This is a genomic window from Sphingobium xanthum, from assembly GCF_019737615.1.
Classification (GTDB): domain Bacteria; phylum Pseudomonadota; class Alphaproteobacteria; order Sphingomonadales; family Sphingomonadaceae; genus Sphingobium; species Sphingobium xanthum.
Genome location: NZ_JAHKKS010000008.1, coordinates 167684 through 218900 on the forward strand (window position 1 = coordinate 167684; position 51217 = coordinate 218900).

Below are 51217 nucleotides of genomic sequence, written 5' to 3' on the forward strand. Positions count from 1 at the left end.
GACTCCTCGCTCTATGCGACCGAGCGCCTGCTGATCCCGGCCCGCGACGGCACGCCGATCCCGGTCTCGGTGCTGCACCGGCGCGATCATCCGATGGACGGCTCCCGCCCGCTTTATCTCTATGGCTATGGCGCTTATGGCATCGCCATCGAGCCAGGCTTCGGCACTTCGCGGCTCAGCCTCGTCGATCGCGGCTTCGCCTTCGCCATCGCCCATATTCGCGGCGGCGATGATCTCGGCCAGCAATGGTACAAGGACGGCAAGCTCGAAAAGCGCACCAACACGTTCAACGATTTCGTCGACGTGGCGAAGGGGCTGGTCGAGCACGGCTATACCGCAGCGGGCCGCATCGCGACCTCGGGCGGCTCGGCCGGCGGCGAACTGATGGGCGCGATCGTCAACAGCGATCCCGCGCTCTGGGGTGCCGTCGTCGCGCATGTGCCCTTTGTCGACGTGCTCAACACGATGCTGGACGAGACCCTGCCGCTGACGCCGGGCGAATGGCCGGAATGGGGCAATCCCATCGAGGACGCCGCCGCCTATGATCTGATCGCCAGCTACTCGCCCTACGACAATGTGACCGCGCAGCCCTATCCGCCGATGCTGGTCACGGCCGGCCTCAACGATCCCCGCGTGACCTATTGGGAGCCCGCCAAATGGGTCGCGCGGCTGCGGGCGACCAAGACGGACGACAATCTGCTCTTGCTCAAGACCAACATGGAAGCCGGCCATGGCGGCAAGTCCGGCCGCTGGGAGTCCCTGCGCGAAACGGCGGAGGAGTTCGCCTTCATCCTGTGGCAGCTGGGGGTGGAAAGCTGATCAAGCGGGCTGACTTACATTCCCTCGAAGAAGCTCGGCAACGGCCGGGCGAACGGCGTCGCCGCCTTGGCGCCCTTGAGGACGATGATCGCATCATAGCTGTTGATGTAGCTGCGCATGTCCTCGCTCACGCCCTGCCGCCGCAACGTGCCGGGGATGAGGCGCAGCGGCGCGGTGTCGATCAGCGTCGGGCCATCGGTGGCGAGATGGCGATAGAACATGCCTGCCGTCGCCTCGAAGTCCTCGCGGCAACCGGAGATCGTGCCGCGAAAGTCGATCTGCTCGCCGTCCGGCCCGCAGACGATCATCACGCTGAACGTCTTCCTGCCCTCCATCAGCGCCAGCGCGTTGACGAAACTGCCGAGCGCGGGCGTGTATGTGGGCGAGAGGCCGGCGGTAAGGTGGTAGGCGCCGAACTTCATGACGGTGCGCGGCGGCGTCTTCCCGGCCGCGCGCCAGTGCGCCAGGAAGTTGCGCTTCATATAGTCCTCGCGCATCCGGTTGGAGAGGTTCGCTGCCGGGCTGTCCTGCAGCCGGTAGATCTCGCCGGAGAGCTTCATGTCGGCGATCAGCTGCCGCGCCGCCGTGGGGCCCTTGGCGAAGGCACTCTCCAGCGGCTTGTAGATCTCGTCCTTGAAGCTGGTCAGCGCCATCAACGGCTTGCTCTTGTCCCGCGCGGCGGCGACCGCCGCTTTCTGCGCCGGCGTCCTGGCCCAGCCGTCCAGCCGGTCGAGCAGCAGCGGCGCGGAGGACGCGAATTCCTGGTCGATGCCCCAGAGCGCACCCTGCTTCGCTCCCGCGCGGCCCAGCATCTTGCGCGCCAGATCGGCCTCTTCGCGCAGGTTGAGGAACGCGAAGCTGATCGCGCGACGCGGGTCGGCCATATAGGCATCGAGCCGCTCGGCCGGACCGCGCAGCAGCGGTTCCTGCGTTGCGGCTCCGATCGGACTGATCTCGAGCGCATAGGCGAGCGGGCGATCGATCGGCAGCGCATCGACCAGCAGGCCCGCTGCCTGCGCAATGCTGCCCGTGCCGTGTGTTTCGCCGATCATCAGGATATCGGCCTGCGCCATCTTGCCGGTCAGCCATGCGCCGCCCTCGCCGCCCGGCCGGCCGTCGGCGAGCGAAAGCGGCTTGAGCGCCTGCGCGATCGTCTCGGAAAGGCGCGCGCGGTCGGCTGCCTGGATCTGCGCTTGCGCGGCGGTCGGGGAAGGGATGGCCTGCGGGGACGGAGGGGGCGCGGATGCCTGGGCCAGCGCGATCGTGGCAGCGCCGGCCAGCAGGCTCGTGCCCGCCACCGCGATCATCTTGCGCACCATATTAGCCCTCCCGTCACCGCCAACTGTCTTAGCCTAGCAAGACACCACCCAATGGCAAGGGCTTTTACCCGCGCCGCCCGCTGGCCTATAGCGCGCTTCATGGGCAAGCCGTTCGAGATGCGCTTCGTGGCCGAGGCGGATGACATCGACATCATGGGCCACGTCAACAACGCGGTCTGGGTTCGCTGGATGGAGGCGATCGCCACCGCGCACTGGCAGGCGCTGGCACCCGCCGAGGCGCAGGCGCTCTACGCCTGGGTCGTGACCCGGCACGAGATCGACTATCGCGGCAATGTCGTGCAGGGCGAGGCGGTCATCGCCCGCACCCATGTCGCCGAGCCGCCGCGCGGGGCGCGGTTTGATCGGCTGATCGAGTTCATCGGCGAGGACGGAAAGGCGAAGGTTTCGGCCCGTACGACCTGGGCCATGGTCGAGATCGAGAGCCGCCGGCTGATGCGCGTGCCGGCCAATCTGGCCGCAATCTTCCTCGGCTGAGCTAGGGCCGGGCGGGCGTGGCAGGCGCCGGCTGGGCCACGGGCGTCACCACCGGCGCGGTGCGCGGCTCGAGGATCGCCGCTGCCTCGATCACGTCGAGCGCGCGGCGCGCTTCGTTGTAGCGGCGGGCCTGCTCCAGCCACTGCGTCATTTCCGGCTGGCGCGAAAGGCTTGAGACTTCGCCGATTGCCGCCTCGATCTGTCCGGACTCGACGTTGAGCCGCGCCCGGGCCAGCCGCTCGCGCGGCTCGGGCGATGGCGCATCGGCTTGGCGGATGACAGCCAGTCCGCGCAATTCGCGCATCGCGGCAGACCACCAGCCTTCATTGGGGCTGCCGCGCTCGACCGCCGTGCCGATCGTCACCAGCCCCGCCCGCAAGGTACCGAGCGTCACGGGCTTCTCGGCGGCGTTGACGATGGTGGCGACGGCCTTGGGCTGCGCCTCGCCGAACAGCAGGCGCAGCTGCGCCTCGACATAACCGAGCGACGTACCGGTATCGAGCGCGCGCCGGGCGGCGAAGGCGATCATCATGGCTTCCGCGCGATTGGCATAGCCCGATGCGGCCTCCGCTGCGACGGCGACCCGCGTCAGCCGCTGTTCGAGCGCAGCGACCTGATCGACTTGCGTCGCCGCGTTCAGCACCTCGCTAGCGCCGCGCGTCGATCCGCGGGCGTCGGGCATGCCCTGGGTCGGGTCCGCGCCGTCGGCGCTGTTGAGCATGGTGGCGGGGCCGGACGGCATGGCCGCCGGATCCAGCGTGCCGAAGCGCAGGCCGCCTTGCCAGTTGATCACGACCCAGGTCATGGCGGCAAGGCCGATAACGAACGCAAGCAAGGCGAGCGCAATGATCAGCCGGGTCCGGGAAGGCCGCGGCGCGTCGGTCAGGGCGTCGTCGCCAGTGCCGTCCGGTGCGTTGCTTGCCATGCCTCCTGCCGGGTCGATTACGAGGCGCCCATACATAGCGACGTGGCGAGGCGCAGCAAGGCCGTATCGTCCGGGGACGGGGAGACATGACCTTTGCGCCAGCCTTTGCCACAAGAGTCGAGCGCTGCCTGGCTGATCGCGAGCAGGAAATGGTTGCGATGCGAGGGCGGCAGCAGCGCGTTCAGGCGCCGCCCGGCCGCCGGGGAATGAATGGCGATGACGGACGACGGCAGTGTCGCGAACGCCTTGGTGAAGGGCCGCATGTCGCGCGCTTCGGCGCGATAGACGACGTGCCGCGCGATGATGAGGCCGAGCGGATCGAACGGGCGCACCTCCTCGCCGCACAAATGAAGCACTTGCCGATGCCCCGCCTGAGTGAGAAGCGGAATGGTGGTTGCTGCGTCGCCGCCGCCGATATGGACATTGGTGACGCCTTGCGCCCGCACGGCTTGCGCACTGGCCTCCCCCACCGTGAACACCGGCAAGCCCGCGAATTTGGCCAGCGTCGCGGCACCATGGCGCGCGCCGCTGGCGCTCGTGACCAGCAGCGCATCGAAGGGGCCTTCCGGTATCGGTTCATCTTCGACCGGGATGATCTCGAACAACGGGAACTGGATCACCTCAAGGCCGAGCGCACGAGCCGGCTCCGCCGAGCGATCATTGCCCGGTTGAGGCCGCAGCAGCACAAGTGGCCGGTTCATACCGTGAAGAGCGCGCGCAGGGCGGGGCTGGCGCGCGCCAGCAAGCGCTTGCCGAGTGCTCCGGCACTCTCGGTATTGCTTCCCGGCAAGATCGCTTCTTCGTTCACCTGCTCACCGCCGTCCTCGCTCAAGATCTGGGCACGCAGGTGCAGATCGTCGCCGGATACGCGCGCCAGCGCGGCGATCGGGCTGTGACATGATCCGCCAAGCGCCAGCAGCACGGCCCGCTCGGCAAGGACGCAACGCTCGGTATCGGCATCGCCGATCGCGGCAAGCAGCGTCTGCGCACGATCATCGGCGGCCCGACACTCGATGCCGACCGCGCCCTGCGCCACGGCGGGGAGCAGTGTATCGACCGGAATTGCGGCACCGATATCTCCAAGGCCGAGTCGGTCGAGACCGGCCGCCGCGAGCAGGGTCGCATCGAGATCGCCCGCCTCGACGCGCGCAAGGCGCGTTGCCACATTGCCGCGCAGCAGGGTCGTCTGCAGGTCCGGGCGCAGGGCCTTGAGCTGCGCCGCCCGGCGCGGCGAGCTCGTGCCGACGACGGCCCGCTCGGGCAGCGCGGCAATGGACGGCGCTCCGATCAGCCGGTCTTCGACCGCCGCACGCGGCAGCATGGCCGCAATGCGGATCGCCTCGGGTCGAACCGTCTCGACATCTTTCATCGAATGGACGGCGCAGTCGATCTCGCCTTCCAGCAGCGCCCGGTCCAGCTCCTTGGTCCAGAGCGCCTTGCCGCCGATCTCGGCCAGCGCCCTGTCCTGGATGCGATCGCCGCTGGTCGTGACGGTGACGAGGCGAATCGCCTCGCGCGGCCAGCCATGGGTTGCGATCAGCGCGGATATGGTGAGCTCAGCCTGCGCCAGCGCCAGTGGCGAACCGCGCGAACCGAGACGAAAGGGCGATGAAGCTGTCGGCATGGGATCGATCATGAGTGGAATGCCGATAGACCCTAAGCGCACACCTCTCTAGAGGGAAGCGCCATGCCTATCATCCTCGGCCTGGAATCGAGCTGTGACGAGACAGCGGCCGCCCTGGTGTCCGGGGATCGCACGATCCTCGCCCATCGTCTTGCCGGTCAGGAGGCCGCGCACCGTCCTTATGGCGGCGTCGTGCCGGAGATTGCCGCGCGCGCGCATGTCGAGGCGCTGATCCCGCTCGTGCAGGCCGCGCTCGACGATGCCGGCATGACCCTGGCCGATGTCGATGCGGTTGCGGCAACAGCCGGTCCGGGCCTCATCGGCGGCGTGATGGTCGGCCTGGTGACGGGTAAGGCGCTGGCCCATGCGGCCGGCAAGCCGCTCGTCGCGGTCAATCATCTGGAGGGGCATGCGCTCTCACCGCGCCTTGCCGATCCGGCGCTCCGGTTTCCCTATTTGCTGCTGCTCGTCTCGGGCGGGCATTGCCAACTGCTGGAAGTGCGTGGTGTCGGCGACTATCGCCGCCTCGCCACTACCATCGACGATGCGGCCGGTGAGGCGTTCGACAAGACCGCGAAGCTGCTCGGTCTCGGCATTCCCGGCGGCCCCAGGGTCGAGGTGCTGGCGCGCGATGGCGATCCGCGTGCGGTGCCGTTGCCGCGTCCCCTGATCGGGACAGCCGAGCCGCATTTCTCCTTCGCCGGCCTCAAGAGTGCGGTCATGCGCGCCATCGACGGCGGGCAATGGAACGATGCTGACATCGCGGCGAGCTTTCAGCAGGCGGTGGTCGATTGCCTCGTCGATCGCACAGCGCGCGCGCTGGCTGTCGCGGATCGGCCTACTGCTCTGGTCGTCGCGGGCGGTGTCGCAGCCAATGGCGCCGTGCGCGCCGCGCTGGAAGACCTCGCCCGTCGCCATGATCTGCCTTTTGTCGCGCCGCCGCTTTGGCTCTGCACGGACAATGCAGCGATGATCGGCTGGGCTGGCTGCGAGCGTTTTGCCGCCGGCCTCACCGACGATCTCGCTTTCCCGGCGCGGCCGCGCTGGCCGCTCGATCCGGCGGCGGAAGCCGTGCGCGGCGCGGGGGTCAAGGCATGAGCGCGCTACCTATCGGTGTCATCGGCGGCGGCGCCTGGGGCACGGCGCTGGCCCAGGTGCTCGCTTCCGGCGGGAGCGACGTCATGCTATGGGCACGCAACGGTTCGGTGGTGGGCTCGATCAACGTGCATCGCGAGAATCCCGCCTATCTGCCGGGCGTGCGACTGTCCGACCGTGTCCGCGCGACCGACGACGTTGCGGTCATGGCGGAGGCACGCATGCTGCTGGTGGTCACGCCCGCTCAGCATATGCGCGCCATTCTCGGGCGCCTCGCGCCGGAAGGGCAGCCCCTGATCCTCTGCGCCAAGGGCATCGAGGCGGTCACGCACAAGCTGATGCATCAAGTCGCGCGCGAGGCGATGCCGGGCTCGCCGGTCGCCGTGCTGTCCGGTCCGACCTTCGCGAACGAAGTCGCCGGCGGCCTGCCGACGGCGGTAACGCTCGCCGCAGAAGAGGAAGCGCTAGCCCGGTTGCTGGCGGACGTCATCGCGCGACCGACGCTGCGGCCCTATGTCTCCGACGATGTCGTGGGAGCGGAGATCGGCGGCGCGGTCAAGAATGTGCTCGCCATTGCCTGTGGTGTCGTTGATGGGGCCGGCCTTGGCCAGAATGCCCGCGCGGCCCTGATCGCGCGTGGCTTCGCGGAGATGTCGCGTTTCGGCCTGGCGCTGGGCGCGCGTGCGGAGACGCTCGCCGGCCTCTCCGGGCTCGGCGATCTCGTGCTCACCTGCTCTTCCCGCCGCTCGCGCAACTTCGCGCTCGGCAAGGGGCTGGGCGAAGGCAAGAGCGCCGCCGCTTTGATGACCGACCGGCGCACCGTTGCCGAAGGGGCTTCCACCGCGCCGGTTCTGCTCGAAATTGCGCGCGCTTATGGCATCGACATGCCGGTGACGGCGGCGGTTTGCGCCTTGCTTGCGGGCGAGCAGGGCGTGAGCGATGTCATTGGCGCGCTACTTGCGCGCCCGCTCCGCGCCGAGTGAGGGAACGAGAAGCTTTGCCTGCCCGTTCGGTTACGCCTATTGAGAGACCGCGCGCGCCAACGGGCGCCGCGGGGGAGCGCCTTGCATGACCAAAGCGCCGGGGCAGGCCGAGCAAGCCGAGCGCGATGACATCGCGGCGCTCGCGCGCGGCGGGCGTGCCAACGTCTTCGGCTTCCTGCTGCGCCTCGCGGCGCGCATTCCGTTCCTGTTCATTGCCGGCCGGCTCTATGGCGCCTCGGTACTCGGCCGCTTCGCTTACGCCGTGCTTGTCGTCGAATTCGCGGCGCAACTTGCGACGATGGGCCTCAAACGCGGCCTTGCCGAGCAATTGGCGCGCGATCCGCGCGATCAGTCGCACATCGTGGCGGACGGGCTGCTCCTGTGCTTGATCGGCAGCTGTGCGACCGCGGGCATATTGCTGATCTTCCCGGAAGCGATGTTCCCCAACAGCGGGCTTAACGGGCTCGATCGCCTGTTGCCGCTCATCGTCATCGCCATCGCGCTGACCGATGTGGCGCTTGCGGCCTGCGCCTATCAGTTCAACATCGCCGCCTCGGTCCACGCGCGCTCCATCGTCGAGCCGTGGACGATCAGCGTCGCGGCGCTGGGCTTCTATTTCTATTCGGAGCGCGACGGGCTGATCCTTGCCTATGTCTGTGCGATGAGCGCGGCGATGCTCGCCGCTTTCTGGCCGCTGCTGCGCCACTACGGCCTGCCGAAAGGCTGGCGGCCGCATCCCATGCGCCTGTGGCGGCTCGCGATCCGCAATTTGCCGCTGGCCGCAGCCGATGCGATCGAGTGGGCGACGCGCCGGCTCGATCTCGCGATTCTCGGCCTGTTCGCGACGCCGTCGGTGGTCGGCATCTATTATGTCGCGCAACAGGTCGCCTCGCTGCCGCAGAAGCTCAAGACCAGCTTCGAGCCGATCCTGAGCCCGGTCATCACGCGCAATCTGAAGCTCGGCAATCTGCCGGCGATCGCCCATCAGGTGAGCCAGGTCGGTTTCTGGATCGTCGCGGCGCAACTCGGCGTCGCGCTCGCGCTCGGGATTCCGGGCGAGGCGGTGATGGGGCTGGTCGGCCCGACCTTCGTGGGCGGCACCGGCGCGCTCGCCTGTCTGCTCGCGGCCGAAGTGCTGGCCACGCCTGCCGTGGTGAGCGAAGCGGCGCTCGTCTACATGGCGCGCCTTCGCAATCTCAGCCTGTCGATCCTCACCATCGTCATGCAGGCCGCGCTGACGTTGGCGCTCATCATGGCGGCGCGGCGCCTCGAACTGCCGGACATGTATATCGCCGCCACGCCGGCCATCGCGCTGGCGATCGCGCTCACGGTAAGCTCGCTGTCCAAGTCCTGGCTGCTCGGCAGCCTGCTCGGCAGCCGCATCGCCATCTGGCGGGCGAGCCTCGTCATTTGCGGTCTCGTCGTGGCGATCGGCGGGATGGCCGTCACCCTGCTGCCGCAGCGCTATGAATGGATCGAGCTGGTGATCGGCATTCCGGCGATGCTCGCCGCCTATTGCCTGATGGTCTGGCGGCTGTCGTTCGATCAGGCCGACCGGACGCTGTTCCGCGAGCGCAAGCTCGCTGCCGGGCAGGAACCGCTGGCGGAGCCCCGCGGCGGCGCCTGACCCGTCGCGTTCAGTTCTTCGGTTCCGGTGCCACCGTCACCTTGATCTCTTCGCCGCTCCTGCCAGGGAAGCCCGTGAACAGCGCGTCGATGAGGTTCGGCACGAGATAGGTGAGCTTGCTGCTCACCGATTGCGCCCGCGCCGTCCCTTCGAACAGGCGCTCGCCGCCGGCGCGATTGATGCTCATGCTGAGCTTGCTCTGGTAGACCAGATAGCTCTCGACATCGTCATAGCCCGGTCCCCAGAGGAACGGATCGTACCAGCCGAGCGCGTAGCGCCCGCGCCAGCCGCCGCCCCAGCCGCGATAGTAACCGGGGTAGAAGAAGGGGTCATAAAAGAAGGGATCGCGCGCGAAGCCGCTGGAGCGGATGCGCTGCGTGCCCTTGTCGATGCCGTAATCGAGGCTGACGACCAGTTGGGCCGAGCCCGGATCGGCCGCGCGGGTATAGCCCTGCGCGGTCAGGCGCTGGGCCACCAGATCGGCATAATGCGCGAACTCCAGGCTGCCGGAGAGCTCGGGATTGCCGGGCTGCACCGTGAAGCTCTGGCCCTGCGCGGGCGGCAATTGCTGGAAGCGCGCGACATCCGCCTTGAAGGGCGTCGCGCATCCGGAAAGTCCTCCCAGCGTCAGGGCGGACGCTGCGGCGAGGAGCAAGATGGACCTTGTGTTCATTGTGATGTCCGTTTCTCGGGCGACTATATGTCCCATAGACGTAGTGGACCGGACAATACCTTAGGTCAAATGAACTGGCCTTGAATGCGTTCCGTGCAGGCGTCGTCGCGAGATGACGTTCAGCGCATCAAGCCCATGGCTTCATAAGCACCCTTGAGGGTGGGCGCGGCCGCCTCCGCCGCCTTCCCGGCACCCTTGACCAGGATCGCATCGAGCGCGGCATCGTCGTCCTTGAGCGCGACATAGCGATCCCGGATCGGCGCCAGATGATGCACGAGCAGATCGGCCAGCGCCGGCTTGAACGCGCCGAAGCCCTGCCCGCCGAACGCCGCGCAGATGGCGGCACGGTCCTGCCCGGAGAAAGCGGCATAGATGTCGATCAGGTTGGTCGCTTCAGCGCGACCTTCCAGCTCGGCGGGATCGGCCGGGATCGGCTCGGGATCGGTCCTGGCCTTGCGCACCTTCTGGACCAGCGTGTCGTCATCGTCGGTCAGGTTGATGCGGCTCATGTCCGAGGGATCGGACTTGGACATCTTCGCCGTGCCGTCGCGCAGGCTCATGATCCGCGCGGTCTGCTTGGGGATGTAGGGATCGGGAATCGTGAACAGCTCGACATCGAAATCGGCGTTGAACTTGATCGCGATGTCGCGGGTCAGCTCCAGATGCTGCTTCTGGTCCTCGCCCACCGGCACATGCGTCGCCTGATAGAGCAGCACGTCGGCCGCCTGCAGCACGGGATAGGTGAAGAGCGCGATCGAGGCGCCTTCCTTGTTCTTGCCGGCCTTGTCCTTGAACTGCGTCATGCGGTTCAGCCAGCCCATGCGCGCCGTGCCGTTCAGCAGCCATTGCATCTCGGCATGGGCGGGCACGCGCGCCTGATTGAACAGCACGCTGCGGTCCGGATCGATGCCGCAGGCGACGAGCGCCGCCGTCATCTCGCGGACATTGCGCAGCCGATCGGCGGGCGCGAGATGCTCGCTGATCGAATGCAGATCGGCCAGGAAGAAGAAGCAGCGAGAGTCGGCGCTTCCGGTTGCCGCGTCCGCGGCGGGCATCTCCTCCTGCATGCGCACCCAGTTGCGGATCGCGCCCAGATAATTGCCGAGGTGGAGATTGCCGGTCGGCTGGATGCCGGAGAGCACGCGCATGATTCGGTCCTGTCTGTCCGGAGGGGACGTTTGGAAGGCTCGCCTCTGTGCTGGCGCAGGGCGGTTCGTCAAGTGCGCGCGACGGACGGCTCTCGATACGATATGCCGCGTTTCGGGACCGAAAGCGGGCCAATGTGCAGCGAATAGGCGCGTGTCGGGCCTTGAGCCATCCGACGGAAATGGCACTTTTCCGCCGATCCCGCGCCGTAACTTCTCCAAGTTCACACGTGTGAGCCATGGTGATGCGTAAAGTCACGGCTCGGGGCGAGCGGGATTGGCGGATTTTCAGGGGTTTCACGGCGTCAAAGAGCGGAGGCGTCGATTTGCCTCGGGCTAACTTATGACATGAGGGCGCGGGTGTAGGACAGGGGTGTCATGACCTTCCCGAGGCAAGCCCGGGGGATGCGGACAACTCACAGCGCTTGTGCAGGGTCGTTCGCGTCCGCCGCAACGAACCGCAGCACACCCGCAATGCGCGATACCCCCGTGTCGCTCGGATGCGCGACACCGTCATGGACTGCCATTTCCGTGAAATCGAACGGGCTGATTCCCTCCAGGCACGCCGCATTGACCCCATATTCATTGGGGTTCGAGCGCCGCCGATGGTGAGTGTAGATGCCGCATTTCGAACAGAAATAATGCTGCGCCACGCCGCTGTTGAATGTGTAGAGCGTCAGCGCCGCCTCGCCCGCGAGGATGTCGATGCCGCCCAGCCCGGCGGACACCGTGACGGCGCCGCGCATCCGGCAGAAGGAGCAGGTGCATCGCCGCGCGGTGCGCAGCCCATCGGTCAACCGCACATGGAAACGCACCGTGCCGCAATGGCAGGCGCCGTCGATATCCGTGACGTCGAGATTCATGGCCGGACCTCCGTGCAAATTTCCCCCTGTCCTACAGCGAGGAAGGGATGTCGGGACAGATTTTCACAAGCCGTTGAATAACAAAAGTTTCGAGAAATTCCGCGATATGCCGTATGAGGAAAGTCAGGGGAGCTCGGATCGTGTTGTTCCCCTTTCGTTCAAGCGCCTGTCGTGGCATAAGCGGCCCATGACGGACGCTTCCGCCAAGCCGCGCAAGATCATCCATGTCGATATGGATGCTTTCTACGCATCGGTCGAGCAGCGCGACGATCCGGCACTGCGCGGCAAGCCGATCGCGGTCGGTGGCGGCGGCCCGCGCGGCGTCGTGGCGGCGGCGAGCTATGAGGCGCGCAAGTTCGGCGTTCGCTCGGCCATGCCCGGCGGTCAGGCGCGGCGTCTCTGCCCCGATCTGCTGTTCGTGCGCGCGCGTTTCGATGCCTATCGTGCCGTTTCGCAGCAGATTCGCGCCATTTTCGAGCGCTTCACTGACGCGATCCAGCCGCTCTCGCTCGACGAGGCCTATCTCGACGTCACCGACAACAAGCTCGGCATTGCCTCGGCCACCTATATCGCGCAGGAAATCCGCCGCCTCATCCGCGAGGAAACCGGACTCACCGCCTCGGCCGGCGTCTCGTGCAACAAGCTGATCGCCAAGCTCGCCTCGGACCAGAACAAGCCCGATGGCCTCTGCATCGTGAAGCCGGAGGAGGCCGAGGCGTTCATGGCCGCCATGCCGGTCGCGCGCATCCATGGCGTTGGGCCGGTGACGGCGCGGCGCATGCACTCCCTCGGCATTCATTCGGGCGCCGATCTCAAGGCCTGGCCGATGCAGGCGCTGCAGCGTCATTTCGGCAAGTCGGCCTCATTTTACTACGCCGCCGCGCGCGGCATGGACGATCGACCGGTGCGTGAGCGGGAAGTGCGCAAGTCGATCAGTGTCGAGGACACGTTCGAGACGGATATCGGCGCGGAGGAGCAGCTCGTCACCGAACTCACCAAGATCGCCGATCGCCTGTGGACGCGCGTCACCGCCTCACGGGCGACCGGACGCACCGTCACGCTCAAGATCAAACTCGGTGATTTTCGCATCCTGACGCGCTCGCGCACGCTCTCCGGCCCGCCGGTCAATGCCGAGGATCTGCTGACCATCGGCGCGGCGCTGCTGCGTGCGGAATTGCCGCTGCCGATCGGTGCGCGCCTGCTCGGCCTCGGCATGTCGAACCTGGTCGATCCGGACGGCGAGGAGGATGAGGAAGAAGAAGCGCAGTTGCGGCTGGCGTTCGGATGACCGCGCCCGGCAGCTCAGCTGTCAGGCTACAGGCTCGGCCCTTGCACCGCCTTGTTCTGCGGCGCGGCCTGCTTGGCCGTCAGGGCCTCCATCATGCCGGCGACAGGTTGACCCGCCTTGGCATAGTCGATCGCGGACATGCCGGCGAGACGATCGCGCCGCGCGGGATCGGCACCGTTGTTCATGAGCAGGCGAACCATCTCCAGATCGCGCATCTGCACCGCCCGGATGAGCGGTGTCTCGCCGCTGCTGTTGGACTGGTTGGGATTGGCCTTGCGCGCGATCAGCAGCTGCGCGCCTTCATGAAACCTTTTCTCCACGGCCAGCATGAGCGGGGTGCGGCCGCCATTGTCGGCGAGGTCCGGGCGGGCGCCGCGCCCGAGCAGATAGTTGGTGAAGGTGAGATCGCGCCGGCCGATGACGATCAGAAGCGCTGTCTCGCCCGTGGTCTTGTCGCGCGTGTTGATCGGCGTCACGCCGGGCTGTTCGAGAAACTTGATGATCGCGTTGTTGTCCGATTTCCGGATCGCCTCGAGAAACTTGTAGCTTTCCGAGAATTGCGCGGCGGCCGGCTGCGCCATCAACAGGCCGATCAACGCAGCAAACGCCAGCGCCAGCCAGCGGCCGGCTGCGTGCTTCGTCTGGTATCGGCCATGCTGCGTCAAGTCTGCGTCCCCCTCGATCGAACCGGTGGTCTCTGCGGTTGCGCTGGCCCCAATAGCAGGGCATGGCTGGCCCTGTCATGAACAAAGCCGGCAAAAATTCTCTTTTCCTTTCCGTGGCTCTGGCGCTCGCGGCCTGCCAGGGCGGATCGCCCGGCAACAATGCCGAGGTCGCCCAGGAAGGGAACCTCATCGGCGCGAGCATCGGCGGCGATTTCACCCTGACCGACCAGGACGGCAAGAGCGTCCGCTGGGCCGATTTCGCCGGCAAGTATCGCATCGTCTATTTCGGCTACACTTATTGCCCGGACGTCTGCCCGCTCGATCTGCGCGACATCATGGCCGGCTACCGGATGCTGGAGAAGGACGATCCGGCCAAGGCCGCGAAGATCCAGCCGATCATGATCACCGTCGATCCGGAGCGCGACACGCCGCAAGTGCTCAAGGCCTATGTCTCGGCTTTCCACAAGAAGCTGATCGGCCTCACCGGCACGCCCGAGCAGATCGAAGCCGTGAAGAAGGCCTTCGTGGTCGTCTCCAGCAAGGAAGGGGACGAAAAGGCGACGCAGGACTATCTCGTCAATCATTCGCGTACGCCGTTCCTGTTCGATCCCGACGGCAAGCCGATCGCGCTGGTCCCGATCGGCGCCGCGAGCGCCGAGGAAGCCGCCTCCGCCAAGGCCGTGCGCGATTTCCTCGTCCAGTTCGTGCGATGAACTTCTGGGAAGAGCCCCTAGAGACGCTCGACCGCGCGCAATGGGAGGCTCTGTGCGACGGCTGCGGCAAATGCTGCCTGCACAAGGTCGAGGATTTCGACACCGGCCGCATTTATCCGACCAACGTCGCCTGCCGCCTGCTCGATACCCAGACCGCGCGCTGCTCCAATTATCGCCATCGCCGCGCGTTCGTGCCCGATTGCCTGCGCCTGACCCCGGCCAAGCTGGACGGCATCAACTGGCTGCCGGAAAGCTGCGCCTATGTCCGTCGCGCGCGGGGCAAGCCGCTGCCGGAGTGGCACTATCTCGTTTGCGGCGACCGCGAGGCGATCCACCGTGCGGGGCAGAGCGTGCGCGGCCGCGTCATTTCCGAAGCGCTCGCCGGCGATCTGGAGGACCATATTGTCGAGCAGCCGCTCTGAGCATCCGCTCGCGCTGGCCGATGGCGCGGTCATTCCCCTGATCATCCTGCGGCACGCCCGCTCGCGCCGCATGAAACTGCGCTTCGACGGGCTCGCTGATCGCGCGCTGCTGACCATTCCCGCCCGGACGCCGATCCGCTCGGCGCTTGCCTGGGCGCAGGAGCAGCAGGGCTGGGTGGCCCAGCAGCGTGGCCGCGCGGGCGGCGCCGTCCAGCTCGCCGCCGGTGCGCAGGTGCCGGTTGAGGGCGAGATGCTGCGCATCGTGGCGACCGGCCTCCCCGGCCGACAAATCCGCTGCGAGGCAGGCAGCCTGCTTGTCGGCGGCCCGGCCGATCTTGCCGGCATGCGGACGCTGCGCTGGCTCAAGGCGCGGGCCAGGACAACGCTCGAACAGGAGACGCGAGCGCTCGCAACCCGGCATGGGCTACCACTCGGTCGCGTGTCGATCGGCGATCCGCGCGCGCGCTGGGGCAGTTGCTCGGCGCGCGGCGACATTCGCTACAGCTGGCGGCTCATCCTCGCGCCGCCGCATGTCCGCATCGCCACCGTCGCGCACGAAGTCGCGCATTTGAAGCATATGCATCACGGCCCGGATTTCCACGCGCTCGTGCGTGCCATTTCGCCGGCCGATCCGGACGTCGCGCGCGCCTGGCTCCGCCGCGAAGGCGCGGGGCTGCATCGCTACACAGTCTGAGTGACGCTCAGGGCTGCGACGGCGTCGGCCGCGGGCTGGGGCTTGGGCGCGCCGGTTGCTGGCGCGGATTGCGGCCCAGCACATCGTCGATCCAGCGCTGATCGATCCGCTGCGGGGCGGTCGCGGATGGCACGCCATCGCCTTCGTCCCCGCCGGAGCGATCCTCCTCCTGGCCCGCCGAAGGCAGCGGCATGCCATCCTCATCGACCATCATGCCATTGTCCGGCTGGCCATAGGCTTCCTCGTCCGGCTCCAGCTGCCACTCGGGCAAGGTGACCTCGGTCTCGAACTTCTCGACCGGCCGGTTCGCCGTCGCGACCTTCATATAGGCCGCGAAGGCCCGCGCCGGTGCGCGGCCGCCGGCAAGACCCGGTATGGCGCGGTTGTCGTCACGCCCCATCCACACGCCCGTGGTGAGGCCGCTCGAGAAACCGATGAACCAGCCATCCTTGTTGCTGGTGGTGGTGCCGGTCTTGCCCGCGACCGGTCGGCCGATCTGCGCGGCGCGGCCAGTGCCGGTGTTGACCGCGGTCTGCATGAGGTCCGTCATGCCGGCCGCGACCCACGGAGCGACTAGCACGCGGCTGGTGTCGTCCTTGTGCTCGTAAAGCACTTCGCCATCGGCCGTCGCGACCTTGAGAATGCCATAGGGCTTCACGGCAACGCCCTTGCGCGCCACGCTGGCGAACGCCTGAGTCATGGCGATCACATGCACCTCGGACGTGCCGAGCACCATGGAGGGATGCGTGTTGATCGTCGTCGAGATGCCGAAGCGCCGCGCCATGTCGGCAACCGAGGCAAAGCCCACTTCCATGCCGAGCTTCGCGGCGATCGTGTTGATCGAGTATGCAAAGGCCGTCCGCACGTCGATCTCGCCGACATTCTTGCGATTGTCGTTGCGCGGGCTCCAGCCGTTGATCGTGACCGGACTGTCGTTGACCGCCGTTTCGGGCGTGTAGCCGGATTCGAGCGCGGTGAGATAGACGAACAGCTTGAAGGACGAACCGGGCTGGCGCTCCGCCGTCGTCGCGCGGTTATAGTTGGAACTGATATAGTCCAGCCCGCCGACCATCGCACGCACCGCGCCATCGCGATCGAGGCTCACCAGCGCACCCTGCGCGCCGCCCGGCACATTGCCCTGGATAGCCGCGACGGCCGCGCGCTGCAGCCGCAGGTCGATCGTCGTGTAGACGTCGATCGGCTGCTCCTGCTCATCGACCAGAGTGTCGAGCTGCGGCAGCACCCAGTCGGTGAAGTAGCGCACAGAATCCTGCGCCTTTTCCGGGGCCATCTTGACGCTGTCGAGATCGACGGCGGCGCGCTCGGCCGCCGTGATGTCGCCATTGGCCCGCATAACGTCGAGCACGACGCCGGCGCGTCCGGCAGCGGCTTCGGCGTCGGCTGTCGGCGAATAGGCCGAAGGTGCCTTCACCAGACCGGCGATCACCGCCGCTTCGGCAAGGCTGAGACTGGTCGCCGGATGATCGAAGAACTTCCGGCTCGCCGCATCCACGCCATAGGCGCCGCCGCCGAAATAGACCTTGTTGAGATAGAGCTCGAGAATCTGGCGCTTGGAGAATTTGCGCTCCAGCGCCAGCGCGAGGATCATTTCGCGCAGCTTGCGACCCGCAGAATAGCTGTTGTTGAGGAAGATATTGCGTGCGAGCTGCTGGGTGATCGTCGATGCGCCCTGGAGGCGGCGGCCTTCGCCGCGCCTTATGTAGCCCATATAGACGGCGCGGGACATGCCGATCGGGTCGATCCCCGGATGCATGTAGAAGCGCTTGTCCTCGACCGAGACCAGGGCGCGGGTCATGATCTCGGGAATCTGATCATAGCTCAGCCAGCGGCCATAGCTCGGCCCGAGCGACACGATGACGGTGCCGTCCGCGGCGTGGACGCGGATCATCTGCCCGTTGGGCGAGCTCTTCATCGATTCGAAGCTGGGGAGCGACTGCATGGCGATCACGACCGCGATGGCGAGCGCAATGAAGCCGCCGATGCCGAGCGCCAGTCCAATCTTGATGAGCCGTATCGTCCAGAGTTTCACGCGACTCATCGTCTGTGCCTTGGCCATGCCTCGCCCTGCTTCGCGTTCATCTCGCGCATGACGTACAAGCGCCTGCCGCCTTTACAAGCGCTGAATGGGGGCAAGGCCTGAGAGTCAGTCCTGGCCGGACTCGAAGTCGAGCGAGGCGCTGTTCATGCAATAGCGAAGGCCCGTCGGCCCCGGCCCATCGGGGAAGACATGGCCGAGATGCCCCTCGCAGCGTGCGCAGCGTATCTCGACGCGCCGCATGCCGTGCGTCGTGTCCATGATTTCCTCCACGACACCGTCCTCGACGGGCGCGGTGAAGCTCGGCCAGCCGGAGCCGCTGTCATATTTGTGGCCGCTGTCGAACAACGGCAGGCCGCAGCCGGCGCAGTGATAAATACCCTGCGCCTTGTTGGCATTATACTCGCCGGTAAAGGCGCGCTCGGTGCCATGCTCGCGCAGCACATGATATTGCTGCGGCGTCAGGCGTTCGCGCCATTCGGCGTCGGAAAGATTGAGCTTGTCCATGGCTGCGAATATCGGGTGCGGGCGAGGCAGCGTCAATGGGAGGACAGGTGTTCAGCCCGGTCGCTCGTCGAAATAGCCGACATCGGGCTCGTCCCGGTCCCAATCGGCTCTGGACGCGCAGAAGATGTGCGTGCGGATGCCCTTGCCGAGCGGCTCATCGAGCGTGCCGGCCGTCACATAAATATTCTTCTCGTCCGTTTCGGCAGGCAGCGGCGTGCCGCAGGTCTTGCAGCGCGTCATCGTGTAGCTCTCGCGCAGCTCATAGGTGACGCCATGATCCTCGCCGCGCAGCCAGCGGAACCGCTCCCTCGGCACGATCAGGATCGCGATGCCGCCCGCGCCGGTCGCCTTGCGGCAGAGCGAACAATGGCAGATCCATACACCGCCGATCTCGCCCTCGATCTCATAGGCTCTGGCGCCGCACAGGCAGCTTCCCGTTCGAACTGTCATCGCGGCTCCTCGCTGCACTGGGTCGCAGCATCGGCGCTGTGCGCGGCCGCGTCAATCTGGCAGGGTGGACGCTGGCGGACGGTGGATCGTTGACATGCGCTTCTAAAGTTGTAATTCTCAATAATTATTGAGAGCAACGATTGAGCACGGAATGAAGGTGTACAAGAGAGGAAAATCGAAAATGGCCCGACCATCGTTTGCGGCGGCCTGCCTGATTGCCATGCTTGGTGGCCAGATGGCGCAGGCGCATCACAGCTTCGCCGTGTTCTTCGACTCCGACCGGATGGTGAAGCTCAAGGGCACCGTGACGGCCTTCCACTTCACCAACCCGCACGGCATCATCGCCTTCGACGTGACCGGCGCGGACGGCAAGGTGCAGAAATGGCGCGCCGAGACCAACGCGCCGGTGATCCTGATGCGCCGCGGCTGGACGCGGGCGAGCATCAAGCCGGGCGACGTCATCACGATCGACGGATGGGCGGCGCGCGATGGCAAGCCCTATCTGCGGTTGAGGCAAGCGCATGATGCCACCGGCAAGATGATCGGTCAGGCGCCGTTCGGTCAGTCGGACGGCTGATGCGGATGCCCGCCCGCCTTCTCCCGGCGCTCCTGGCGCTTGCCCTGCCGGCATCGGCCATCGCGCAGGAGCATCCCGATCTTTCGGGCTTCTGGATGCTGTCCATGCCGCTGCCCGCCAATGATAGCGCGTTGATCGCCAAGCTGCCGCCCGATACTGCGGTGATCGACGATACCGGCGTCGCGGAATTTCCGGTCAACGTCTATGGCGGACTCGAGCTCAAGCCTGATGCGCTGGCTGCCGCGTCGAAATGGAAACCCGCCGACGAGATGAGGCTCTCGCGGGTCTGCGCCGCCCCCTCGATCATCTATTCTATGCAGGGGCCGTTTCCGTTCGAACTGCACCAGTCGCCGCAGATGATCGTGATGAAATACGAATATTTCGATCAGGTCCGCATCATCTTCATGGACGGCCGGGCGCATCCGCCCGCCGATGCTCCGCACAGCAAGATGGGCCATTCGGTCGGCCGATGGGACGGCAAGGAGCTGGTGATCGACACGACGCATATCGCGCCCTCCACGATCACCAACAACGGCCTGGATCACAGCGACCAGATCCACATGGTCGAGCGCTACAAGCTCTCCGATGACGGCAAGACTTTGCTCGCGACGCAATGGTTCGAGGACAAGAGCGTGCTGGAGAACAACGGCGCCCGCTTCATCGCCTGGACCAGACAGCCCGGCCAATATATCTACGGTTATGATTGCGATCCCAGCGTTGCGCTGGAGTATGAGCAAGCCGAGGCGCCGGCGGAGGCGAAACAGCCCTAAGCGCCATCGGGCGGCCGGTCATAAAAGTCGACCTGCATTGTCATGTGGCCGAGCGGCGTCACGAAATGCGGTTGTTCGGGCTGTACGATGCCCGGATGATCGGCGTCCAGGATGACGTCGGAGGCCGGATCGAGATAGGACAGGCGCACTTGCCCCGCGGTGACGCGGATGATGCCCCACACGCCCGCCTTTGTCGAATGGCGGGCGCGCAGGGCAGCGGGTAGCGTCTCTTCGTCGAACATGGGTGTCGAACGATAGGGGCGCACGGCGCTCATCTCAGGCCGCCATCCGGATGTCGTCGGCATGCGCCGGATAGGGCGCCGCTGTGACGGCAGGAGCAAGGCCGGCCAGCTCGCTGGCAAAGCCATGATTGATGTCGCGATGATGAGCCTCGTCCGCCCGAACGACCAGCACGACATCGCGCAAGGTCGCGTCATCGGCCAGCTTCCAATAGTGGCGGGCAATGGCGGGTGCCGGCACATTGGCGCTGCGGCCCTCGTCGATCTCGGCGAGGTAGAGCGTGTAGCTGATCACCGCTTCCTCCTCGAAATAGCCGACGACGCGGTGCGCGGTGCGCGCGCTCACGAGATAGAGCGCGAAGAACGCCAGATAGAAGACCCACTGCACGGCGAGGATGACGAAGCGCTCGAACAGGGTCGGCTTGGCGATCTCGATGAAGGTCATGAGATGCATGCGCTCATTCTCCGCTTCCTCCATGAGCGTGCGGATCCAGCCCTTGTCGTCGCACATGCGGCGCAGGCACTTGAGGTGATTGATCGTGGCGCCGACCATGCCCGGCACGGCCGCCACCGTCTCCAGCACGATGGCGCGGTGCCCGTAGCGCTTGGCGAAGAAGGTATCGGCCGACCAGCGCAACATCTTGGTGAAGCCGAGCGCTATGCGATCGGCAAGGTCATGGGGTTTGTGATAGACGTTGAGGTCCACGAGCGGAATGTCAGTCATGGCAGCTTACTCCGTAGATGATGGTCCGTCGCTTCAGGCGGGCCGGATGGCCGGCTGGTCGTCCAGCCGGAAAAACATGGCGAGCTGGAGGCTCTGGGCGATGCGCGCGGCGCGGTCCTGAAGTGCGGCCGCCGCTTCCGGCACCATCAGCTCGTCTGTGGTGCGGGCCCAGAGCGCCAGCCAGCGATCGAACAGGGCAGGCGTGATGCGGCTCTTGTGCTTCATATGTGCCGGCACCGGTTGTCCCTTGTAGCGACCGCTGGTCAGCATGACGGACGACCAGAAGGCGGCCAGCTTCTCAAGATGCTCGGGCCAGTCGCCGATCGCGTCATTGAAAACGGGACCGAGGGAAGCGTCGGCGCGCACGCGGGCGTAAAAAGCATCGACAAGCCGCGCGAGCCCATCGTCATTCAGTTGCAGCAGCCTGCTCATCGTCCGTGTCCCAAACCCTGGTCTGTGTCGTTGGCCGGCTTTCTAGACCGGCGACCGGAGCGCAACTATTGGGAATGTTACGGATATTGTCCGTCGCCATCGGAGGAGGGGCTGGCGACGTCTTGTACCGGGAAGGGCAACTTCGACTGAAGCTCAGCGCCCGCGCGCGGCCAGCCTTGCAACGTTGACCAGTTCCTGCGCCAGCACCACCTCGCCGACCATGTGCGACAGGCGGCTGGTGCGCTCGGCTTCGGCCATGCGGACGATCGCCTTGTCGAGATCGTCGCCGCGCAGGTTGGTCGGCTCGTCGCCGCGGCCGCCGAAACGCTGGCCCTGGCCGTTCTGCGCCTGGGAGAGGCCGACGGCGCGCTGGAGGGTGATGCGCAGCAGGCCGGCGAGCGATCCGCCGCTCTGGCGCAGGTGCGCGATCTCATGCTCGGTGCCGCGCACATTGCCCGAGAGGACGACCATGGCCGCCTTGAAGAGCTGCTGCTCGCCGCCTTCGGCTGCCAGCGCGTCCAGCACTTCGGCGGTCGCTGCGCGCGGTTCTTCGGGCGTCGCATCCAGATAGAGCGCCAGCTTCTCGATCTCGCTCGCCAGCAGCCCGCGCTCGCCGCTGGTGATCTGGACGAGGCGGCGCGCCAGATCGCCCGGCAATTCCAGTCCCAGTTCGCGGCCCATATTGACGGCGAGCTGCTCGGCATTGCGGCCTTCCGGCGCATAGCTGATGATCGCGACCGCCGCCTTCTGTCCCTCGACATAGGTCAGCAGCTTGCTCGTCTTGCGCAGATTGCCGGCGATCATCACCACCGGATCGCCCGCCGCTGTCGCTTCCATCAGCGCCTCGACCGCGGGTAAGGATTCCTCGCCGGCCGGGTTGACGCGGATCCAGCGCTTGTCGCCGAACATGGAGATGGACGCCGCCTCGTCCGACAGGCGAGCGGGATCGCTGCGGAGGGTCGGCCCGTCGAGATCGATCCGCTCGGCGCCCTGGCCCATCGCCTTGCCGAAGCGCGCGGACAGGGCTTCGCTCCCGGCTTCATCGGGACCATAGAGCAGATAGAGCCGGATATTGGCGGCGGGCGCGTCGAGCGCCTTCAGCGCGGCGGCATTGTCCGCGCGCAGACTCACCGCAACGTCATTCCTGCGCGCCGAGCGCGACGCGGGCAAGCACCCGGTCGGCGACGATCTCGGTCAGCCGCTCGAGCGCGCTGTCTTCCGCCGCGACGGTTGCATATTCGCTCGACGCCACGTCGATACCCGCGTCCCAGCCCGTGGTTTCGTCAAGCACGGTCTGGCCATTGCTGTTGTCGACCAGCTGATAACGCGCGCGCAGGGTGCGACGCTCGCGCGTCACCGTGTCGTCGGCACGCACGCCGAGGCCCTCGATACGATCATCGAGCTGCACCTTGAGCAGATAGCGCGGGCTGCCTTCGCCCATGGTCTTCAGCCGGTCTTCCAGCGCATTGCGCATCAACCAGCCGCCCTTGCCGGGAATCGCCTCGATCGAGACGCTGGCCAGTGCCTGCGCTGCCTCGCCGCTGCGCCCGCCCGCATAGAGCGGCTTGAGACCGCAGCCCGAAAGGCTCGCGAGCAGCAGGAGCGGGAGGGCGGCGTGGCGCATCAGACGACCAGATTGACCAGGCGATCGGGCACGACAATGATCTTCTTGGGCGTGGCGCCATCGAGCGTACGCACGACGCCGGGCGCGGCGAGCGCGAGGCTCTCCAGCGTAGCCTTGTCGGTGCCCTTGGGGACGATGAGCGTATCGCGGAGCTTGCCTTGCACCTGCACGGCTATCGTCACTTCATCGTCGACCAGCAAGGCCGGATCGACGGACGGCCACATGGCGTCGGCAACCAGTCCTTCTCCACCCATTTCCGCCCAGGCTTCCTCGGAGAGATGCGGCGTCATCGGGGCAACGAGGAGCGCCATGGCGCGGATCGCCTCGGCCTTGGTCGCACTCGGCGCGGCCTTCTCGATGGCATTGGCCAGCTCGTAGATCTTGGCGACGGCCTTGTTGAAGGCGAGCGCCTCGATATCCTTGGCGACGCCTGCGATCGTCTGGTGCAGCTTGCGCTTGAGGGCCTTGTCCTCGCTGCCGTCGCCGCTTTCGCCGATCTGGCCGAACATACGATAGAGACGGTTCACGAAGCGCCAGGCGCCTTCGATTCCGGCCTCGGTCCAGGGCAGATCGCGCTCCGGCGGGCTGTCCGACAGCATGAACCAGCGCACTGCGTCGGCGCCATAGCGCTCGATGATCTCGTCCGGGTCCACGACATTCTTCTTGGACTTGGACATCTTGACCACGCGGCCGACCTGCGCGGCCTCGCCGGTCGCGAGCATCGTCACCTTGCCGCCCTCGACGCGGACTTCCTCGGGCGCGAGCCAGCGGCCGTCCGGCGCCTGATAGGTCTCGTGCGTCACCATGCCCTGCGTGAACAGGCTCTCGAACGGCTCGGCGACGCCGATCTTCTGGATATGCTGGAGCGCGCGCGTCCAGAAGCGGGCGTAGAGCAGATGCAGGATCGCATGCTCGATGCCGCCAATATATTGCCCGACCGGCATCCAGCTTTCCGCCTCGGCGCGATCGAACGGCTGATCGCTCGGCTGGCTGGCGAAGCGGATGAAATACCAGCTCGAATCGACGAACGTGTCGAGCGTGTCCGTCTCGCGCACGGCTGCCTTGCCGCATTTCGGGCAATCGACATGCTTCCATGTCGCGTGCCGATCGAGCGGATTGCCGGGAATCTCGAAGCTCACATCCTCGGGCAGGACGACGGGCAGCTGGTCCTTGGGGACCGGCACGACGCCGCAGGCCGCGCAATGGATGAACGGGATCGGCGTGCCCCAGTAACGCTGGCGCGAAACGCCCCAGTCGCGCAGGCGCCAGACGGTCGTACCCTTGCCCCATTTGCCGGCTTCGGCACGGGCGATGACCTCGGCCTTGGCCTCTTCCACACCCATGCCATCCAGGAAGCGGCTATTCACCAGCTTGCCGGGGCCGACATAAGCCTCGTCATGGATCGGCGCGGTCTCGTCGCCCTGCGGCGCGACGACGCGCTGCACGGGCAGGGCATATCTGCGGGCGAAATCGAGATCGCGTTGGTCATGCGCCGGGCAACCGAAGACGGCGCCGGTGCCATAATCCATCAGCACGAAATTCGCGACGTAGAGCGGCAGCTTCCAGTCAGGATCGAGCGGGTGGATGACCGAGAGCCCGGTGTCGTAGCCCTTCTTCTCCTGTGTCTCGACTTCCGCAGCGGCGGTGCCGGTGCGGCGGCATTCCTCGGCGAAGGCGGCGAGATCGGCGTCATTCTGCGCGAGGGCCAGCGCGATCGGATGATCGGCGGCGATCGCGGCGAAGCTGGCGCCGAAGAGCGTGTCGGGGCGGGTCGAGAAGACTTCCAGCGTCGAGATGCCGTCCACCGGCTTATCCAGCGCGAAGTGGAACTGCATGCCGACGCTCTTGCCGATCCAGTTCTCCTGCATCAGCCGGACCTTGTCGGGCCATTTGTCGAGCTCGCCCAGACCCGCCAGCAGGTCGTCGGCGAAGTCGGTGATCTTGAGGAACCACTGCGAGAGCTTGCGCTTCTCGACCAGCGCGCCCGAGCGCCAGCCGCGCCCGTCGATCACCTGCTCGTTGGCGAGCACGGTCATGTCGACCGGGTCCCAATTGACCGCGCTTTCCTTGCGATAGACGAGGCCGGCCTCGTAGAGATCGAGGAACAGCGCCTGCTCCTGGCCGTAATAATCCGGCTCGCAGGTCGCGAGCTCCCGGCTCCAGTCGAGCGCGAAGCCGAGGCGCTTCAGCTGCGCTTTCATCGCCGCGATATTGGCGCGCGTCCATTCGCCGGGATGGACCTTCTTCTCCATCGCCGCATTCTCGGCCGGCATGCCGAACGCATCCCAGCCCATCGGGTGGAGCACGTCATGCCCCTGCATGCGACGGAAACGCGCCAGCACGTCGCCCATCGAATAGTTGCGGACATGGCCTATGTGGATGCGCCCCGAGGGATAGGGGAACATCTCCAGCACATAGCTTTTGGGCGCACCTTCGCGCACGCCGGCCTTGAAGCTCTGCCTGTCATCCCACACGGCCTGCCAACGGGCGTCGGCAGCAGCGGGGTTGAAGCGTCTGTCGCTCACGATATTTGCCTCATGTCACGAGCCCGGCGCGAAGCGGCCGGGCGCGACCCGTCAGCCCTCGCCGCCAATCGCGCGGCGGCGCAGATCGCGGGCCCGGGTCAGGATGATCTCTTCCAGCTTCTGGGTCGTCGCGGCCTGCACGGGCGCATCGATCCATTCGCCGTTGGTCAGCGTCTGGCGGCTCGCCGCGACGCGCAGCGCATCGGCCCGAAGATCCTGATCGAGGATCGTGACCGTGAGCTTCATGCGCTCGTTGGTGGAGCCCGGATTGATGTACCAGTCGGTCAGGATCACGCCGCCGTTCGAATCCGTCTGCAGGAAGGGCATGAACGAGAGCGTCTCCAGGCTCGCACGCCAGAGATAGCCGTTGACGCCGATGCTGGTGACGCGCGACGCCGCGATATCCGCGCGCGGACGCTCCTTGCCGCCGCCGCATCCCGCGAGCAGGCCGCAGGAAAGAGCCAGCGCGAGGCCGCTTGTCAGTCGCTTATGTTCCCTAAGAACCATGTCGTTCCATTCCTGTGCTTCCGGTCTGGCGCCGGACACCCTGTCGATCAGCCTCTATAGTGGACGATGTCCGGGGCACAAGTGGCCGTTTCCGGGCGGCGGCTTCGCCGGACTTACCCGAGGAGGCACGGTCTCCTGCCTCGCCCGTCGCGAACCAACAGTTCGTCGCCATGAGGGTTGATTCCTTTGAGGAGACCACGCAAAGGCCGAGTCGGAGGGGTTCGGCATTCGTCGAGCCGGCCGTGACTGTGGATAAATAGTCACGCCGCAGGGCAATTCGCCCCGCTCGCTGGTTCCGGTGCTTCCCTCATGATAAGATTTGTTGTCTCTTCGGAGTCGGATCAGGAGTCTTCAAGTGCGTGTGACGAGGGGCATGATTGCAGGACTGGGCGCGATTGCCGCCGCCGGTTCGCTTGCCCTGACGCCGGCACTTTCCGCGGTTCTCGGCGCGATTTCCCCGAAGAAGCCGGAAGTGCCCGTGTCGCTCCAGATGCTCGGCAGCATCGGATCGTTCACGCCCGTCACCAATGACGACAAGCTGGCGAAGGCCTATGCCAAGGCCGCGCGCGAATCGCAGAGCCGTGGCTTCCGCTTCACGCCGGCGAGCGGATCGGTGAACGGTCGCTCGCTCACCATTCTCGTCCGCGCGCCCGGTCGTGCGCTGGAAAGCGCGCGTGGCGAGCGCATCCTGCCCAATCTGGGCCTGGCGCCGGTCGCCTATCGCCTCGGCGTGACCAAGGGACTGGAGCGCTTCTCGGCGGGGACCAAGCTCGACCCGGCGATCCCGGATCCGGTGATCGAGAGCAAGATGGTTGAGCCGTTGCCAAGCTATACGCTGCGCCCGAAGAAGGATCGCTTCTCGGCCAATATCCTCGTTCAGGATCGCGAGGCGACGGTGGCCTCGCCGGCGGAAGATTCGCCGCAGACCCTCGGCACCGAGAAAAGCTATGCGGTCGATCTGTCGAGCAGCTACTCGCTGACCCGCAACCTGAACGTACAGGCCGGCGTGCGCTACAAGGGGCCGAGCAATCGCCTTGCCCCGACGCTGACCGATCAGGCGCAGGACAGTCAGGCCGTCTACGTCGGCACGACCTTCAAATTCTGAGAACCAGCTTTAGGACCAGCCGTACTCTGCGTTGCGCAGGCGGATACCGCTTGTGTGCAGGCTGGTCTCCCACAATGTCTTGAGCGGACGTAGATCGGCGACCGGGCGAAGCTCGACATCGAGCGCGGCGAGGCGTTCCGGCAGGTTTGACACTGGCTCGACCCGATTGGGTGCGACGGCTTCTCGCGAAATCCACATGCCGGCTTCCAGCGCCTCAAACGATGCGGACGGCAAGCCGTAGCGAAAGAGTGTCGCGCTGCGCAACCGGTCGAGCCAGCCCTGCTCGACATAGGCCAGCATCCGCGCCGGACCGCCGGGCCAATAACGCACCAAATCGTCTTCGCCGGTCGCATCGGTCGGCCAGACGAGGATGCGCGGGCAATCGCGCGGGAAGAGATACATGGGCTGGTGCCAGGCATCGATCGCCCAGACCAGCGGTCCGTTGAGCCACTCCATGCCGGGCACTCGTGCCGCCGGTGTCGCAACGGGGCGCGGGGTGAAGCGGGCAATGTCGCCCTGCTCGCTGAAATGGAACAGCTCCGGCGCGCTCATAGCGACCGAGTCAGTCCGTCGATCGCGGCAAAGCCCGCCGCGCCGAGCTGGCGCAGAAGCGCTGCATGGCGCGGCCGGACGCCGCCGAGTGCGATCACTGGAACGGACGAGCATCGGGCGATGGCGGCGAAGCGCGCGGCGCCGAGCGGGCACGCGCCGGGGTGCGAGCGGGTCGTGAACAGGGGTGAGAGCAGCACGGCATCGGCCCCGGCGCGGATCGCGGTGCGCAGTTCGGGGAGATTGTGAACGGGCACGCTATGCAGCCAGGGCTTGCCGGTCGTGGTTCGGCGATTCTCGCCATGATGGCCATCGGCGCGCCATGTTCGCGCCGTCGCTTCGTCTCCGGCGCGGAGGATTTGCAAGCCCCGGCCCCGACCGGCACGGCGGATACGCGCGAAGAGATCGCGCCGCGCCGTTTCGTCCAGCGAATAGTGCCGCACCACCACTGCCGACCCGCGCGGCAGCCGGGCGATCGCGCGCAGCAGCGCGGCGTCGCTCACCCGCTCGTCCGTCATCAGCCAGACGGCGGGAACATGCCTGCTCGTTTTGCCTTGGCCTTGCCGCATGGCGCCTCTTATAGCGGCGCCGATGAGCGAGGATAGCAACCAGACGACAGCAGCGGCCGAGCGGCTCGCCGCCGTGCGCGAGACGATCGCGCGCACCGAGCGCATGGCCGGCCGGGCGGCGGGATCGGTCGCGCTCATCGCGATCAGCAAGACGCATGAGGCGGATGCGATCCTGCCGCTGATCGATGCCGGGCAGCGGCTGTTCGGCGAGAATCGCGTGCAGGAGGCGCAGGCGAAATGGCCAGCGCTGCGCGAAACTCATTCCGACATCGCGCTGCATCTGGTCGGCCAGCTCCAGTCCAACAAGGCGGAGGATGCCGTTGCTCTGTTTGACGCGATCCATTCGGTCGATCGTCCCTCATTGGTGAGCACGCTTGCCAGGGCGATGGACAAGACCGGCCGGCGCCCGGAGTGCTTCATCCAGGTTAATATCGGCGAGGAAGAGCAGAAGGGCGGCTGCGCCATCGCCGAGCTGCCCGCTCTGCTCGCGGAAGCGCGCGCCGCCGATCTGCCGGTCGTCGGCCTGATGGCCGTGCCACCCGCGGACGTGGAACCCGCGCCCTATTTCGCCTTGCTCGACAAGTTCGCCCGCGACCATGGCCTGCCTGGCCGATCCATGGGCATGTCCGGCGACTATGAGACGGCGATCATGCTCGGTGCGACCCATGTGCGCGTGGGAACGGCCTTGTTCGGGGTGCGACCCAAGATCGAGTGAACGAGAAAGTCGCGCGAACCGTTTCCGATCGCCGCGTTCAGCACCACCGCAACCCCTCCTCCGAAGAGGAGGGGTTGAAGATAATCGTCAGAACTTGCCGCGCACCGTGATCCCGTAAGTCCGCGGCTCGGCGAGATAGGCCGAGAAGAGCTGGTTCGACATCGTACCGAACCGGCCGAGCTGCGAGGTCGACTGGTTGTTCGGGCCGGAGCTTTGCAGCGGGCTGTTGAAAGCCACCTGCGTGTAGCTGCTGTTGAAGATGTTCTGACCCCAGAACTCGATCGCCCAGGCCTGGTTGGGGCCGCGAAGGCCGACACGCGCATTGGCGACGATATAGCCGTCCTGCTCCTTCTCCGGATAGAGATCCGAGCCGGTGTTGTAGTCGCTGGTCATGCGGCCATCGATGTAGAACAGGCCCGAATAGCCCGAGCCGCCGAATTCCGGTGTCCAAGCGACGCTGGCCGTGGTCACCCAGCGCGGCGCATTGCTATTGTCATTGCCCTCGAGCAGGAACAGCGCCGGATCGAGCGGCTGCGTGCCGGCGGCATTGCCGACCAGCTGATCGGCGAACTTGGCGCGCGTATAGGTGACACCTGCCGTCCAGCGGAAGTTGCGGGCCGGCACGACATAAGCCTCGATCTCGACGCCGCGGCTGATGAGGCCGGGCTTCGTGTCGGAGCAGGTGCCGTTGGCCGCCTTGGCGCTCTTGCAGCCATTGATGTTCTGCACGACGAAGCTGGTGCCGTTGAACGTGTTCAGCTGGAAATTGCTGAACTGCTGGAGGAACAGGGCGGCATTGACGCCCCATTCGCGGCGATTGACTTTCAGACCGAGCTCGAACGCATCCACCGTCTCGGACCCGAAGGCGAGGCTGGATGCATCCGCATTGGTGCGCGGCGAGAAATAGGTGATCGGCGAGATGGCCGGCGAGACGCCGCGATTGCCCAGCTCGAAGCGGTCGAGATTATAGCCGCCTGCCTTGTAGCCGCGCGAATAGCTGGCGTAGAGCAGCAGATCGCGGTTCACCTTGTACGAGAGTACGCCGGTCCCGGAGAACTCGCCGTCGCTGAAGCTGTCCTTCAGGCTCAATGCATTGATGCTGGTGCTGGAATTGCCGAGGCAGCCGAGCGTCAGGATGCCGCCGGCAAGTGCAGCCGCCGAGCCGAGCGCCGGGGTCGAGGCGAGCGTCGGCAGACTTGTCGCCTGTAGCGCGGCGCAGGTCGCATTGTTGTTATTGAGCGATGCCGAGAAGCGCTTGCTCTCATTGGTGTAGCGAACGCCGATTGTCAGATCGAGGCCCTGCGCCAGATGGAAGATATTGTGCGTGAAGAGCGCCCAGTTCTCGCTCTTCTGGAAGTAGCGCGTATCGACGTCGCCAGCGCCCGACGGAATGCCGGAGAGCGCGGTAAGACCGGCGCCCAGACCACCGGAAATCGCCGCCGCCTGCACAGCGCCGACCGCCGGGGTCAGCGCCGCGTTCAGCGCCGCCTGCGTGCCGGCGATGAGATTGCCGACATCGGGTGTCAGCGGATTGCCGTCAATCGGCGCTGCGCAGAGCGAAAGCTGCGCCGCCGAGAGATTGCTGGTGTTGCTCGCGCCCGCCATGAGGCGGCAGGCCGCGAACCGACCATAATCCGCTCCGAAGCGGATATTGTCGCGCAAGGTCAGGTCTTCGTTGGCGTAATAGCCGCCGACCAGCCAGTCGAGCATCTCGCCGAAGGCCGATCCCTGCAGGCGCAGTTCCTGCGTGAAGGTCTTGAACTGGCGGTACGTGTTCGGATCGCGATAGAGCAGGTCCGCCGTCGCATAGTCATAGTCGCCATAGTCGGACGACTTGTAGTTGCGATAGGCCGTGATGCTGGTGAGCTTGGCGCCGCCGAAATCATAGTTGATCTCGCCGGAGATTCCCCAATCCTCGAGATCGCTCACATAGTTGCGGCCCGGCGTGATGCTGACATTCCGGGCATAGGGATCCTGCGTGTAGGGCGTCGCACCATTGGGGAAGCGCGTGCCGAGCGCCGTCAGGACGTTGACGATGCGGTTGCTCGCGCTTTGCGTATAGTTACCAGGATTGGTGCCCGTCTCCTCGCCCGCGTCGATATAGACGGCACCGCAGCAGCTCTCGTCGCGATTGGTATAGTCGCCGATCAGGCGGATCGAAAGATCGCTCGACGGCTCGAACAGCAGCTGACCACGCAGGAAGTAGCGGTTGCGGTTGTTAGTCTCGTCGATCTGTTGGTTGGACGCATTGACGACCTTGAGGAACCCGTCGCGCCGCGAGAAGACGCCGTCGATGCTGGCGGCGATCGTCTCGCTGAGTGGGCCGGTGACGCGGCCGGACGCCCGCCAATATTCGTAATTGCCGTAAGTCACCTCGCCGCTGCCACCAAAGGTGAAGCTCGGCGCCTTGCTGACGATGTTCAAAAGGCCAGCCGAGGCGTTGCGACCGAAGAGCGTGCCCTGCGGGCCGCGCAGCACCTCGATGCGCTCGATCTCGCCAAGCTCGGTGAGGCCGGTGCCGGTGCGCGAGCGATAGACGCCATCGACGAACACGGCGACCGAGCTTTCGAGGCCCGGATTGTCGCCGACCGTGCCGATGCCGCGGATGCGGGCCGTGCCGTTCGCTTCCGAGCCGGTCGAGGAAACCAGCAGCGAAGGCGCGAGCTGATTGAGCTGGCGGATGTCGCTGGCGCCGCTGTTCTGCAGCGAGGCTGCTGTCACGGCCGAGACAGCGATCGGAACGTCCGACAGCGGGCTGGCGCGACGGGTGGCGGTGACGATGATGTCGCCGGCGGATTCCGCTTCGTCGGCGCTCGCCGCGTCCGCCGCGGCGTCTTGAGCGAAGGCGGGAGTCGCGAGCGCGCACAGAAGCGCGGCGACGCTGGCCGAGGCGAACATCGAAGGCCTTTGCATAGGGTCTCTCCTCATTTTGTTTTCCGGCGCAGCAACGCCGCAATTGTCACCGTCATACGCGAACCCCAATCCCGCTGGAAATCCCCCTTTTCGCGTGACTTGTGCGCTGTTGCGCTAATGTGACACTTGGGCTCGGCCCGTCGTCAGGCAGGCACGGAGAAACGCAACAGTCGATCCGATACGGGGATCAATGCCTCGCTTTGGCCGACCAGCGTGCGGATGACCGGTGCCGCTGCGTCAAGGCCGCCGGTCAGCGACCCGAATGCGGGGATGATGAGCTTGCGCGCGCCCAGAACGAAGCAGCGGCGCGACACGGAGCGGCCGCGCAAGCTCAGCCGCCACTTGGGATGGAAATGGCCGGAAATCTCGGGATCGCTCTCGCCGCGCAGCGCCTCGTGTCTTAGAATGACGCCATCGATTCGCATTTCCTCGATGGTTTCGCCGCCCAGTTCCGGCGCCGGTCGGGGATCGTGATTGCCGGTGATCCAGGTCCATCGGCAGCTTCCGGTGAGTTTCGTCAAGCGCGCGCGGATGCTCTCGTCCATGCGGTCGGTCGCGTCCATGTCGTGAAAACTGTCGCCGAGGCACCAGATCTCGCGCGGCGCCGTCTGACCGATCAAAGCATCGAGTGCGTCCAGCGTCGCCCGGCTGTCATATGGCGGCAGCATCTGCCCGCGCGCGGCATAAGCGCTCGCCTTCTCGAAATGCAGATCGGCGACGATCAGCGCGTCTCGCTCGACCCAGTAGAGCGCGCCCTGCGGAAAAGCGCGCCAACGCTGGCCGGCAAAATCGAAGGAGGATGCGTCGCTCACCGCCAAGCTATGCGCCGCCGCCCGCCGCCTTTCAATGCGATTTCGAACAAAGGCAGAACTTGGCAGCGCGCGACCTGGTCGCAGCGCCGGTTCTCATCCGGCCAATAGTCGGCTAAGAGCGCGCGCCATGTCGTCCGCTCCCATTCGCGTCGCCGCCTTCTATCGGTTCGCGCCCATTACCGCGCCCGAGGTGCTGGCGCAGGCTCTGCGCGGCTTGGGCGCCGAGCAGGGCCTCAGTGGTTCGATCATCCTGGCGCATGAGGGCATCAACGGCACGATCGCCGGGGCGCCCGACGCCGTGAACGCTCTTTTCGCCCGTCTGCGCGCCGAGCCGGGGTTCGCCGAGCTATCCGCGCGCGAGCATGACGCGCCGGAGCATCCCTTCGCCCGCTGGAAAGTGAAGGTGAAGCCCGAGATCGTGACCATGGGGCAGGGCGACATCGACGCCGCCGGTTCGGCGGGTGTGCATGTCGTGCCGGCCGACTGGAATGCGCTAATCGCCGATCCCGACACGATCCTGATCGACACGCGCAACGACTATGAAGTCGCCATCGGCAGGTTCGAGAGCGCGATCGATCCCGGCACGCGCGCATTCGGTGATTTTCCCGACTGGTTCGACGCGCAGGCGCCGGATTGGCTGGCTCAGGGCAAGCGCATCGCCATGTATTGCACCGGCGGCATACGCTGCGAGAAATCGACCGCCTTCGCCCGCGCGCGGGGTTTCGGCGAGGTCTATCATCTCAAGGGCGGCATCCTCGCCTATCTCGCCGAGATCGAGGAGCGCGACAGCCTGTGGCGCGGCGAATGCTTCCTGTTTGATGAGCGCGTATCGATCACGCATGGCGAGCAACTCGGCGAGTCCGAGCTTTGCCTGGTCTGCGGCCAGCCGGTCAGTGCGTCAGGGTACCACGCCTGCCGCGCGTGATTGCGCGGCTGCCATCTGCATCGGGATGTCGCCACGCGCGCCCTGCTTCAGGTGGAAATCGACATGGCGATTGCCGAAGTCGATCGAGACCATGTCGAACAGGCGCAGCATGCGCATGCCGAGCAGCATCGCCGGCTTGTCGTGTAGCTCCAGCTCCTCAAAGGGCGCCGCGTCCAGGAAGACCATCGGCACATTCTCCAGAACCGCCGACCCGATGGTGAGCTTGCGCACCACCGTGAACTGCGCTGGCACCTCGATGCCGGTGACGGCAGTCAGCGTCGTCGGCACTGGCGGGATCACAAGCTTCTTGAGCTTGAGGCTGTTGAACAGCGCCATGTTGCCGACGCTCATCTCGGCGCCGGTGTCGAGGATCACATTGACCTTGCGCCCGTCGATCTTCGAATCGACGAGGATGAGCTGGCCGAACTTGCTGCGCGCCTGCACGACGATCGTGTTGGGATCGCTGGACGGCGTGCGGCGGCGGCTCTTGCCGACATCCATGCGCCGCGCCTTGAAGTCGAGCGTCAGGCGCTTGTCCTTGAGGCTGTCGAGACCGATGAGCCCGGCACTGCCGAGATCGCTGCGATCGATGGCGAGGGCTTCCAGCCCCTCGACGGCATGTTCGCCGAATCTGAGACCGCCGAGCTGGACGGTGTTGACCGTGACGCGGCCGGCCATGCTGACGATCTCGACCGGCGCGAGCGGCGGCAGCGCCAGCCGCTGTGCCAGTTCGGTCGCGACGATCGTCCGCTGCGACCCCGTATCGATCACGAAATCATAGGTGCCGCCGGCGCCGATCTGTACTGGCATGGTCATGCGGCTGTCATAGTCGCGGCCCAGATTGACCTGGCTCTCGGTCAGCTCGAACGCTCTGGGATCGAGCGCCTCCGCCGGATTGCTTGGCGTGATGACAAAATCGGTCGGCCCGTTCGGGGCCACGCTCTGCATGGGCGGCGCGAGATCGACAGGTGATTGTGCGAGCGCGCCAGCAGACGACAGCAAAGCGGCGAAAGCGACCAGGGTCTTGTTCTTGCGGATCAGCATCAGCTTACCCCTCCATCGGCACAGATTATCACGTTCGCGGGCCGCTGCAAAATCCGAAGCGACGATGCGACCTGACCCAATCTTGCGCGCTCAATCCGGCGTCATTGCTAGATTTGCGAGGGCTTCGGCTTCGATCAGTAGCGCTTCCTCGGTTTCATGTTGGGCGACATGCTCCCGGCCGATCATGATCAGCACGGGGACGGCAAGCGGGCTGACGCGATCGAGGCGCACATGCAGGAGCGTGGCGGCGGCGCGATCGACCAGATCGGCAAGTCGGCCGACGTCGGTCATACGTGCCCGTGCGTCCGCCCACGCAGCTTTCAGCAACAGATGTTCGGGTTCGTAACGGCGCAGCACATCATAGATTAGGTCTGTCGAGAAGCTTACCTGCCGCCCGGTCTTGCGCGTGCCGGGCTGTTGCCGCTCGATCAGGCCGGAGATCACGGCCACATCGCGGAACGCGCGCTTGAGCAGACTCGATTCCTCGACCCAGGCGACGAACTCATGATCGAGAATGTCGGCGGAGAAGAGCGGCGCGGGGTCGCGCACTTCCTCCAGCCCATAGACCGCCAGCGAATAGTCGTTGGAGACGAAGCCGATCGGTTTGAGCCCGCGTTCCTCCATGCGGCGCGTCAGCAGCATGCCGAGCGACTGGTGCGCGTTCCAGCCTTCGAAGCTGTACACGACCATGTAATGCAGCCCTTCATGCGGGAAGGTCTCGACCAGCAGCTGGTCCGGCCGTGGCAGCACCGAACGGATGCGCTGCATCGCCAGCCATTCGTGGACGTCCTTGGGGAAGCGATGCCATTGCGATGGATCGGCGAGGAAGCGGCGGACCCGCCCGGCGAGGTGGGTCGACATCGCCATGCGCGTGCCGCCCCAGCTCGGGATCTGTGCGGATTTGGTGCTGGCCTTGACGATCAGCTCCGCCTCGGTCTGGCGAAGGACCTCCAGCGACATGCCCGAGAAGAAGAAGCGATCGCCCGGCGAGAGCGCCGCCGCGAAGATCTCCTCCACCGTGCCGAGCTTGCGGCCATTGTTGAAGCGGATATCGACCGCCGGCTGATCGACGATGATGCCGGCGTTGAAACGATGCTGCTGCGCGAAGCGCGGATGGGCGAGGCGCCAATGCCCGTCTGGTTCCTGCACCAGCCGCTGGAACCGGTCATAGGCGCGCAGCGCATAGCCGCCGGTCGAGATGAAGCCGAAGATGTCGTCGAGCTGCGCGCGGTCGAGCCACGCATAAGGCGTGGCGCTGGTGATCTCGGTAAGCAATGCATCGGGATCCAGCGGCCCCGCACAGGCCAGTCCCATGATGTGCTGGGCCAGCACGTCGCGCGCGCCGGGCCGGAAGCGCTCGGCATCTCGCTCGCCTGCCATTACCGCATCATAGGCTGCCTGCGCTTCGAGATATTCGAAGCGATTGCCGGGAATGAGGATCGCCTTGCTCGGCTCGTCCATCCGGTGATTGGCCCGGCCGATGCGCTGGAGCAGGCGGGAACTGCCCTTGGGCGCGCCCATCTGCACGACGCAGTCGATATCGCCCCAGTCGATGCCCAGATCGAGGCTCGCCGTCGCCACGAGCCCGCGCAGCCGCCCGTCGGCCATCGCCGCCTCAACCTTGCGCCGCGCCTCGCGCGAGAGGCTGCCATGATGAATACCGATCGGCAGATTGTCGTCATTTTCGCTCCACAGTTCCTGGAAGATCAGTTCGGCAAGCCCGCGCGTGTTGCAGAAGACCAAAGTCATGCGGTGCGCCGCGATGATGTCGATCACTTGTCGCGCCGCATATTTGCCGCTGTGCCCGGACCAGGGCACGCGATCCTCGGGAATGAGGATCGAAAGATCGGGCGGCGCGCCCGGATCGCCCTCGACTAAGGCGACTTTCTCGGCCTGACCGGCCGGCGTGAGCCAGGTACGGTAGGCATCGGGATCGCCGACCGTTGCCGACAGGCCGACGCGGCGCAGTCCCGGACGGATCGCCTGCAGGCGGGAGAGCGACAAGGCCAGCAGATCGCCGCGCTTCTCCGCTGCAAAGGCGTGAATCTCGTCGACGATCACCGTGTCGAGATCGGCGAACAGATAATCCGCATCGGGATAGGAAAGCAGGAGCGAGAGCGATTCGGGCGTGGTCAGCAGCATCTGCGGCGGGCGCGCGCGCTGGCGCGCCTTTCGATCCGAGGGCGTGTCGCCCGTGCGGGTTTCCACGCGAATCTCGAGACCCATTTCGGCGATCGGTGTCAGCAGGTTGCGCTGCACATCGACGGCGAGCGCTTTCAGCGGCGAGATATAGAGGCTGTGCAGGCCCTCTCGCGGTCGCTCGGTCAGATCGACAAGGCTAGGCAGGAAGCCTGCCAGGGTCTTACCCGCGCCGGTGGGAGCCACGAGCAGCGCATGTTCGCCGCGCCGCGCCGCCTCCAGCATGGCAAGCTGATGCCGCCGGGGGCTCCAGCCTCGCGCGGCAAACCATTGCTTGATCTGGGAGGGAAGGGCTGGCGCCATCAACCCATGGTGGACCGGGCTGGGCCTGCGCTCAAGCATTCAGAGCCGCGCCTCGGATCGATCTATCGCAGACAAAAAAAGGCCGCCCCGAAGGACGGCCCTGGAAGTTTTAGGAGAGGATGCCTGAAAGGCCTGATCCGTATGCGTTACATACGAATATCGTGCAATTGCGAAATGAAGCGGAATGATTGCAGTTTTTGCAATCAATACCATTCTCAAGACAATTGCTAGGCTTCAGTGCCCTGCCTGCGGGCCGCGTTCCAAACCGGAAAGTGCCAGTTGCTCGTCAATCTGCGCCATCAGACGATCAAGGCCGGACTGATCCTTCGCTTCCGCGCGTGCAACCAGAACATCCTGCGTATTTGAAGCACGTAGCAGCCACCAGCCATCGGCCGTGTTGACGCGCGCGCCATCCGTCGCATCCACTTTCGCGCCCGAATCGGCCAGGCGCTGGAGCACTTCGCCGATCACGGTGAACTTGCGGCTTTCATCGACCTGGAAGCGCAGCTCGGGCGTGTTCACCATCGCCGGCATTGCGCCGCGCAGCTCCGTGACGCTCTTGCCAAGGCCACTCGCTGCCAGAATGAGCCGCACCGCAGCATAAAGCGCATCGTCGAATCCATAATAGCGATGCTTGAAAAAGATATGGCCGCTCATCTCGCCGGCCAGCGGGCTGCCGGTTTCCTTCATTTTGGACTTGATGAGGCTGTGCCCGGTCTTCCACATCAAGGGCGCGCCGCCGAGCTCCGCGACGCGATCGAACAGGGCCTGGCTCGCCTTCACATCCGCGATGATCGTAGCTCCAGGGACGTCCTTCAGCACCGGCTCGGCGAAGATCGACAGGAGCTGATCGCCCCAGATCACGCGCCCCTCGCCGTCGATCGCGCCGATGCGGTCGCCGTCGCCGTCGAAGGCCAGTCCGAAATCGAGATTTCTCTCCGCGACGAGCTTGCGCAGATCGGCGAGATTCTTCTCCTCGGTAGGATCGGGATGATGATTTGGGAAATTGCCGTCGACATCGGTGAAGAGCGTGTAATGCTCACCCGGGAGCAACTGCACCAGCTTCTCCACGACCGGGCCGGCGGCGCCATTGCCCGCGTCCCAGCCTATGCGGAAGGCCTGACCGTCGAACCCTTCGACCAGACGCGCGGCGTAGCGATCGAGAATGTCCACATGCTCGCTGCCCGCGCTGCCCTCGACCCAGTCCCCGCTTGCCGCCATCGTGCCGAGCGACTGGATATCCGGCCCGAAAAACGGACCATGCTGCAGGACCATCTTGAAGCCATTATAATTGGCGGGATTGTGGCTGCCGGTTATTTGGATGCCGCCGTCAACATCAAGGACAGCTTCGGCGTAATATAGCATCGGCGTCGGCCCCATGCCGACGCGCAGGACGTGGATGCCGCTGTCGTTCAGGCCCTTGACCAGAGCCGCCTCGAACACGGGCGAGGACAGGCGCCCGTCATAGCCGACGGCGACGCGGCTGCCGCCGATCCGCGCGACGCGCGTGCCGAAGCCGCGCCCGATCGCATAGGCATCCGCCTCGCTCAACGTCTCCCCGACAATGCCCCGAATGTCATATTCACGCAGCGAGGTCGGATGGAACTGGTGAGTCATGTAGGCTCCCTGATGGTTTGTGAATCAGTCAGATGGCCGCGCCGTAGTTCATTTGCCGTCCGATTTCAGCAACAGATCGCGCGCCGCGTTGATCCGTGCCGCAAGACCGGCCGATCCGCCGGCATCGGGATGATTGCGTGCCATGAGATGACGATAGGCCGCCATGATCGTCTCGCGATCCGCATCGGGCGACACGCCGAGCAGATCGGCCGCCTCGGCACGGCTGATCGCCTGCCGCCCGGCTTGCGGCGCGGGCGGGGCAGGCGGCGCTTCGTCACGACCGAGCAGCGCAGCCCCATAACGCAACCAAAGCCCGGCTCCGGTGGCAACCAGCGCGCCGATCACCGGCATGCCCTTGGCGACCAGCACCGCCCCGGCCAGCGTGCCGCCGACGCCGAGCCAGGCTGCGGGAATCTTGCGGCGCTGCTTGCGCAGCCAGTACCAGAGGCCCAGCCCCGCGATCAGCGCGAGCAGCAGCCACATAGGTTCAGGCAGCGCTCTGCGCGGGTTGGCGCTCGGACAGCATCGGCAGGGCAAAGCCGGCGATCATCTCGCGCAGCTCTTGCCGCGCGGCGATATGGCTGACGCCAAGCTCGCCGAGTTGCCCGCGATCGAGCAGAGTCAGGCCCGAGGGAAACAGCTCGCGGAAGATCACGCGCTCCGACAGACCCGGAATGACGCGGAAGCCGACGCGCTTCGACAATTCCGTCAGCGCTTCGCCCACGCGGCGCTGGTTGCGCGCTTCCATATGATGGAGGCGATTGCGCAGCACGACCCAGTCGATGCTCGTGCCATCCGCCTTGGCGCGCGTCTTGCGCGTTTCCCACATGAGCTCGGAATAGAAGCTGAGGCGCTTTACCTTGAAATTCTCGGGATCGACCTGACCGATCAGGTCAAAATCCACGAAGCTGTCGTTCATCGGCGTGACCAGGGTGCTGGCCGCGGTGGCGGCATAGCGCGCCATGGCATCGTCGCGGCCCGGCGTGTCGATGATGACCACGTCGGCATTCATGGCCGCCTGCGCGATCGCTTCGTTCAGGCCCTGCGTGCTATCGCCAGCATAGACCGACCAGCTGGGGCTCGGCAGCGTGATCTCGCGGCGGCGAGCCGTCTCGGCGCGATTTTCGAGATAGCGCGCACTCGTCCGCTGGCGATGGTCGAGATCGATGAGCGCGGTCGATACGCCCTGCGCGGCCAGCGCCACGGCGGTATGGACGCAGGTGGTCGACTTGCCGGTGCCGCCTTTCTCATTGGCGAAAACGATAAGATGCGGCGCGACGCTGGACATGGCTCGATCGAAACTCATTGCAGTGGATGCGGCCCCTTGACCGCCCGATCCGGACGGGCTTAGCCAGCCCTGGACCTTTCCCGACCGGCCTTATCGGAGCCTCGACGAGCGTGCAAATCTTCCGTGAGATATCTTATCTGAGGGCCGGAATCGCGGCGTTGCGGGCCGGCGGAGCCCGCATCGCCATGGTGCCGACGATGGGCGCGCTGCATGCCGGGCACATGGCGCTGGTCGAGGAAGCGCGTGCCCATGCCGACCATGTTGTCGTCTCGATCTTCGTCAATCCAACGCAATTCGGCCCGAATGAAGACCTGTCCGCCTATCCGCGCCGGGAGGCGGCCGATGTCGCACTGCTGGAAGCGGCTGGCGTCGCGGCGCTCTGGGCGCCGGGCGTCGAGGTCATGTACCCGGAGGGCTTTGCAAGCAGCATCCATGTCGCCGGGCTCTCCGAAGGGCTCGACGGGGAATGGCGGCCGGGCCATTTCGACGGCGTCGCCACCGTCGTCGCCAAGCTGTTCAACCAGGTGCGGCCCGATGTCGCCTGTTTCGGCGAGAAGGATTTCCAGCAACTCGCGGTCATCCGGCGGCTCGTGACCGATTTCGATCTCGACGTCGAGATCGTCGGCGTACCCACGCGGCGCGACACCGACGGCCTCGCGCTCTCCTCGCGCAATGCCTATCTCGGCGAGAATGCACGGGCGATGGCGGTCGCGCTGCCCGAGATGCTGGTGATGACCGGCGAGGCCGTCCTGAGCGGCGGCGATGTCGCCGCAGCGCTGGCCGATGCCGAGCGCCACCTCGTCGCGCGCGGCTTCGAATCGGTCGACTATGTCGCGCTGGTCGATTCGCACAGCCTGGCGCCGCTCGCGCGACTCGACCGGCCCGCGCGATTGCTCGTCGCGGCCCGCATCGGAGGCACGCGACTCATCGACAATATCGCCGTTAACCCTTGAGCTTCGCGGCCTCTGCGAAGCCTTCGATGTAAACTCTCTTTTCGCGTTAACCATTTCTCAAGCCGCGCATGGAAATTTGCCTTCCATCGAGACCTGTCCTTTGAGGGGGTGAATGTGGCGAACAGCATGGAGAGTGCCCGTTTTCTGATCGAGAGCCGGATGCGCGATGCAGCCCGGGGCGATCCGCAGGCACGGTTTGATCTTGGCGTGGCCTTCAGTTGCGGAACCGGCGGCGTGGATGTGGACCTCATCGAGGCCCATAAATGGTTCAACCTCGCGGCACTTGCCGGCAGCGAGGAAGGCCAATCCTGCCGCGCAGAGATTGCCGAAGAAATGACGGCCCGCGAAATCGCAGAAGCTCAGCGTCAGGCCCGCGCCTGGATCGTTCAGACGACCCGCCGCGCTGCCTGAAAAGCGGGCCGACGGCGCATAAGACCGCCGGCAAGACCAAGTCCAGATATCATCATGGCCCAGCTGGCGGGCTCCGGCACGGCGAAATTGCCGTCCGACGTGAAGCGGTAGATACCGCCGCCCGCGCCGAACGCGAAGCGCGTGGCGACCAGTTCCCCGTCCGACGTCTCGCCGAACGAGACCAATGAGGGAATATTGCCGAGCAGGAAGCGACTCCCGACGAACTGCCCGTTCTCGTAGCGGATCGCCCAGATATTGCCCGAGACCTGATCGCCGAACACATAGTGGCCGAACAGCTCCGGCACGGCGCTGCCCCGATACACGAACCCGCCGATGATCGCGCGGTCGCCCGCGCCATGACCATATGCGAGGTCCGGGGCCTGATAGTCGGCCGGTTCTGCACCGCCACTGCCGCCCGGCGTCGGGATATCGCCCTCACGCAAGGCCCAGCCAAGATTGCGGTTCGAATCCGTCGCGCCGACGATCGTGAGCTCCTCGCGCGCGCCATTCCCCACATCGGCGACGATCAGGCTGCCGTCCGGCGCGACCGTGTTGCGATAGGGATTGCGCACGCCATAGACGAAGACTTCCGGCGCCGGGTTGGCACCGGGCAGCACCGGATTGTCGCCAGGCACGGCATAGTTCAGCGCCGAATCGAGCGGAAAGGCGTCGGCATAGGGATCGATGCGCAGGATCGACCCGAAGAAGTCGCTATTATCCTGCCCGGTGCCGCGCGAATCCGGCCCGCTGAAGTCGCCACCATCGCCGATCGCGATCAGCAGCTTGCCGCTCGCATCGAAATCGATCCAGCCGCCGACATGATTGGCCGCGCCGTCGAGGCTCGTCTTCCAGATGGAGGCCTCGCCGCCGCTGCCTTTCAGCGGATCGGTGAAGCGCAGCACCTGCGCCTCGACCGGGCCTCCGGCCGTGGTGCGGCCGGTCAGATAGACATAATAATGGCCGTTGGTGGCATAGCCCGGATCGAAGGCCATGCCGAGCAGGCCGAGCTCGTTGCTGGAGGTCGCGACGCCGCCGACATAGGGCTGGAGATTGCGGAACTGCGAGAAGGTGCCCGTTGCCTGATCATAGGCCGTGATGGAGCCGGCCTTGCGGGTGAGGAACAGCCGGGTGTCGCCGGCGAGATTGGTCTTGCCCGTGATGCCCGTCACCTGATTGGCGAAGGGCGCCGTCGGCGGCGCGATCATCTCGATCTGGACAGTCGCCTGCGCCGATTGCGCGGCTGCGAACAAGCCCGCGCTCGCGGCCAGCGCCGCGAGTGTCTTCCCCACGCCCATGATCAATCTCCCTGTCAGAGGCCAGAATCCAGAGGGATAGAGTGTTTCCGATCCGCAGGAAGATAGCGAGCGGCAAAAGCAGGGATAGGCACGGCGGGTTGTGGGGTGGCTTCCTGCCTTAGCCCCTCCTCTTCAGAGGAGGGGTTGGGGTGGTGTTGGACTTGCCGGATGATCGCTGCGCGAGCGATGCTGGCGCATCGCCACCACCCCCTTCCCCTCCTCTGAAGAGGAGGGGCGATAAAGTGCGCTATTGCCGTCGTTTCCGACCTGTCGGCCTTCGATCGCTGAAGCTTATACCGCGCTCTCGCCCTTCCGAAACGGCGTGCGTTCGCCGAGCCACTCGCGATCGTCCGTGAGCGCCATCGCCTCGCGCTCGACATAGTCCGCGACGGCGCGACGGAAGCTTGCATTGGGGATGTAGTGCGCCGAGAAGGTCGGCACCGGGCGGTAGCCGCGGCTGAGCTTGTGCTCGCCTTGCGCGCCGGCTTCCACTTTCGAGAGGCCACGGGCGATGGCGGCGTCGATCGCCTGATAATAGCAAAGCTCGAAATGGAGGAAGGGCACGTCCTCGCTGCAACCCCAATAGCGGCCATAGAGCGTGTCAGCGCCGATGAGATTGAGCGCGCCGGCGATCGGGCGACCGTCGCGCTGGGCGATCATCAGCAGGGTCTTGTCGGCCATGCGCTCGCCGAGCAGCGAGAAGAAGCTGCGCGTGAGATAAGGATGGCCCCATTTGCGGCTGCCGGTATCCTGATAGAAGCGCCAGAACGCATCCCAATGCGCTTCCTTGAGGTCGCTGCCGGTGAGGTGGAGGATTTCCAGGCCTTCCTGGGCCTTCGCCCGTTCCTTGCGCATGTCCTTGCGGTGACGGCTGGACAGAACGGCGAGAAAATCGTCGAAGGTCGCATAGCCGTCATTGACCCAGTGGAACTGGTTGCCCTGGCGGATCAGCCAGCCGGCGGCGCGGAAATCGTCGCATTGCTCGGGCGTGAGGAAGGTCGCGTGCGCGGAGGAGAGGCCGTTCTGGTCGGTCACGGCTTCGAGGCCCGCGATCAAAGTCGGTCCGGCCGCCTCGTCGCGCAGCAGCAGGCGCGGGCCGGGGACGGGCGAGAAAGGCGCGGCGATCTGCAGCTTAGGATAATAATTGCCGCCGGCCCGCTCCCAGGCATCAGCCCAGCCATGATCGAACACATATTCGCCCTGGCTGTGGCTCTTGAGATAGGCGGGGGCGGCGGCGACCAGATGCCCGGCATCGTCGCTGACCGTGATCGGCGCGGGCGACCAGCCGGTGCCCGGGCCGACGCTGCCGGATTCTTCGAGGATGCTCAGGAAATCGTGGCAGATGAATGGATTGTCCGGCCCGGCGCAGGCATCCCATTGCGCCTTGTCGAGGGCGCCGACCGAATCGGACAGGCGAACGGTCGCGGCGTCGCTCATTCCGGGCGCATGCCCGGGGCGACCGGCGCGACGGCGCCCGGCATCAGGGACGGACGAGGACGACCGCGTCGATCTCGACCGACGCGTCGAGCGGGAGCGACGGCACGCTGACGGCGCTGCGGGCATGGCGCCCGGCTTCGCCGAAGATCCGCACCATCATTTCCGAACAGCCATTGGCGACCTTGGGTTGATCGGTGAAGTCGGGTGTCGAGGCGACGAAGGCGCCGAGCTTGACGATGCGCTCGACCCGGTCGAGGTCGCCGAGGGCTGCCTTCATCTGCGCGACCAGCATGAGGGCGCAGCGCTCGGCGGCGGCATTGCCCCAGGCAAGATCGCGATCGGCGCCGAGCTTGCCGGTCATCAGCGCGCCATCCGCCGCGAACGGCAGCTGGCCCGAAATGTGCAGCAGGTTTCCGGCAAGCACGGTCGGCACATAGGCGGCGACCGGGGCGGCGGGTGCGGGCAGGACGATGTCCTCCGCGGCGATATGGAGTTCGATCCGGCTCATGGCCGAGCCACAGCATGGGCGGACGATGAGGTCAAGGCTTGACCTGACGCCGCGCCGATGCGGTGGCTTCGCGGATCTGCTCGAACTCGAAGCCGGGGCGCCAGCGTGGCCAGTCGCGGCTGTTGGCGATGTTGCGGCCCATGGCGAAGAACAGGTCGACGTCCTGCGCGGCGCCGGTGAAGTCGAGGTCGCTGGTCCAGGCGTCGCAGGCCTGATGATAGCATTTCATGTAGCCGTCGAGCCAGGCCTGCCCGGCCGTGGTGCCGCCGGTGACGAGGTCCGGCGCGCCGCCGAGCTGCATGATGAGCAGGGACGGCACGCCGCGCCGGGCGACCGAGAAATGATCGGCGCGGAAATAGAGGCCGCGCTCGGAGAAGGTCTCGGGCGTGACGACGCGGCCTTGTGCGCGGGCGGCAGTCGTCAGCAGCGCATCGAGCGAGCTGTTGCCATGGCCGACGAGGACGACGTTTTTGGACAGGCCACCGGTGTTGAGGATGTCGAGCGTCAGGTTCGCGGCCGTGGTCGCCAGCGGGTAGAGCGGGTGTGCGCCATAATATTCCGAGCCGAGCAGGCCGCGCTCCTCGCCGGTCCAGAAGGCGAAGACGAGACTGCGCTGCGGTCGCTTGCCTGCCTTGAACTGGTGCGCCAGTTCCAGCAGGCCGGCCATGCCGATCGCATCGTCGTTCGCGCCGGGGCGGATCGTGCCGTCGCTCGCCTTGCCATAGGCGTCCCAATGCGCGCCGAACATGAGGGTCTCGGCCGGGCGGCGCGAGCCGGTGAGCTTCGCGAGGACGTTGCGGCTCTCGATGCGGTCGATCGTGGCGTCGAGCCGGGCCGTGAAGCGCAGATCGCCCAGCGCGACCGGGATGAAATCGGCCTGCCGTGCCTTCACCCGCAGCGCGTCGAGATCGAGGCCGGCCTTGGCGAACAGTGCCTTGGCGGTGTCATGCTCGATCCAGCCCTGCAGTGGCACCTTCTCCTCGCCGGGCGCGCGGACGATGTCGTAATTCTCGCCGCCATTGGCGATGACGGTGGACCAGCCATAGCCCGCGCCGCCGGTGTCGTGGACGATGAGGGCTGCGACCGCGCCGCGCTTCGCGGCCTCGTCGAACTTGTAGGTCCAGCGGCCATAATAGGCCATGCGCCGGTCGCCGAACTTGCCCCGCGCGCCGTCGGTGGCGGTCGCCTCGAAATCCGGATCATTGATCAGGAAGACCGCGACCTTCCCCTTGAGATCGACGCCCTTGTAGTCGTCCCAGCCGGCTTCCGGCGCTTCCACGCCATAGCCGACGAACACCATCGGCGCATCGACGGCGATCGTCGCGTCCGGCCGGACGGTCGTGACGCTGATCGTCTGGCCCTGCGTGACCGGCATGTCGCCGAAGGCCATGGCGCCACCGGCGATCCGCGTGCGCACCATCGGCACTTTCTGGATGAAGCTGCCATCCTCGCCGCCGGGCTCCAGGCCCATCGCGGTCAGGCGCTTGACCAGCCAGTCCACGGTTTTCGTCTCGCCCGCCGTGCCGGGGCCGCGCCCCTCGAACGGATCGGACGCCAACGTCTTCACATCGGCGGACAAGGCGGCGGGATCGGTCTTCGACGCGGCCGGTCCGCTCGCGACCAGCAGCAGCGAGAGGAAAGGCAATGCAAGCAGGCGTGTCATCGGGCTTCCAGCACCTCGTCAAACTCATCCAGTCGCGCGGCAATCCAGCGCTCGGCAGCATCCCAATCGTCGATGCGCGCATGCGCCTCGTGTGCGGTCGTGACATGCGGCGCCATCTCCGGCTCGCCGACCATGTGCAGCCGCCAGCAGGCCGGCGATTCCAGGGCGACCGAGACATGATTGCTCGACAGATCGTCGATGAAGAAGGCGAGCGGCGCGGCGCGCTCCGCGATCAGCCGGGCGACCGTCGGCCCCTTGGCGCCACCGCGCCCATTGCCGATCACTTCATAGGGCAGGCCATGGTTGTGAATCTGGTCGGCGCGCGCCTGCCCCAGCTCCTCGGCGATATTGGTGACGATCACGATGTCCGCGCGCTCGGCGAGCCTTGCCATCGCCTCGACCGCGCCCGCGATCGGGGTCTGGCGATGCATCTCGGTGACGAAGAAGCCGTGTAGCAGCGCCCAGATCTGCGCGCGCTCGACGGGATCGCCGCTGTCCTTGTGCAGCAGGGCGTGCTCGAACCCCCGCGAGAACTCAAAATGAATGCCGTGCAGCTCGTCCAGCCAGTGGCGGAACGGCACGACCATGTGCATCAGCACTTCATCGCAATCGCTGACGATAAGCGGCCGGTTCACGCGCGGCGCCCCGATCCCAATCGATCCCGCGCGGCGACGAGGTCCGCAGGCCTCACGCCGAGATCCTGCGCGCAGGCGACAAGGTCCGGTTCGTGATTGATGACGAAATCCATGAGCGCGCGGAGTGTCGCGGGCCGGGTGAGGCTGGTGCGCAAATCCGCCGGCTCGAGCCCCGTCAGCGCCAGCATCCGTTCCGCACGGACCGAATCGGCCACGATCCATCCGACAAGCTGCAACGCCAAGGTTTCGTCCGCGTCTTCGATGGGGTAGTCTGTGCTCATCCGTTGCGGCCTTGCTTTCGGCACTCTGCCGAGGGAGGAGGCAGCGCCCTTCGGCTAAGGAATGTTCGTGTCAAAACGCGTGTTGGTTGTCGAGGACAATGAGCTCAACCTGAAGCTCTTTTGCGATCTGCTCCGCGCCCATGGCCATGAAACCGCCGCCGTTCGCGACGGGCGCGACGCTTTTGCGCGCGCCTGTGAATTTCAGCCCGAACTGATCATCACCGACATCCAGTTGCCTCATGTCACCGGCCTCGACCTCATCGCCTCGTTTCGCGCGCATGCGACGCTGGCGCTGGTGCCGATCATGGCCGTCACCGCTTATGCGGGCATGGGCGACGAGGAGCGCATCCGCGCCGCCGGCGCCAGCGCCTATGTGTCGAAGCCGATCTCGGTCATGAAGTTCATGGAAGTCGTGAACGGCCTGCTGGAACGGCCTGCCGTCACGACCTGACGGTTGCGGGACGATCAAAACGAGCAAAGGCCCGGACCAGCGGCCCGGGCCTCTACGCTCGCGTTCAACCGATTCGCGCGTCGCGGGCGATCGCGTGGATCACCCGGCGCAGCGGATCACTTGATCTTGGCTTCCTTGAACTCGACATGCTTGCGCACGACGGGATCATATTTGCGGAAGGTCATCTTTTCCGTCGTGTTGCGCGGATTCTTCTTGGTCACGTAGAAGAAGCCGGTGTCAGCCGAGCTGACCAACTTGATCTTCACTGTGGCGGGCTTCGCCATGGCCGGTTCCTCAACAAAGAAGCGTCTGCCCACCTGACGTGCAGGGGTAAACGCCTGAAGCTCGTGAAAATGGGCGTACACAGTCATGCACCACCCGGTTCGGCGGCGGCCAATGCGGGAATCGCACCGCTTTGTCAAGCTTTCGGCCGATCGTCCCGGCCCTGTCACAAAGACTCTGTTTGCATGGCTCGTCGGAAACCGGGCGTTAACCAGACGCGCGCACTATGCCCGACATCATGGGAAAGGCCGGTTTGGCCGACGCATGACCGGCAGAGGGGCCGGCAAAGAGGAGGGATGCATGCGTCACGATGCGGCCTTGATCATTCGCAGCCAACTGCTCGGCCGTATCGAGGCTTTGCAGCAGGCCTGCGTGTCGCTTTCGCTCCCCATGCTGTGCGATCAGCTTGACGATCTGCGCGGTTTTGCGCGGCGGAACGGCTTCGAGGCGGTCGAGGGGCTGGCCAGCCTGCTCGAATCGGTCGTCGCCTATAATGGCCATCGGCAGGTGGCCTTGACCTATTTCGAGCTGATGCGCGATGCAGCCGGAGGCGACGCGACCGGACCCGATTCGGCGCGTGTCTATCTCGCCGCCGCAGCGCTGCGCGGCTGCCGCTGACAGGATCCTTGCATGGATGCATTGCTGCTCGCCCTGCTGCTCGGGCTGGCGCTCGATCAGGGCGACCGCTCGCAGCATCTCGTGCGGGCGCTGGGGCCGGGTGCGCTGGTCCAGGTCTGCCTCATCGTGATCCTGGGCGCGGTCGTCTCCGCTTTGCTCGGCCTTGCGGTCGCGCCCTATCTCGCGGGACCGGCGGGCCTGCTCTTCTTCGCGATCGCACTCGTGCTCGGCGCGGTGGGCCTGTTGATGCCCCATCGCACCCCACCCGGTGAGGCCAAGCCCGCCAGCCTGATGCTCTACGGCAAGTTGCTGCTGCATCGCTTCGCCGACCGTTCCTCCTTTCTCATCGTTGGCGTCAGCGCGATGACCGGCAATGTCTGGGCGACTGCGCTCGGTGGCACGCTGGGCGGGCTCGGCGCGCTGCTGCCGCCGCTGCTGGCCGGTGCGGGGTATGAGCGGGCGGTGCCGCTTCGGGTGATCCGGCCGGTGCTGGGGGCATTGCTGCTGATTGCGGGCCTTGGCTGTGCGCTCAGTGCGCTGGGGCTGCTTTAGAGCGACGGTCACCCGGCAATTGCGGGGGTTCTGCCAAAGGTGCAAACTCGCGCGATGTTCGACTGGACTGACCTGTTTTTGCTTCTACCGAACTGGGTCTTCTGGTGCCTCTTTGCTGTTTTCTGCGCGCTGGTTGCTGCAGCGCTTATCTGGGTAAATTACAGTTAGCGCGACCACTTTCGTCGTTCCTCCTGCGTCATCCTGAACTTGTTTCAGGGTCCATCTTGCAATGAAGCTGGGGGCTTGAAGGCGGGATGGATGCTGAAACAAGTTCAGCATGACGGCTTTCTGGAAAGTCTGGGACTGTCAGATATTTTGTGCGCGAGGCCGGTTATCGTCATCAGATGACGAACCGCTCGCCGAAGATCACGGCGAACTGGGTTTTTGCCTCGGCCCACTCGCGCGGTGGCCGTTTCCACCGACTGGTATGTCTGTGCGTGTTGCGGCCGGATGATCGACCAGACGAGTTTGGAGGTTGTCGGCCGAAACTTCAAACCCGTTTTCCTTCCATAACGCGCGGTCGCTTGGGGGCGCGGTATTTTTTCTTCGGCCTCCGCCACTGCTTCAGTCGTGGGCTCAAGCACTCGTTGCACTTCTTCGTTGGCTAAGCGTCGGTAGTTTCTCCGATAGCTTCATTTCCGCGACTTTTTTCAGTCGGCCCGCATAGCGCGCGATGCCGAGCGCGACCGCATCGAACAGCGATTGGCGAATATCCTCGCTCATCCAGATTCTGCGGAGCGGGGGCAGGCGGTGCCTAAAAGCGGGGATTTCGCGGGTGATTACTTGCGCAATTTCTTACTTGGTCCTCGGCCTACGGAGGCAAAGTGGCGAATGCCCGCGAAATCCCCGAGATGAGCCTCGGGCCGTTCGGCCTTGCGGTCCGCGGCGTAGACGTAGGCCACCATCGGCGGGTCACTGCCGCCCCAGGGTCGATCGTCGCGGGCATAGGCCCACAGCTGCCCGGTCTTGGTGCGGCGTCGCCCGGGATCGAGCACCGGCGCGGTGGTCTCGTCGGCGAAGAGCCGCTCGGCCCTGCGCAACCCCTCGAGCGTGCGATCGCGCAAGGGCCGCAGGTACCAGGCCGCCCGGCCGACCCAGTCGGCGAGCGTCGAGCGATCGAGCTTGATGCCCTGGCGGGCGTAGATCTGGGCTTGCCGGTACAAGGGAAGGTGATCGGCATACTTGGCGACGAGGACCTGGGCGATCAGCGCCTCGGTCGGAATGCCGCCCTCGACGATCCGTGCCGGTGCAGGCGCCTGCACGACCGCGCCCTCGCACGAGCGGCAGCCGTAGCGCGGGCGCCGGCTGACGAGTACGCGGAAGGTCGTGGGCACGACGTCGAGCCGCTCGGAAACATCCTCGCCGATCGCGTGGAGCGCGCCGCCGCAACATGGACAGGACTTGTCCTCGACGTCGACGACCTGCTCGATGCGCTCGAGATGCGCGGGCAGCGAACCGCGGTTGGCATTGCGCGCTCGGGCGGTCCGTTCCTGGCCGGTCGCGGCATCGCGCGCCGCCCGAGCCTGGCCGAGGGCCGTCTCGATATCCTCGAGGCCGAGCTCAAGCTGGTCGGGATCGAGTTGCTCGGAACGGCGGCCGAAGCGATGGCGCATGAAGGCATCGATGATCGACTGCAGCCGCTCGACCTCGGCATCCGCCTCGCCCTTGGCGAGGGTTACCTCAGCGAGCTTGCGGGACTGCTCGAGGGCGAAAGCGCGAAGCGCTTCGATGCCCTCGGGAAGGTCGGCCTCTACCAGCATGGGGAGAGTGAATCAGCGATCGCGCACCCCGTCAACCGGCGATCTGCGGTGCGACAGGGTGCCGTCCCACCACACCAGCTTGATCCGGTCCGCGCGCTTCGCCCGGAACACGTAGATCACGCCCGAGTAGGGATCGCCGCCGTACTCCTTGCCGACCAGCGCGGCGAGCGCGTCGGGGCCCTTGCGAAAATCCACCGGGCGCGTCGCGACCATCACCCGCGCGCCGACACCTGGCCCGATCACCGCGTGGCCTTGAGCGCTTCGATCACCGCCGCGATCAGTCGCTTGTCCGCGCTAGGCGCGATCTTCACCGCGATCCCGTCCATCTCCAGCTCGACCACGCTCGCTCGCGGCCTTCGCTGCCGTCGTCGTCGCTTGGGCGCAGACATCGACGCGCTCGCAGGCGCCGGCTCTACGATAGCTGGAACGAAGCACGCCGGTTCGCTCGACGTGGCGATCGGCCCGGCGGTCACGCCTTGAAGCTGCTCGCGAAGCTCGCGGCGCCACGTGAAAAGCTGCGACGGTACGATATCGTGCCGCCGGGCGACCGCGCTCACGCTCTCGAGGCCAG

Annotated in this window: 55 protein-coding genes and 3 pseudogenes (1 of these 58 only partly in view); 19 read left to right on the top strand and 39 right to left on the bottom strand. The window is 65.9% G+C overall.

All coding sequences use genetic code 11. From position 1 onward, the window contains the following. Positions 1 to 819: the end of a S9 family peptidase gene (locus KM135_RS14035; RefSeq protein WP_221714637.1), read on the top strand. Its footprint begins 1254 nt before the window's first position; the window shows 819 of its 2073 coding nt (coding positions 1255–2073); its start codon lies beyond the left edge, outside the window; it ends in the stop codon at positions 817 to 819. Between the two features lie 14 nt (positions 820 to 833). Here KM135_RS14035 and KM135_RS14040 read toward each other — a convergent pair whose 3' ends face one another. Beyond that, a complete protein-coding gene (locus KM135_RS14040) occupies positions 834 to 2138 on the bottom strand; it encodes a hypothetical protein (RefSeq protein WP_221714638.1) in 1305 nt (434 codons plus the stop codon). A 99-nt stretch (positions 2139 to 2237) separates the two neighbouring features. On the opposite strand from KM135_RS14040, the gene KM135_RS14045 reads away from it, so the two are divergent. Further along, positions 2238 to 2633, top strand: a complete 396-nt coding sequence (locus KM135_RS14045; protein WP_221714708.1) for an acyl-CoA thioesterase — start codon at positions 2238 to 2240, stop codon at positions 2631 to 2633. A 1-nt stretch (position 2634) separates the two neighbouring features. Here the strand turns inward: KM135_RS14045 and KM135_RS14050 are convergent, their stop codons facing one another. The 3 genes from KM135_RS14050 to hemC are packed head-to-tail and all read right to left on the bottom strand — an operon-like array spanning position 2635 to position 5182. Continuing rightward, positions 2635 to 3558 carry an MICOS complex subunit MIC60 gene (locus KM135_RS14050; RefSeq protein WP_221714639.1) on the bottom strand — a complete coding sequence of 308 codons (924 nt, stop codon included), beginning with the start codon at positions 3556 to 3558 and terminating at the stop codon, positions 2635 to 2637. A 17-nt stretch (positions 3559 to 3575) separates the two neighbouring features. Next, positions 3576 to 4259, bottom strand: coding sequence for a uroporphyrinogen-III synthase (locus KM135_RS14055; RefSeq protein WP_221714640.1), 684 nt, complete (start codon positions 4257 to 4259; stop codon positions 3576 to 3578). Then, the gene (hemC, locus tag KM135_RS14060; protein WP_221714641.1) at positions 4256 to 5182 is read right to left on the bottom strand and encodes a hydroxymethylbilane synthase; all 927 of its coding nucleotides are present in this window, start codon (positions 5180 to 5182) and stop codon (positions 4256 to 4258) included. The genes KM135_RS14055 and hemC overlap by 4 nt, the downstream gene beginning before the upstream one ends. A 63-nt stretch (positions 5183 to 5245) precedes the next feature. On the opposite strand from hemC, the gene tsaD reads away from it, so the two are divergent. The 3 genes from tsaD to KM135_RS14075 all read left to right on the top strand — a co-directional run bounded on the left by tsaD (position 5246) and on the right by KM135_RS14075 (position 8887). After that, positions 5246 to 6280 carry a tRNA (adenosine(37)-N6)-threonylcarbamoyltransferase complex transferase subunit TsaD gene (gene tsaD / locus KM135_RS14065; protein WP_221714642.1) on the top strand — a complete coding sequence of 345 codons (1035 nt, stop codon included), beginning with the start codon at positions 5246 to 5248 and terminating at the stop codon, positions 6278 to 6280. Beyond that, the gene (locus tag KM135_RS14070; protein ID WP_221714643.1) at positions 6277 to 7260 is read left to right on the top strand and encodes an NAD(P)H-dependent glycerol-3-phosphate dehydrogenase; all 984 of its coding nucleotides are present in this window, start codon (positions 6277 to 6279) and stop codon (positions 7258 to 7260) included. Before tsaD ends, KM135_RS14070 begins: the two co-directional genes overlap by 4 nt. Before the next feature lie 85 nt (positions 7261 to 7345). Continuing rightward, entirely contained in the window at positions 7346 to 8887 is a 1542-nt protein-coding gene (locus KM135_RS14075; RefSeq protein ID WP_221714644.1) for a lipopolysaccharide biosynthesis protein, read from the top strand. A gap of 10 nt (positions 8888 to 8897) precedes the next feature. On the opposite strand, the gene KM135_RS14080 is transcribed toward KM135_RS14075, so the two are convergent. The 3 genes from KM135_RS14080 to KM135_RS14090 all read right to left on the bottom strand — a co-directional run bounded on the left by KM135_RS14080 (position 8898) and on the right by KM135_RS14090 (position 11568). Then, entirely contained in the window at positions 8898 to 9560 is a 663-nt protein-coding gene (locus KM135_RS14080; protein ID WP_221714645.1) for a DUF4136 domain-containing protein, read from the bottom strand. 119 nt (positions 9561 to 9679) lie between these two features. After that, on the bottom strand, positions 9680 to 10708 hold the full coding sequence (gene trpS / locus KM135_RS14085; RefSeq protein WP_221714646.1) for a tryptophan--tRNA ligase: 1029 nt from the start codon (positions 10706 to 10708) through the stop codon (positions 9680 to 9682). Positions 10709 to 11121: 413 nt separating this feature from the next. Next, on the bottom strand, positions 11122 to 11568 hold the full coding sequence (locus KM135_RS14090) for a GFA family protein (protein WP_221714647.1): 447 nt from the start codon (positions 11566 to 11568) through the stop codon (positions 11122 to 11124). A 187-nt stretch (positions 11569 to 11755) separates the two neighbouring features. On the opposite strand from KM135_RS14090, the gene dinB reads away from it, so the two are divergent. Next, entirely contained in the window at positions 11756 to 12856 is a 1101-nt protein-coding gene (dinB, locus tag KM135_RS14095) for a DNA polymerase IV (RefSeq protein WP_221714648.1), read from the top strand. A 26-nt stretch (positions 12857 to 12882) separates the two neighbouring features. On the opposite strand, the gene KM135_RS14100 is transcribed toward dinB, so the two are convergent. Next, positions 12883 to 13521 carry an ankyrin repeat domain-containing protein gene (locus KM135_RS14100; RefSeq protein ID WP_246606111.1) on the bottom strand — a complete coding sequence of 213 codons (639 nt, stop codon included), beginning with the start codon at positions 13519 to 13521 and terminating at the stop codon, positions 12883 to 12885. Positions 13522 to 13583: 62 nt separating this feature from the next. Here KM135_RS14100 and KM135_RS14105 point away from each other — a divergent pair, with 62 nt between their 5' ends. The 3 genes from KM135_RS14105 to KM135_RS14115 are packed head-to-tail and all read left to right on the top strand — an operon-like array spanning position 13584 to position 15350. After that, entirely contained in the window at positions 13584 to 14234 is a 651-nt protein-coding gene (locus KM135_RS14105) for an SCO family protein (protein ID WP_221714649.1), read from the top strand. After that, positions 14231 to 14656: a YcgN family cysteine cluster protein gene (locus KM135_RS14110; RefSeq protein WP_221714650.1), complete on the top strand. Its 426-nt coding sequence runs from the start codon at positions 14231 to 14233 to the stop codon at positions 14654 to 14656. The genes KM135_RS14105 and KM135_RS14110 overlap by 4 nt, the downstream gene beginning before the upstream one ends. Beyond that, positions 14637 to 15350 (top strand): M48 family metallopeptidase, encoded by a 714-nt coding sequence (locus KM135_RS14115; protein ID WP_221714651.1) that lies wholly within the window; start codon positions 14637 to 14639, stop codon positions 15348 to 15350. Before KM135_RS14110 ends, KM135_RS14115 begins: the two co-directional genes overlap by 20 nt. 7 nt (positions 15351 to 15357) lie before the next feature. Here the strand turns inward: KM135_RS14115 and KM135_RS14120 are convergent, their stop codons facing one another. The 3 genes from KM135_RS14120 to KM135_RS14130 all read right to left on the bottom strand — a co-directional run bounded on the left by KM135_RS14120 (position 15358) and on the right by KM135_RS14130 (position 18363). Beyond that, positions 15358 to 17427, bottom strand: a complete 2070-nt coding sequence (locus tag KM135_RS14120; protein WP_221714652.1) for a transglycosylase domain-containing protein — start codon at positions 17425 to 17427, stop codon at positions 15358 to 15360. A gap of 87 nt (positions 17428 to 17514) precedes the next feature. After that, positions 17515 to 17913 carry a peptide-methionine (R)-S-oxide reductase MsrB gene (gene msrB, locus KM135_RS14125; RefSeq protein WP_221714653.1) on the bottom strand — a complete coding sequence of 133 codons (399 nt, stop codon included), beginning with the start codon at positions 17911 to 17913 and terminating at the stop codon, positions 17515 to 17517. A 51-nt stretch (positions 17914 to 17964) separates the two neighbouring features. Beyond that, positions 17965 to 18363, bottom strand: a complete 399-nt coding sequence (locus tag KM135_RS14130; protein ID WP_221714654.1) for a GFA family protein — start codon at positions 18361 to 18363, stop codon at positions 17965 to 17967. A 181-nt stretch (positions 18364 to 18544) separates the two neighbouring features. Between KM135_RS14130 and KM135_RS14135 the strand changes: the two genes are divergently transcribed. Both KM135_RS14135 and KM135_RS14140 read left to right on the top strand, forming a co-directional pair. Further along, complete coding sequence (locus KM135_RS14135; RefSeq protein ID WP_221714655.1) at positions 18545 to 18940, top strand: DUF6152 family protein; 396 nt, start codon at positions 18545 to 18547, stop codon at positions 18938 to 18940. Positions 18941 to 18945: 5 nt separating this feature from the next. Continuing rightward, entirely contained in the window at positions 18946 to 19710 is a 765-nt protein-coding gene (locus KM135_RS14140) for a hypothetical protein (protein ID WP_221714656.1), read from the top strand. On the opposite strand, the gene KM135_RS14145 is transcribed toward KM135_RS14140, so the two are convergent. From KM135_RS14145 to KM135_RS14175, 7 genes are all read right to left on the bottom strand, one after another. Then, entirely contained in the window at positions 19707 to 19985 is a 279-nt protein-coding gene (locus KM135_RS14145; RefSeq protein ID WP_221714657.1) for a TehB family protein, read from the bottom strand. The two genes, KM135_RS14140 and KM135_RS14145, sit on opposite strands and share 4 nt — an antisense overlap. Position 19986: 1 nt before the next feature. Next, on the bottom strand, positions 19987 to 20673 hold the full coding sequence (locus KM135_RS14150; RefSeq protein ID WP_221714658.1) for an alternative oxidase: 687 nt from the start codon (positions 20671 to 20673) through the stop codon (positions 19987 to 19989). Positions 20674 to 20706: 33 nt separating this feature from the next. Continuing rightward, on the bottom strand, positions 20707 to 21105 hold the full coding sequence (locus tag KM135_RS14155) for a group III truncated hemoglobin (RefSeq protein WP_221714659.1): 399 nt from the start codon (positions 21103 to 21105) through the stop codon (positions 20707 to 20709). Between the two features lie 153 nt (positions 21106 to 21258). Further along, a complete protein-coding gene (locus KM135_RS14160) occupies positions 21259 to 22236 on the bottom strand; it encodes a DNA polymerase III subunit delta (RefSeq protein ID WP_343228198.1) in 978 nt (325 codons plus the stop codon). Positions 22237 to 22243: 7 nt separating this feature from the next. Beyond that, on the bottom strand, positions 22244 to 22729 hold the full coding sequence (gene lptE / locus KM135_RS14165) for an LPS assembly lipoprotein LptE (protein WP_221714660.1): 486 nt from the start codon (positions 22727 to 22729) through the stop codon (positions 22244 to 22246). Further along, complete coding sequence (gene leuS / locus KM135_RS14170) at positions 22729 to 25254, bottom strand: leucine--tRNA ligase (protein ID WP_221714661.1); 2526 nt, start codon at positions 25252 to 25254, stop codon at positions 22729 to 22731. The genes lptE and leuS overlap by 1 nt, the downstream gene beginning before the upstream one ends. Before the next feature lie 51 nt (positions 25255 to 25305). Further along, positions 25306 to 25761, bottom strand: a complete 456-nt coding sequence (locus KM135_RS14175) for a DUF3576 domain-containing protein (protein WP_221714662.1) — start codon at positions 25759 to 25761, stop codon at positions 25306 to 25308. A gap of 355 nt (positions 25762 to 26116) precedes the next feature. On the opposite strand from KM135_RS14175, the gene KM135_RS14180 reads away from it, so the two are divergent. Then, positions 26117 to 26866 (top strand): hypothetical protein, encoded by a 750-nt coding sequence (locus KM135_RS14180; RefSeq protein WP_221714663.1) that lies wholly within the window; start codon positions 26117 to 26119, stop codon positions 26864 to 26866. Between the two features lie 9 nt (positions 26867 to 26875). Here the strand turns inward: KM135_RS14180 and KM135_RS14185 are convergent, their stop codons facing one another. Then, complete coding sequence (locus KM135_RS14185; protein WP_221714664.1) at positions 26876 to 27418, bottom strand: DUF6886 family protein; 543 nt, start codon at positions 27416 to 27418, stop codon at positions 26876 to 26878. Then, positions 27415 to 27984, bottom strand: a complete 570-nt coding sequence (locus KM135_RS14190; RefSeq protein ID WP_221714665.1) for a thiamine phosphate synthase — start codon at positions 27982 to 27984, stop codon at positions 27415 to 27417. Before KM135_RS14190 ends, KM135_RS14185 begins: the two co-directional genes overlap by 4 nt. Positions 27985 to 28006: 22 nt before the next feature. Here KM135_RS14190 and KM135_RS14195 point away from each other — a divergent pair, with 22 nt between their 5' ends. Next, entirely contained in the window at positions 28007 to 28699 is a 693-nt protein-coding gene (locus KM135_RS14195; RefSeq protein ID WP_221714666.1) for a YggS family pyridoxal phosphate-dependent enzyme, read from the top strand. 87 nt (positions 28700 to 28786) lie between these two features. Here KM135_RS14195 and KM135_RS14200 read toward each other — a convergent pair whose 3' ends face one another. Both KM135_RS14200 and pdeM read right to left on the bottom strand, forming a co-directional pair. After that, positions 28787 to 31612 (bottom strand): TonB-dependent receptor, encoded by a 2826-nt coding sequence (locus KM135_RS14200; protein ID WP_425517044.1) that lies wholly within the window; start codon positions 31610 to 31612, stop codon positions 28787 to 28789. 143 nt (positions 31613 to 31755) lie between these two features. After that, positions 31756 to 32424 carry a ligase-associated DNA damage response endonuclease PdeM gene (gene pdeM, locus KM135_RS14205; protein WP_221714667.1) on the bottom strand — a complete coding sequence of 223 codons (669 nt, stop codon included), beginning with the start codon at positions 32422 to 32424 and terminating at the stop codon, positions 31756 to 31758. Between the two features lie 127 nt (positions 32425 to 32551). On the opposite strand from pdeM, the gene trhO reads away from it, so the two are divergent. Then, complete coding sequence (gene trhO, locus KM135_RS14210; protein WP_221714668.1) at positions 32552 to 33349, top strand: oxygen-dependent tRNA uridine(34) hydroxylase TrhO; 798 nt, start codon at positions 32552 to 32554, stop codon at positions 33347 to 33349. On the opposite strand, the gene KM135_RS14215 is transcribed toward trhO, so the two are convergent. From KM135_RS14215 to KM135_RS14235, 5 genes are all read right to left on the bottom strand, one after another. Further along, positions 33323 to 34393, bottom strand: a complete 1071-nt coding sequence (locus KM135_RS14215; protein WP_221714669.1) for a retropepsin-like aspartic protease — start codon at positions 34391 to 34393, stop codon at positions 33323 to 33325. The genes trhO and KM135_RS14215 overlap by 27 nt on opposite strands. A gap of 90 nt (positions 34394 to 34483) precedes the next feature. Then, on the bottom strand, positions 34484 to 36895 hold the full coding sequence (locus tag KM135_RS14220) for a ligase-associated DNA damage response DEXH box helicase (RefSeq protein WP_221714670.1): 2412 nt from the start codon (positions 36893 to 36895) through the stop codon (positions 34484 to 34486). Between the two features lie 234 nt (positions 36896 to 37129). Further along, entirely contained in the window at positions 37130 to 38512 is a 1383-nt protein-coding gene (pgmG, locus tag KM135_RS14225; protein WP_221714671.1) for a phosphoglucomutase/phosphomannomutase PgmG, read from the bottom strand. A gap of 48 nt (positions 38513 to 38560) precedes the next feature. Continuing rightward, complete coding sequence (locus KM135_RS14230; protein ID WP_221714672.1) at positions 38561 to 38995, bottom strand: J domain-containing protein; 435 nt, start codon at positions 38993 to 38995, stop codon at positions 38561 to 38563. 4 nt (positions 38996 to 38999) lie between these two features. After that, positions 39000 to 39800, bottom strand: a complete 801-nt coding sequence (locus KM135_RS14235; RefSeq protein WP_221714712.1) for a division plane positioning ATPase MipZ — start codon at positions 39798 to 39800, stop codon at positions 39000 to 39002. 110 nt (positions 39801 to 39910) lie between these two features. On the opposite strand from KM135_RS14235, the gene panC reads away from it, so the two are divergent. Both panC and KM135_RS14245 read left to right on the top strand, forming a co-directional pair. Continuing rightward, on the top strand, positions 39911 to 40753 hold the full coding sequence (panC, locus tag KM135_RS14240; protein WP_221714673.1) for a pantoate--beta-alanine ligase: 843 nt from the start codon (positions 39911 to 39913) through the stop codon (positions 40751 to 40753). A gap of 114 nt (positions 40754 to 40867) precedes the next feature. Then, positions 40868 to 41164, top strand: coding sequence for an SEL1-like repeat protein (locus KM135_RS14245; protein ID WP_221714674.1), 297 nt, complete (start codon positions 40868 to 40870; stop codon positions 41162 to 41164). On the opposite strand, the pseudogene KM135_RS20225 reads toward KM135_RS14245, so the two are convergent. The 7 genes and pseudogenes from KM135_RS20225 to KM135_RS14275 form a co-directional block, all read right to left on the bottom strand. Then, a pseudogene (locus KM135_RS20225) lies at positions 41140 to 41247 on the bottom strand (PEPxxWA-CTERM sorting domain-containing protein); the annotation flags it as partial. The gene KM135_RS14245 and the pseudogene KM135_RS20225 overlap by 25 nt on opposite strands. Before the next feature lie 126 nt (positions 41248 to 41373). Beyond that, positions 41374 to 42459, bottom strand: a pseudogene (locus KM135_RS19820) (PQQ-dependent sugar dehydrogenase); the annotation flags it as partial. A gap of 291 nt (positions 42460 to 42750) precedes the next feature. Then, positions 42751 to 43896 (bottom strand): GNAT family N-acetyltransferase, encoded by a 1146-nt coding sequence (locus KM135_RS14255; protein ID WP_221714675.1) that lies wholly within the window; start codon positions 43894 to 43896, stop codon positions 42751 to 42753. Between the two features lie 43 nt (positions 43897 to 43939). Then, positions 43940 to 44404, bottom strand: a complete 465-nt coding sequence (locus KM135_RS14260; protein WP_221714676.1) for a RidA family protein — start codon at positions 44402 to 44404, stop codon at positions 43940 to 43942. A 31-nt stretch (positions 44405 to 44435) separates the two neighbouring features. Continuing rightward, a complete protein-coding gene (locus KM135_RS14265; protein WP_221714677.1) occupies positions 44436 to 46067 on the bottom strand; it encodes a M28 family peptidase in 1632 nt (543 codons plus the stop codon). Beyond that, complete coding sequence (locus tag KM135_RS14270; RefSeq protein ID WP_221714678.1) at positions 46064 to 46702, bottom strand: HAD family hydrolase; 639 nt, start codon at positions 46700 to 46702, stop codon at positions 46064 to 46066. The genes KM135_RS14265 and KM135_RS14270 overlap by 4 nt, the downstream gene beginning before the upstream one ends. Continuing rightward, the gene (locus KM135_RS14275) at positions 46699 to 46983 is read right to left on the bottom strand and encodes a DUF3572 domain-containing protein (RefSeq protein WP_221714679.1); all 285 of its coding nucleotides are present in this window, start codon (positions 46981 to 46983) and stop codon (positions 46699 to 46701) included. The genes KM135_RS14270 and KM135_RS14275 overlap by 4 nt, the downstream gene beginning before the upstream one ends. Positions 46984 to 47050: 67 nt before the next feature. Here KM135_RS14275 and KM135_RS14280 point away from each other — a divergent pair, with 67 nt between their 5' ends. Beyond that, positions 47051 to 47434 (top strand): response regulator, encoded by a 384-nt coding sequence (locus tag KM135_RS14280; RefSeq protein WP_221714680.1) that lies wholly within the window; start codon positions 47051 to 47053, stop codon positions 47432 to 47434. Positions 47435 to 47550: 116 nt separating this feature from the next. Here KM135_RS14280 and rpmG read toward each other — a convergent pair whose 3' ends face one another. Then, a complete protein-coding gene (gene rpmG, locus KM135_RS14285; RefSeq protein ID WP_221714681.1) occupies positions 47551 to 47718 on the bottom strand; it encodes a 50S ribosomal protein L33 in 168 nt (55 codons plus the stop codon). Between the two features lie 298 nt (positions 47719 to 48016). Between rpmG and KM135_RS14290 the strand changes: the two genes are divergently transcribed. Both KM135_RS14290 and KM135_RS14295 read left to right on the top strand, forming a co-directional pair. After that, positions 48017 to 48334, top strand: a complete 318-nt coding sequence (locus KM135_RS14290) for a hypothetical protein (protein ID WP_221714682.1) — start codon at positions 48017 to 48019, stop codon at positions 48332 to 48334. 12 nt (positions 48335 to 48346) lie between these two features. Beyond that, positions 48347 to 48886, top strand: coding sequence for a hypothetical protein (locus tag KM135_RS14295; protein ID WP_221714683.1), 540 nt, complete (start codon positions 48347 to 48349; stop codon positions 48884 to 48886). A 576-nt stretch (positions 48887 to 49462) separates the two neighbouring features. Here the strand turns inward: KM135_RS14295 and KM135_RS14300 are convergent. From KM135_RS14300 to KM135_RS20230, 4 genes and pseudogenes are all read right to left on the bottom strand, one after another. Next, the gene (locus KM135_RS14300) at positions 49463 to 49609 is read right to left on the bottom strand and encodes a hypothetical protein (RefSeq protein ID WP_221714684.1); all 147 of its coding nucleotides are present in this window, start codon (positions 49607 to 49609) and stop codon (positions 49463 to 49465) included. A 107-nt stretch (positions 49610 to 49716) separates the two neighbouring features. Next, a pseudogene (tnpC, locus tag KM135_RS14305) lies at positions 49717 to 50646 on the bottom strand (IS66 family transposase); the annotation flags it as partial. Between the two features lie 12 nt (positions 50647 to 50658). Further along, a complete protein-coding gene (gene tnpB, locus KM135_RS14310) occupies positions 50659 to 50859 on the bottom strand; it encodes an IS66 family insertion sequence element accessory protein TnpB (protein ID WP_221714685.1) in 201 nt (66 codons plus the stop codon). Positions 50860 to 50885: 26 nt separating this feature from the next. Beyond that, the coding region (locus KM135_RS20230) for a transposase (RefSeq protein ID WP_221714686.1) at positions 50886 to 51217 on the bottom strand (332 nt) is incomplete at its 5' end.

Bases quoted from the DNA above. Each gene is read 5' to 3' on its own strand.
- KM135_RS14220 (WP_221714670.1), bottom strand. From the start codon at position 36,895: ATGGCGCCAGCCCTTCCCTCCCAGATCAAGCAATGGTTTGCCGCGCGA.
- rpmG (WP_221714681.1), bottom strand. From the start codon at position 47,718: ATGGCGAAGCCCGCCACAGTGAAGATCAAGTTGGTCAGCTCGGCTGAC.
- msrB (WP_221714653.1), bottom strand. From the start codon at position 17,913: ATGGACAAGCTCAATCTTTCCGACGCCGAATGGCGCGAACGCCTGACG.
- KM135_RS14045 (WP_221714708.1), top strand. From the start codon at position 2,238: ATGGGCAAGCCGTTCGAGATGCGCTTCGTGGCCGAGGCGGATGACATC.
- KM135_RS14230 (WP_221714672.1), bottom strand. From the start codon at position 38,995: ATGTGGCTGCTGCTCGCGCTGATCGCGGGGCTGGGCCTCTGGTACTGG.
- KM135_RS14175 (WP_221714662.1), bottom strand. From the start codon at position 25,761: ATGGTTCTTAGGGAACATAAGCGACTGACAAGCGGCCTCGCGCTGGCT.
- pgmG (WP_221714671.1), bottom strand. From the start codon at position 38,512: ATGACTCACCAGTTCCATCCGACCTCGCTGCGTGAATATGACATTCGG.
- KM135_RS14265 (WP_221714677.1), bottom strand. From the start codon at position 46,067: ATGACACGCCTGCTTGCATTGCCTTTCCTCTCGCTGCTGCTGGTCGCG.
- trhO (WP_221714668.1), top strand. From the start codon at position 32,552: ATGTCGTCCGCTCCCATTCGCGTCGCCGCCTTCTATCGGTTCGCGCCC.
- KM135_RS14275 (WP_221714679.1), bottom strand. From the start codon at position 46,983: ATGAGCACAGACTACCCCATCGAAGACGCGGACGAAACCTTGGCGTTG.
- KM135_RS14195 (WP_221714666.1), top strand. From the start codon at position 28,007: ATGAGCGAGGATAGCAACCAGACGACAGCAGCGGCCGAGCGGCTCGCC.
- KM135_RS14075 (WP_221714644.1), top strand. From the start codon at position 7,346: ATGACCAAAGCGCCGGGGCAGGCCGAGCAAGCCGAGCGCGATGACATC.
- KM135_RS14185 (WP_221714664.1), bottom strand. From the start codon at position 27,418: ATGAGCGCGCCGGAGCTGTTCCATTTCAGCGAGCAGGGCGACATTGCC.
- KM135_RS14300 (WP_221714684.1), bottom strand. From the start codon at position 49,609: ATGAGCGAGGATATTCGCCAATCGCTGTTCGATGCGGTCGCGCTCGGC.
- KM135_RS14040 (WP_221714638.1), bottom strand. From the start codon at position 2,138: ATGGTGCGCAAGATGATCGCGGTGGCGGGCACGAGCCTGCTGGCCGGC.
- KM135_RS14150 (WP_221714658.1), bottom strand. From the start codon at position 20,673: ATGACTGACATTCCGCTCGTGGACCTCAACGTCTATCACAAACCCCAT.
- KM135_RS14215 (WP_221714669.1), bottom strand. From the start codon at position 34,393: ATGCTGATCCGCAAGAACAAGACCCTGGTCGCTTTCGCCGCTTTGCTG.
- KM135_RS14090 (WP_221714647.1), bottom strand. From the start codon at position 11,568: ATGAATCTCGACGTCACGGATATCGACGGCGCCTGCCATTGCGGCACG.
- KM135_RS14130 (WP_221714654.1), bottom strand. From the start codon at position 18,363: ATGACAGTTCGAACGGGAAGCTGCCTGTGCGGCGCCAGAGCCTATGAG.
- KM135_RS14050 (WP_221714639.1), bottom strand. From the start codon at position 3,558: ATGGCAAGCAACGCACCGGACGGCACTGGCGACGACGCCCTGACCGAC.
- KM135_RS14140 (WP_221714656.1), top strand. From the start codon at position 18,946: ATGCCCGCCCGCCTTCTCCCGGCGCTCCTGGCGCTTGCCCTGCCGGCA.
- tnpB (WP_221714685.1), bottom strand. From the start codon at position 50,859: ATGGTCGCGACGCGCCCGGTGGATTTTCGCAAGGGCCCCGACGCGCTC.
- KM135_RS14080 (WP_221714645.1), bottom strand. From the start codon at position 9,560: ATGAACACAAGGTCCATCTTGCTCCTCGCCGCAGCGTCCGCCCTGACG.
- KM135_RS14110 (WP_221714650.1), top strand. From the start codon at position 14,231: ATGAACTTCTGGGAAGAGCCCCTAGAGACGCTCGACCGCGCGCAATGG.
- dinB (WP_221714648.1), top strand. From the start codon at position 11,756: ATGACGGACGCTTCCGCCAAGCCGCGCAAGATCATCCATGTCGATATG.
- KM135_RS14235 (WP_221714712.1), bottom strand. From the start codon at position 39,800: ATGTCCAGCGTCGCGCCGCATCTTATCGTTTTCGCCAATGAGAAAGGC.
- KM135_RS14295 (WP_221714683.1), top strand. From the start codon at position 48,347: ATGGATGCATTGCTGCTCGCCCTGCTGCTCGGGCTGGCGCTCGATCAG.
- KM135_RS14055 (WP_221714640.1), bottom strand. From the start codon at position 4,259: ATGAACCGGCCACTTGTGCTGCTGCGGCCTCAACCGGGCAATGATCGC.
- hemC (WP_221714641.1), bottom strand. From the start codon at position 5,182: ATGCCGACAGCTTCATCGCCCTTTCGTCTCGGTTCGCGCGGTTCGCCA.
- lptE (WP_221714660.1), bottom strand. From the start codon at position 22,729: ATGCGCCACGCCGCCCTCCCGCTCCTGCTGCTCGCGAGCCTTTCGGGC.
- KM135_RS14190 (WP_221714665.1), bottom strand. From the start codon at position 27,984: ATGCGGCAAGGCCAAGGCAAAACGAGCAGGCATGTTCCCGCCGTCTGG.
- KM135_RS14105 (WP_221714649.1), top strand. From the start codon at position 13,584: ATGGCTGGCCCTGTCATGAACAAAGCCGGCAAAAATTCTCTTTTCCTT.
- KM135_RS14145 (WP_221714657.1), bottom strand. From the start codon at position 19,985: ATGAGCGCCGTGCGCCCCTATCGTTCGACACCCATGTTCGACGAAGAG.
- KM135_RS14200 (WP_425517044.1), bottom strand. From the start codon at position 31,612: ATGCAAAGGCCTTCGATGTTCGCCTCGGCCAGCGTCGCCGCGCTTCTG.
- KM135_RS14135 (WP_221714655.1), top strand. From the start codon at position 18,545: ATGGCCCGACCATCGTTTGCGGCGGCCTGCCTGATTGCCATGCTTGGT.
- KM135_RS14155 (WP_221714659.1), bottom strand. From the start codon at position 21,105: ATGAGCAGGCTGCTGCAACTGAATGACGATGGGCTCGCGCGGCTTGTC.
- KM135_RS14070 (WP_221714643.1), top strand. From the start codon at position 6,277: ATGAGCGCGCTACCTATCGGTGTCATCGGCGGCGGCGCCTGGGGCACG.
- KM135_RS14120 (WP_221714652.1), bottom strand. From the start codon at position 17,427: ATGGCCAAGGCACAGACGATGAGTCGCGTGAAACTCTGGACGATACGG.
- tsaD (WP_221714642.1), top strand. From the start codon at position 5,246: ATGCCTATCATCCTCGGCCTGGAATCGAGCTGTGACGAGACAGCGGCC.
- KM135_RS14290 (WP_221714682.1), top strand. From the start codon at position 48,017: ATGCGTCACGATGCGGCCTTGATCATTCGCAGCCAACTGCTCGGCCGT.
- KM135_RS14260 (WP_221714676.1), bottom strand. From the start codon at position 44,404: ATGAGCCGGATCGAACTCCATATCGCCGCGGAGGACATCGTCCTGCCC.
- trpS (WP_221714646.1), bottom strand. From the start codon at position 10,708: ATGCGCGTGCTCTCCGGCATCCAGCCGACCGGCAATCTCCACCTCGGC.
- KM135_RS14255 (WP_221714675.1), bottom strand. From the start codon at position 43,896: ATGAGCGACGCCGCGACCGTTCGCCTGTCCGATTCGGTCGGCGCCCTC.